Here is a 57,671-nt window from a genome sequence, read left to right on the forward strand (position 1 = left end):
CGTCATCGCCTTTGCTATGCTGATCGTGGCCTTCGTCCAGTCCGACTTCTCGGTCAGGAATGTCTATGAACATTCGCACACCGACAAGCCGTTGCTGTATAAGATTTCCGGCGCCTGGGGCTCGCACGAAGGCTCGATGCTGCTGTGGTGCACGATCCTTCTGGTCTATGGCGCCATGATCACCCTGCGTGGCGGTGGACTTCCGGCAGGACTGAAGCACAAGGCGCTGGGCGTCCAGGGTCTGCTAGGCGCCGCCTTTGTCGGCTTCACCCTGTTCAGCTCCAACCCCCTGTTCCGCTTGGCAGACCTGCCGTTGCAGGGCCTTTCGCTGAACCCTGCGCTACAGGATCCAGCCCTGGCCTTCCATCCGCCCATGCTCTATCTCGGCTATGTCGGGTTTTCGGTGGTGTTTTCGTTCGCCGTCGCCGCCCTGATCGAGGGCCGCCTGGACCGGGCCTGGGCCAGGTGGATCCGCCCGTGGGTCCTGGTGGCGTGGAGCTGCCTGACCGTCGGCATCACCCTGGGCGCCTTCTGGGCCTATTACGAACTGGGCTGGGGCGGCTGGTGGGCGTGGGACCCGGTCGAGAACGCCTCCTTCATGCCGTGGCTGGCCGCGACGGCGCTGCTGCATTCGGCCATCGTCATGGAAAAGCGCGACGCGCTGAAAGCCTGGACGGTGTTTCTGGGCATACTGGCCTTTACCTTTTCGATGTTGGGCGCGTTTCTCGTCCGTTCGGGCCTGCTGACCTCGGTTCATGCCTTTGCCGTCGATCCGCAGCGCGGTATCCTGCTGGCCACCATCCTGTTTGTCACGGCCGGCACGGGGTTTGCCTTGTTTGCCGTCCGCGCTCCCAACCTGGCGCCGGGCGGCCTGTTCGCCCCGGTCAGCCGCGAGGCCAGCCTGGTGCTCAACAATCTGCTGATCTCGGCGGCCCTGTGTTCGGTCTTCCTGGGCACCCTGTATCCGATCCTGATGCAGGCCCTGTTCGACAAGACCATGTCGGTCGGCGCGCCCTATTATCTCGGCGTGTTTGCGCCGATCATGGTGGCGGCCCTGGTGATCATACCGATATCCAGCCTGATGGCGTGGAAACGCGCTGAACTGATAGGCGTCGTACAGCGCCTGGCCCTGGCGGCCGGTGTGGCGCTGCTGGCTGCGGCGGTTGGCTTGCTGCTGTACAAAGGGCCGACCTGGTTCAAGGAAGCGCAGTATTTCGTAGGCCTGCTGGTCGGATTCTGGCTGATCTTCGGGTCGTTGAGGTACCTGGCCGAGCGCGCGGGGAACTGGCTGCGCCTGAAGGCCTTGCCGCTGTCCGGCTGGGGCATGATCCTGGCCCATGTCGGGCTGGGCGTGTTCGTACTGGGCGCCGTGGTTGAAAGCCATGCCCGGCTGACGCAGATGCAGGTCATGACGGTCGGCGATCGTGTGACGCTGGGACAGTATCAGCTGAGCTTCGACGACACCTATGTCGCGGCGGGACGCAATTACGATGCGCGCGGCGGCGTGTTTACGATCAGCTCCGGCGACAAGACGGTGTGTACGCCGCGGCCGCAATGGCGCTACTATCCGGCATCGAACTCCGGCCAGAGCAAGGTGTGGCTGTGCTTTACGCCGCTCAGCGACCTGTATGTCGTCATGGCGCAGCCCCAGACCTTGGGCGACGGCCGGCCGGCCTGGCAGGTGCGGTTCTTCTATAATCCGTGGGTGCGGCTGATCTTCTTCGGACCGCTTCTGATGGCGCTGGGCGGGGTGTTGAGCCTGAGCGATCGGCGCCTGCGGCTGGGTGTGCCGGTGAAGGCGAAACCCGGAAAGAAGGTGCCGGCGTGAAGCAGTTAATTGACCCCTTCGGCGCTGCGCCCACGGCACGGGCCGCCCCGCTCCCCATCGCAAGCGACAGGGAGGAGGGAGGTGTCTTCGACCTTATTCGCGTTCATTGGCGTTCATTCGCGGTTTCGACCCTTCTTCTCTTCACGCCAATGGTGACGCAGGCGGGAACGGCTCAGGACGAGGCGAGGGCGCAGGCCCTGTATCGCGAAGTGCGTTGTGTGCAGTGCCAGAGCGAGACCATCGCCGATTCCAACGCGCCGATTGCCGGCGATATGCGCCAGGAGATCCGTGACAGCATCCGGGCTGGCAAGAGCGACAAGGAGATCCGCGCAGAGCTCTACGACCATTACGGCGATTATGTTCTTTTCAGGCCAAGATTATCGAAGGCCAATCTCGTCCTGTGGGCGGTACCGCCCCTGATCGTGCTGATCGGTATCGGCGTGTTTCTGGTCCTGGTGAAAAGGCAAAAGACATCAGTCTCTTATGAGCTGAGCGCCGAAGAGGATAAAAAACTTCGCGAACTTATGAAGAATGACGATTGATGTCACGATTTTGCCTCAGCGGTTTGATTAGACTGCCGCAGCGGTAAAATTCTTCGTCGCGGCTGTTGTCATTCTTCCGCGAAGCGCTCAGATAGTCTGTAACGCAAAACCGCAGGGACCAAGGTAGTAAACATGGGGATTCGTAATTTGTGGGGGACGATGAATCTAAAGGCTTTGCTGAAGAATCGTTCGGTTCTGGCCGGCGCGGCGATCGGCCTCTTTCTGGGTGCCGGCGTATCGGGCGCCGCCATTCTGGGTTTTAACGATCAGGCAGGCGGCCAGTATGGCGGCGCTTCGCTGATCCGCACGGCCGACATCACGCCCACCAAGCCGCCCGCCGGCGCGCCCTTGTCGTTCGCCGACCTGATCGAGCGCGTATCGCCCGCTGTCGTGTCGATCGAGACCAAGGGCAAGCGCAAGATCGGTCTCGAACAGGCTCTGCCGGGCTTTGATTTCCAGGCGCCGGACGAATCACCTCAGGAACGCGAAACACGCGGTGCCGGTTCCGGATTCTTCATCTCGGCCGACGGCTATATCGTGACCAACAACCACGTCATCGACGGCGCAGACGAGATCACCGTCAAGCTGACCAATGATACAGAACTGAAGGCGACCGTCGTCGGCCGTGATCAGGCGACCGACCTGGCGGTCATCAAGGTCGAAGGTAAGGACTTCCCGTTCGTTCGGTTTGAACTTGAACGTAAGCCGCGCGTCGGCGACTGGGTCATTGCCGTCGGCAATCCGTTCAACTTCTCCAACACGGCCAACGCCGGCATCATCTCGGCCTATGGCCGCGACCTGAAGGCCAGCGGCGCCAACTATGTCGACTATCTGCAGATCGATGCGGCCATCAACCCCGGCAATTCCGGCGGGCCGACCTTCGACCTGTATGGCCGCGTGGTCGGGGTCAATACCATCATCGTGTCGCCGTCGGGCGCCAATGCCGGCCTTGGCTTCGCCATTCCGGCCGACGTCGCCAACAAGATCACCCAGCAACTGATGAAGGGCGAAGTGGTGGCGCGCGGCTATATCGGCGTGTCGATCATGCCGGTGACCAAGGAAGCCGCCGAGGCGCTCAACATCACCGACACGACCGGCGCCTATATCGCCGAAACGACGCACAATGGCCCGGCGGAAAAAGCCGGTGTCCAGATCGGTGACATCGTGAAGTCGGTCAATGGCCAACCGGTGAAGAGCCCGACCGACCTGACGCGGCGTATCGCCAATGTCGGCGTCGGTGACAAGATCATCATCGACGTGCTGCGTAACGGCAAGATGGTCAAGCTGACCGTCACAGCGACTCTGCGTCCGTCGGAAGCCGACCTGGCCAAGGGCCTGAACGGCGGCGGCAGCGATGACTCGTCGTCGAGCAGCGAAAGCGGTGCGCCTCCGGTCATCGGTCTCAGCGTCAAGGCGATCACGCCGGAACTGCGCAAGACCTTCGGCCTGGCCTCCGATGTCAACGGCCTGATCATCACCGATCTCGACACCAATTCCGAAGGTGCCGGCCTCGGCCTGCGTCCTGGTGACGTCATCCTGCTGGCCGACAATCAGCCGGTCACCACCGAGGCGCAGTTCAAGGCGATTGTCGCCGACATGCAAAAGGCCAACCGGCCCAGCATCCTGCTGCTGATCAACCATCAGGGCCGCAACCTGCCGGTGCCGTTGTCGCTGAAGTCGCCGGAAAAGCCGGCTGCCAAGCCGTAGGTTAGATTATTGCCAAAGCAGATAAAAGCCCGCTGGTTCCGCCGGCGGGCTTTTTCGTATCTAACAAGCTGTCCAAATTTTAACGGGCACGGCGTTACGATTCGCTGTATGGGACTGTTTTGAAAATTCGTCAGGCTGAGGCGAAAAGGGCTGGTTTCGAGAACCGGAGCGCAGCGTACTCAAGTACGTGAGCACCGGAAGCGCAGAAACCGGCCGTTTGCAGGCCAGCCTGGCGGATTTGCAAAACAGTCTCAAGGGCTGGTTTCAACAGCAAGCACACAAGCGGATAGACAATGCAGGTTCTGATCGTCGAGGACGACAACGAAGCGGCCCTGAACATGCAACGGGGACTGAAGGAAGCGGGCATCGAAGCCCGGCTGGCCGGTGACGGCGCGCAAGGCTTGGTGGCCGTCAAGGATGCCATGCCGGACGTGATCATCCTCGACCGCATGATGCCGGTCATGGACGGTGTGACCATGTTGCAGCAGTTGCGCAGTGAAGGCCAGGACGTGCCGGTGCTGTTCCTGTCGGCGCTGGGTGAGTTGGAGGACCGCGTATCGGGCCTGCGCGCCGGGGCGGACGACTATCTCGTCAAACCCTATGCTTTGACCGAACTGGTGGCGCGCGTCGAGGCGCTGGGACGGCGCAAGGACAAGGACGCGGTCGATACCGTGCTGCGCGTTGGCGACCTGGAAATGAACCTGATTTCGCGCGTCGTAAAGCGCCAGAGCAAGGTCATCGACCTGCAGCCGCGCGAGTTCCAGTTGCTCGAGTTCCTGATGCGCCATGTCGGCCAGAGCGTGACGCGGACCATGCTGCTCGAAAAGGTCTGGGCCTATCATTTCGATCCGCAGACCAATGTCATCGACGTCCACATTTCACGCCTGCGTTCCAAGCTGGACAAGGATTTCGACCGGCCCATGCTGCACACCGTGCGCGGTGAGGGCTACCAGTTAAAGGCGTGATGTTGGCTGAGAAAAAAGCGCCTCTCCCCCTTATCCCTCGGCTGCGGCAGAAGGTCAGCAAATTGGGCCGGCTCGACCTGCTCAGCCTCAACGTCTTCAAGCCCAACTTTTTCCGCCAGACGCCGTTCCGCCTGACCCTGGTCTTTCTGAGCGTCTATGTCTTCGTGGCGGCGCTGGTCTTTGGCTATATCTATCTCGCCACCTCGACCGAATCCCGGGCGTGGGGGAATGTGGCCATCGACGCGCGGCTGAAGGTCTTTAAGGCGGTCGACGCTGCGGAGGGCCATGCCGCGGTGGTGGCCAAGATACTCAATGACGATGCGGTCGAATGGGTGTTCGCCAAGGGTGCCTTCGATGGCTCCGGCCAGGTGCTGGCGCAGAACATGCGCGCGCGCATGGAAGGTCGTGACCTGCCCGACCACATGATCAATGCCGGGCTGAAGATGCTGAACGGCAAGGAAGCCGAGACTTCGGTCAATATCTTCAGTCCATCGCCCAGCGATCCGGCGAAATGCTGTCGCTACCAGGGACGGATCGTCAAGCTCGACGACAACTTCTTCGTCTATGTCGCCATGGATATGAGCTTCGCCGATCACGGTTTCCAGCAGGAGGTCAAGGCCGTGCTGGGCGGCGGGATACTGGTCATGATCCTCGGCCTGTTCGCCGGCACCCTGATCAACCAGGAGGTTTCGCGTTCGGTGCAGCGCGTGACCAATGTCCTGACCCAGGTCCAGGAAGGCGATCTGAAGGCGCGCATCGCTGTGCGCGATTCGGGCGACGAGTTCGATGCGCTCAGCCTGCGCATCAACCAGACCCTGGCGCGCATGGAAAAAACCATGGGCAATCTCAAATATGCCGGCGACGCCATCGCTCACGATCTCCGTTCCCCCCTGTCGCGGCTGCGCACCAAGCTTGAGGTATCGCTGCTCGAGGTCGAGCGGGATGAGACCCGGGGGCCGCAGATCGCCCAGGAGGCGCTGGCCAAGGCGCTGGACGAAACCGATCAGTTGCTGCGCACCTTCCAGACGGTGTTCGCCATATCACGACTTCAGGCGGCCGGCGGAGCGCCCGACCAGGTGCTGTTCGACGCCACCGCCCTGGCCGACGACATGGCCGAACTTTACGAACTGGTGGCTGACGAGAAAGGGCTGGAGTTCGACGCCGAGATCGAACGCGACGTCAAGGCGGTCGGCAACCGCGATTTCCTGGCCCAGGCCCTGGCCAATCTGCTCGACAATGCCGTCAAATATACGCCGGAGGGCGGGATCACCTTCCGCCTTCGCCGTACCTCGCAAAGGGAGATCGAGTTTTCGATCACCGATACGGGACCGGGCGTGCCGGAAAAGGACCGGACGCGGATATCGGAGCGCTTTGTCCGTCTGGAAAACAGCCGCACCCTGCCGGGCGTCGGGCTGGGCCTGTCGATGGTCGAGGCCGTGGCCGTGGCCCACAAGGGCCGCCTGATGATCGACGAAGGGCCCGGGATCTACAAGAATCAGGGGCCGGGCCTGCGCACGGCGCTGGTGCTCCCGCCGGTCTAGGCGTGAGGCAAAAGCGGTAAGACAAGATATAAACCGCAGATTTCGCAGATTTACGCAGATTTTTCACGGTGCATTCTGCCGCACGAGCGCGCGCCGATGTCTGGAAAGCCGCTTTGCGGCGGAATTTAAAATCGCCGCTAACGAAGACGATAGGGCTAAAAAAAATCTGCGCAAATCTGCGCATGGCGGTCAAACGCTATACGTTTGACTCGGCATACTGACGGTTTAAAATCTTGTCTCTTCGAGGGTGAGCGGCCAAGGGCAGCCTTTAAGCCGCGTAAATGGGACATTGCGCGGCACTTTGGCATTTTGTTACGCCCGCTTTTGCTTTACTCAGGCAAAAGGAGCGGTATTCAACCGATTCCGAATTTTTTCGTATGTTCCGGGGGGACCAAGGAGAGGCCACAGCACAAGCACCATGGCGGACGCGTTGTTTTCATCCCTGGTCGACCGGTTGCATCCCTGCGGTCCCGTGCTCAATGAGTCGAACGCCGGCTATGTCATGGAGCTGCTTGCCGAGGTGGCGCGCGCCGAAGGCTGGCTTGACACCCTGCGTATCGCCGAACCGGCCCTGATCCCCATCGTTTCGGCCTCGCCCTATCTGGCCGGCCTGATGCGGCGCGATCCGCAGCGCCTGCGCGAGACCCTGATCAGTGCCCCCGAGGCCAGGCTGAAAGCCATATTGCTGGCCACCGAGGCCGTCGAGCAGCAGGCCCTGACCGTCGAGGTCGCCGACATACCCGCCGCCAAAAAGATCCTGCGTCACCTCAAGGCCGACGTCCACCTGCTGACCGCCCTGGCCGACCTGGGCGATGTTTGGTCGCTCGACCAGGTCACAGCCGCCCTGACGCGCTTTGCCGATGCCGTGACCGCCGCCGCCCTGGCCGTGGTGGTGCGCGACGAAACCGACAAGGGCCGGATCGTGCCGTTTGTACGCGGCGAACGCGGCATCTTGCCCGGCCTGTTCGTGCTGGCCATGGGCAAGCACGGCGCCGGCGAGCTAAACTATTCGTCGGATATCGACATCACCTTCTTCTGCGACCTGGAACGCCTGCCGATCGCCGGCCAGGTCGACGCCCAGACCTTTGCCGACCGGGTGGCGCGCCAGGCGGCAACGGTGTTGTCGGAACGGACCGGCGACGGCTATGTCTTCCGCGTCGACCTGCGCCTGCGTCCCGATCCGTCCTCGACCCCGACCGTGGTCAGCGTGCCCTATGCGCTCAACTACTACGAATCGGTCGGCCAGAACTGGGAACGCGCCGCCTTTATCAAGGCCCGCCCGGTCGCCGGCGACATGGTCGAGGCGCGCCAGTTCATGCAGGACCTGTCGCCCTTCATCTGGCGGCGCAGTCTCGACTATCCCGCCATTGCCGACGTCCATTCGATCAAGCGCCAGATCCATGTCTACGGCGTCGAAGAGCGGCTGGAGGCGGCCGGCGCCAACCTGAAACTGGGCGCCGGCGGTATCCGTGAGATCGAGTTCTTCGCCCAGACGCAGCAACTGATCCTGGGCGGGCGCGATCCGTCCCTGCGCTCGAAGCGCACCCTCGACGCGCTGGATGCGCTGCGCCGCGCCGGACATCTGGCGCCGGCCGTCTCCAAGGAACTGAAACAGGCCTATATCCGTCTGCGCAACTGGGAACACCGGGTGCAGATGATCCATGACGAGCAGACGCACGAACTGCCCGAGGCCGATGAGGGCCGTCTGCCTGTGGCGGCGCTGGCCGGATTTTCCAACCTTTCGCGCTTCGACCTGGCCGTGTCGCGCACCCTGCGGCTGGTCAATGCCCACTATGGCGAGCTGTTCAGCGAGGCCGAGACCCTGTCCTCGTCCTTCGGCAGCCTGGTCTTTACCGGCATCGAAGACGATCCGGAAACGCTGAAAACCCTGACGCGGATGGGGTTCGACCACCCTGAGCAGGTCAGCGCGACCATCCGGTCGTGGCACCACGGACGCATCCCCGCGACACGTTCGGAGCGCGGCCGCGAACTGTTCACGCGCCTGGTACCACGCCTGCTGGAAGCCTTGAACGAGACGGGTACGCCGGGCATTGCCTTCACGCGTTTCGCCAAGTTTTTCGCCACCCTGAACGCCGGCGTCCAGATCCAGTCGCTGTTCCTGGCCAATCCGAAGCTGTTTCGGACCATTGTCGAGATCATGGGCTTTTCGCCGCGGCTGGCCCAGATGCTGGCGCGCCATCCGACCTCGTTCGACGCCATGCTGGACGCCGGCTTCTTCGACCCGCTGGGCGAGGAGGTCGACGCCATCGTCACGCGCGAGGTCGAACGCGTCCCTGGCGACCTGGAAGCTGTGATGAACGCCCTGCGCCGGGTCGGGCGCGAGCAGCAATTCCGTATAGGCATGCAGATTCTGAGCGGCCGTTTAAGCACCGAAGCGGCGGGCGCGGCCTATGCCCGCCTGGCCGACGCCTGTATCCATCATCTGGCGCCGTTGTGTATCGAGGATATACGCCGCCTGGCCGGCAATCTCGACGGTGAGGTGGCGATTCTGGCGCTCGGCAAGCTGGGCTCCCAGGAGATGACGGCGACCTCGGACCTCGACCTGATGGCGGTCTACCTGCCTGAAGACCCGAGCGCCGGATCGACGGTCAAGGGATGGGCGGCCGAGACCTGGTTCGCCCGCTTCACCCAGCGTATGATCTCGGCCCTGTCGGCGCCGACGCATGAGGGGCTGCTGTACGAGATCGATATGAAGCTGCGCCCGACCGGCGCCAAGGGACCGGTGGCGGTGTCGCTGGCGGCGTTCGAAAACTACTATACGCGCGATGCCGATACATGGGAGTTCCAGGCCCTGACGCGGGCGCGGGTGGTATGGGCTTCGTCGAGCGACTTTGCCGACCTGGCGCGGCTGAAGATCGAGACCATATTGCGCCGCTCGCGCTCATCCGGCGAGACGGCGCTGGACGTGCTCAATATGCGTGCCCTGATGGAGAGGGAACGTCCCGCCAAGGGGTTCTGGGATTTCAAGCTGATCCCCGGCGGCCAGGTCGACTGCGAATTCGCCGCCCAGTATCTGCAGTTGATCCATGCGGCGGATGGCGGTCCCTTGCGCGTCGGCACTCTGGCCGCCCTGTCGGCCATGCAGCGCGCCGGACTGGCGCCGGCGGCCGAGATCGAGGCGCTGAGCGTCGCGTGGCGGGTGCAGCAGTCCCTGGCCCAGGTCATGCGGGTGTCGTTGACCGAGCAGGAAGACCCGGGGCACGAGCCAGAAGCCTTCCAGCGAAAGCTGGCGCGGGCCGTGCACACGCGAAGGCTGGATACGCTGGAGAAAAAACTTCGCGATATCCGCAAGCGGGCGCGGATGGCTTTCGAAAAGATTGTGGCGCCGGTCGACACGCCTTGACAGCCTCGTCTTGCCTTTCCAAGAAAAAGTACACAGAGCGCTTCGCGAAGGACTTTTTCTTGAGAATCTAAAAGATTGTCGCGCCGGTCGACGGGCAGGGGTGAGCTGCTCCGTATAAGGAACGATATCAGAACATAGGCGCCGCATGGCGTCTGTGCTAAGGATGTGAAGCCCATGCAAGAGACCCTACGCATAAGCCTGGACGGGCGCGATCCGCAGGGTTTCGTCATGAGGGCGGAGACACGCGTGAACGACGACCCGGATGAGCAACTGCTGGAACGTATCGGACGCGGCGATTCCTCGGCCGTGTCCATCCTCGTCACGCGCAAGCTGCCGCGGCTGTTGTCGCTGGCACGGCGCATGCTGGGCGATCCGGTCGAGGCCGAGGACGTCGCCCAGGAAACCCTGGTGCGGACGTGGAAACAGGCGCGCGACTGGGTGCCGGGAAAGGCGCGGATCGATACTTGGATGCACCGCGTGGCGCTGAACCTGTGTTTCGACCGCTTGCGGCGGCGGCGTGACCAGGTGTCGACCGACGACGTCGAAATCGTCGATACGACACCCGGACCGGCAGCCCAGTTGGAACGCGTACAGAATGCAGCGGCGCTGCAGGCGGCGCTGAAGGCCCTGCCGGAACGTCAACGCGTTGCTATTACCTTGTGTTATTATCAGGAATTGTCGAATATTGACGCTGCGGCCCTGATGGATATCAGTGTCGAGGCGTTGGAAAGCCTGTTGTCGCGGGCGCGGCGCACCTTGCGGGCGCGGCTGAATCCGGCAATGGATGACGCAAGTAGCCTGGCGGGGGCGCCAAAACCGAAACCTGTAACGGCCAAAATGGACGGAAAGGACGGGAGGTAAGTGATGTATACGGATGACATGACGGCCCGGCGCTTCCGGGACATGATCGACGCCTATGGCGCCGACGCGGCGCGGTGGCCGGAGGATGAACGCGAGGCGGCCCTGGACTTTCTCAGCATCCACGCCGATGAGGCTGGGCCGTGGCTGGACGATGCGCGTGCGCTGGATGCATTGATGGATATGGATGCGGCCCAGGCGTCACTTGTGCCTGAGCGCCTGCATTTCGAGACCGTGGCGCGGATGATCGCGGCCAATGATGTCGGTGGTACCATGCCGGCGCGGCGCATGCCCGTGTTCTGGGCGGCCGGGCTGGGCCTGGTGGCCTGTCTGGCGGGGGCGCTGTTTGGCGTCAATGTCAGCCTGAAGGGCCTCGATGAGGTGCGCGCCGAAGCCGTTCTCGAACAGGCCCAGATGATCGACACGGAGAATGGGTAGGATGGCCTCGCGACCAAACTGGCTTCTGTGGGGGTCGGTCGTCCTCAATGTGTTTCTGATCGCGGCGATGGCGGGCGGAGCCTATGTCGTCCAGCACCATATGCGCGACGTCAAGCCGCCCATGCCGATCGCTGCGGCGTGGAAAGACGCCACCAAGGACATGACTCCGGAGTCGCGTGAGCGCATCACCGCCCTGATCAAGCAGGCGGCGCTGAGCGGCGAACCCGATATGAACAAGGCGCGCGACCTGCGAGCTGACGCGTCCAGGCTGGCGGCCAGCGACCCTTACGACGCCGCGAAGATCAGCGCCCTGTCGGACGAGGCGCGCGGCTATGAAGACCAGGCGCGGGCCAAGGTCGAGAATGCCCTGATCCAGGGCATGGTGGTATTGTCGCCGACCGAACGCAAGCTGGTGGCCAATCACCTGCTGCGCGCCAGCTTCCGCTTCCGCTTCTTCCTGATGAAGCCGGGCGACGGGCAGGACAGCGGAGCGGCGCATCACGATGGCCCGCCGGAACAGGGTGCAACCAAGCCGTAGCGACGTTCGTGCAGCATGCTTGGGTCTTTTCAATATAGAATTTTGTCGAATTCAGGCTTCTCGCAAATTCCTACTTGGGCTACGTTCGGCGCAACTTGACTATGTGTCTGCGGATAGTGCCGTCAGTTATCAAGCAAGGCTTGATCACTTTTCAATGAAATCGGAAATACCGATGAACAGGGGAGCCAACGATGACCAAAAATAGTGGAATGCTGCATCCGACGTGGGTGTGTGGGATTGTGTTAATTGGCTTACTGAATTCTCTCTCGGGGTGTTCCAAAAAGGAGAGTGTATCGGACAGAGCTGAAGACCCTGCCTATCGGGACCTTCAACAGCGCCTTGTCAGTATAAAATTAGATCGCCAATCTCCCGAATCGTTCCTTAAATCTGTGTGGGCCTATCAAGACGGAATGGCCAAATTAAATTGTTATCCGGACACCAGTGAAAGAAAACAAACAGCCGAAGATAAATTCGTTACCTCTTCGGATAAATATATAGATGATTCTTTTGTAGGTATTTCTAAGGAGGTCAGAGATTACTCGAATAGCGTAAAAACGCCTGATGAATGTTTAGTTTCCTTAAATCAGTACGATCGGCATATTGATGATATTGAGATGCAAGGCGAAACCAGAAGAGTTGTGACCGTGACTATACATAACGTGTCCCCCATCCCTCAAGGAGCCAGTGCAGATCAATACGATCAACAAGAACGCGCCAAGGGCTCAAAAATAAGATATGAGTTCGTAAAAACTGGCGACGAATGGAAAATCGAGCAGGTATCAAATTTCTACGATTTCGATAACAGTTGGCTGCCGCAATATTCAAAAAAGGATTTGCAACCACGTTACCCAAAGGACGCTTTCGGATTTTTCTGACCGGTGCCCCCCGTCACGTCCATTCGTGCGCCTGGCCAACACGTCGAATTTTCTGCTTGAAAGCGCCTCGGACCGAGACAGGCCGGGAAATGGTTTATAGCCAGCTCTGAGGGCAGGCAACTTGAGTGCCGTCCGACAATGTGACCGGATTTGGGAATTGCGATTTGGCCAAATGCCCTGGGCGTATGTGCAGGTAAAAGGAGGCGACGTTGATAAGGCTCTGCGTTGGGTATTTTACAGGAACCAAAACACCCACCCTCTTGCCTGCTTCTTGAATGGCGATGCGTACAGGCTCGACCAGGTCGGAATCGTTGGTGAGGATGACCGCCACGTCGAAGGCGTCCAAGAAAGCATCTCTAACCAGGTGAGAGGCAAGATTAACGTCGCTGCCCTTCTCTTCCGTCTTCATCACTTTCACTACGTCCGGGGCTGGGAGCGCCCATATATAACTGTTCGGCTTTGCGGCGAGTGGTTGGGCAAGCGCCATCCACGGTTCTGACGTCAGGAAGGATCCCTCATGCACGGCTATTTCCGGGACGGTCGCCAACGCTTTCAAATAGATGGCCTGTCGTGCCGGTGCGTCGGGATCGTTGGGGCGTGCAGATATCCGGGCGGTGTAATAGTTGACGCGGGTTACATTGTGGGCTGGGTTCAACACCTCCTCTGCAAGCGCCTTGGGATTCAGCCACTTCACGCCCGACTTGCCTTTCAGCATCCGGTAATAGAGATTGAAGCCGTCAATATAGATCGTTGTGCGCATATCCGCCGGTGATCCGCAAAAGCAAAGGCCGCAAGAGATTTCTCCCTTACGGCCTTTGAGCCCACAGCAAGCTGTGGGTGGGTGATAGCCAGAATGTAGGAATCATCACCGGCAAAGTCAAATGAATTGTGTCAAGCGATAACGCCGCATGAGACGCTTCGGGAAGCGTAACTATTAGTGGGGAGCAGCCGGGTGATCAGGTATATTGTAGCAATGACGTTTGGCGTTTTACTTGCTACAAACGCGGCATATGCGGCAGCCTTCGGGATAAAAAGCAGGCGCCAAACTCAGCGAATTGAAGGTCGTAAAGACAATTGACGTATGGGGACCAGTGAAAATCTATGAAGTTCGCGTCCCCAATCCCAATCAGGAATTTGAATCCTATTCTGTGTACATGACGTCGGAGACTGGCGTATACCGCTTCAACGGCCACGTCAGCGCCGCTTGACGTCGTCACATCGAGCAATCGAATCGTCGAGCCCGGAATAAAGCCGCAGGTGGTCACTGGCCCGACAATGGGTGGCAAAACCTCCCGATCTCGGATTGCAGATCAGTACATAGGCCGCTTGTTGACTGCGTCCGATGGCACGGCCTGGATAACGTCCCAGTGCTCGACGATCCGGTTGTTTTCGACCCGGAAAATGTCGACGATAACAGTCTCAGGCGCGTTGCCAACCTTCGGCTGGACCACCTGGAGCATGACCAGATCGCCCTCAGCGATCACACGCTTGAAATCGACCTTCTGCTTCGGCCAATGCGACACGCCGAGCGTGTCGAGCAGTTGCTTTACGGAATCACGGCCATCGGTCATCCCGGGGTTATGCTGGATGTAATTTTCTGCCCAATAGCGATCAAGCGCCGTCAGGTCATGGTCCCCGAAGAGTGCCTGATACGCCTTGACGACCAGCGCCTTGTTTCTTTGCGTAAGCTCGTACTGCTGTGCGACTGCTTTTGAGCTGGGTTTCGCGGCGTGCGCGGAAAGGCCGGGCGACATCGTCACCAGGACAATGGCAGCCAGGGTTGCGGTCTTGAGCATCGACATCAGGGTCTCCTGGGTTTGCGCGGATTGAGGGAAGGCTACGACGGCGACATCGCAGCGCGGACGGGAACAGTATCGACATACTGGGTCATGCGCGCGATCCTGCCGTCCTTGAGTTGGTAGAGGTGAGCGAACGACGCCTGCATCGACTTGCCCGTCGCTGCGTAAGTCCCCGAATAGACGCCGAATGCGGCAACTCGATCACCATCCTCGAGGTAGGTGTGCACCTGCGCGCGATACCCCGTCCATTCGCTGCCGAGCCGCCTGAAGACCCCGTCGACAATGGCCTGCGGGCCGACATAGGTCCCGGCATAAGGAAAGCCTTCCGCTTCGGTCCATTCGGCATCCGGGGCAAGAACGGCCAGAAGGTTGCGGCCATTCTCGTCGGATGTGCCTTCATAGGTGGCCCGGATGAGGTCGAGGTTCGTACCCACGCCTCAACCCCACTTTATTTCGCCGGTTGCGACCTTAGCGCCGATATCGAGGGCGACACCCATACCGAGATTGGGGAACCGCGCTTCCATGGCGGCTTTCAAAGCACTCGAGTCCCTGGCCCTGGCCAGTTCCTCTTCGAAAGCCGTCAGATAGGCTTTCGTGTGCGCGATTCCCGACAGGTCGGTTTTCGCATCGGGGGTCATGTGTCCGGGAACGACGACCGCAGGCTTGCGGGCCGCGATCCGGTCGAGTTGTGCCATCCATGCCGCGCGACTTTCCTTGGTTGGCGTGTCGGCGGTCCAGACATGGACACCGGAGAAAATCAGTACGCCGCCGAACACGGCCTTCAGCGATGGCGTCCACAGATAGCGGCGGTTGGCAAGGCCATCTGCCTCAACGATCTCGACCGCCTCGCCGTCGACGGTCAGAGTCTTGCCTTCAAATACTTCCGGCATAACGATGTCTGACAGGGTTTGGGGCCCGTTTTCCTTAAGCTGTGGCCCCCAGACTGCGAGCTTTTTTTCAACATTGCCCTTGATCGCCGCCAGGGTCTTTGGGGCGGCCAGGACCTTGGCATCTGGAAAGGCTTCCCTCAGCGGTTTGAGGCTGAAATAGTAGTCGGGGTCGGATTGACTGATATAGACCGCCGTCAGCCTTTTCCCGGAGGCCTTGATCGCATCGACCGCAGTGCGCCCGTCAGCATAGGTGAAGCCGCCGTCAATAAGCAGCGCCTCCTTTGGCCCGGTCAGTAGCACCGGCGCGCGAAAGAAGCCGTTTTCCCCTGCCGGCAGGTGTTGCCATGTCAGGGATGTTGATCCGGCGAGGCCGGCGTCGGCGCCGCTCAACATGGCAAGTGCGCCGGTGGCAAGGGTCGATGTCATGATGTGTCTCCGGGTGAGCATGGTCGAAATCCAGTTGGTTGTGTGGCTATGTGGTGCGGGCGAGCAGAAGACGCTCCAATATCGGAGCGGGGTCACCCATCAAGCTGTTGCTTTTTAGTACGTGCCGGCCGCCAGACGCCTCCACGACAAGCGCAGGTACGCCTTCAAGGCCGAGCGCCGCCATATCCCGCCGGGATTGCGCAATCGTCTCGCGATATGCCGACAACAGAGGTTCATCAGGCGAGCGGATAAGTTTTGCGGCGTCCGTCAGTGCCATCGCCGTCAGCACGTCGGAGAGGATATTCACATTACCATTATCCCGTCCATCGACGTACCGGGCCCTTTGGATCGCCTTCAGCGCCTCTATTGCCCGCTCCGGTTCGGTGAGTTGTACGGCGACAATGGCCAGCGTCGCGGGCGCAGAATCAAAAAGGCGGCTATGATTGCCAAGGACATCGCGACGATAGGCGTCGCTGAAGACCTGGCCCGAGAGACGGGCGATGCGTTGGTCGTTGGCCCAGGCGTAATCCGAGAATTGGGCGCTCATCGGCCGCGCGCCATGTCCTGCGAACAGGCCCGTGGGTGAAAGCGTGATGGCGATTCGGGGCTCGGCCGCCAGGCGATCGATCAGGGGGGATGCGCCATAGCACCAGCCACATAGCGGATCGAAGAGGTAGGTCAGACGAATGATTGCGGACATCTCGGTCTCCATGACCAAGATCATAGCTGAAGTTTATGATGCGAAAAATATGCACTAATTGAACAGAATGTGTGCAAATAGCTTACAATGCTTGGAGGGCCTATGAGCGAAGTCATCAATCTCAATCGATTGGCCTATTTCTCGGCCGTGGTGGAGGCTGGCTCCTTCACTCGGGCTGCCGAGCGCCTTGGCGTTACCAAGACCGTCGTAAGCCAGCAGGTTTCCCGCCTGGAGCAGGAAACCGGAACCAGCCTTTTGGTCCGCACCACCCGCAGGGTTGAAGCGACGGAAGCCGGCCGCATGCTCTATTCGCGCTGCGTTTTGATTTTCCGCGAGGCTGACGACGCTTTCAGTGAACTGGCGCAAGCCGGGGCCGAACCGCGCGGAACCCTGCGAATTACGGCGCCCAACGACTATGGCGCATCGGTCGTTTCCCCTGTCGCAGCCCATTTTACGGCGCGCTACCCGGATTGCCGCGTTGAACTCGTGTTATCCGACCAGAAGCTCGATCTGATCGAGCACCACATTGATCTTTCGGTGCGCGTCGGTTGGCTCGAGGACTCCAGCCTGCAGGCGAAGCGCATTGGGACTTTTCGTCAATACCTCGTGGCCATCCCTGATATTGGCGCCCGCGCGGCGGGCATTGAACCCGAAGCTCTGGCGACGTTTCCATTTGTCGCCAACACGGCTTTGCGTGAGCCGGGTCTCTGGCACTTTTCGCGTGGAGATCTGGAACGGCGAATTGTTCGCCTCCAGCCCCGGTTAAGCGTGAATACGTCACCGGCCGCGCGTTCGGCGACCCTGGCGGGCGCGGGCGTCAGCGTTTTGCCCGACTTCCATGTCGCGAACGATCTCGGATCTGGACGCCTGGTACGTCTCTTGCCCGATTGGGACCTGCCGTCCGGTGGGATATTTGCCGTCTATCCCGCTGTTCGCTTTCGCCAGCCAAAAGTGACGGCCTTTGTCGCCATGTTGATCGACGAAGCGCGCAGTTCAGTCACTTAATATGTAATATATATCTTGACGCTCCGCGCCTCTTGACCTTTAATCGGGCAGCACTCCGGACAGACCGTCTCACGATGAGAAGGCGTCGACATACTAGATCTAGCCTCACAAAGGGGAGGAAATGCACCTATCATCGGACACCCCGACGTCGTCGGAGCGCGTGGACGCGCGCTATCCCTTCAATGTCGCCTACATTTGGACGATTTCGATCGTCGCAGCGTTGGGGGGCTTGTTGTTTGGTTACGACTGGGTCGTCATCGGTGGCGCAAAGCCATTCTACGAACCCTATTTCGGCCTCACCTCTGAAGCGGATATCGGATGGGCGAATAGCTGCGCTTTGCTGGGCTGTCTCATAGGATCGATTTGCTCAGGCATTTTAAGCGATCGCATTGGACGCAAGAAGCTCCTGATAGTGGCGGCACTCCTGTTTGGCGTTTCGTCGGTCGCCACCGGCTGGTGCAATCACTTCCAGACATTTGTGCTTTGGCGGATTATTGGCGGCGTCGCCATTGGGATCGCCTCCAATGTCTCGCCGACCTATATTGCAGAGGTCGCACCCTCGAAATGGCGTGGCGGTCTGGTGACCCTCAACCAGCTTACGATCGTCGTGGGCATATTGGCGGCGCAGCTCGTCAACCTGAAGATTGCAGGCAATATCGGCGCGGACCTTTCAGCGGAGGCCATCCGGAATTCCTGGCAAGGGCAGTCGGGTTGGCGCTGGATGTTTACGGCCGTCGTGGTGCCGTCCCTCGTATTCTTTATCAGCGCATTGCTGGTGCCTGAAAGCCCGCGTTGGCTATTGAAAGCGGGAGCGCGCGTCAAGGCTGAAGACGTTCTTACCAGGATTGGCGGGGCAGACTATGCTCGCGATCAAATCGCGGACTTTGACGAGGGCCTGCAGCGCGTCGGGAGCCCACGGCAAAACTGGGGCGCTCTGTTGCAGCCGGGCATGCTTGGCCTGCTACTGATCGGCATCGGGCTTGCCGTACTTCAGCAGTGGAGCGGCACAAACGTCATTTTTAATTATGCCGAGGAAATATATCGGGGCGCCGGCTATGACCTCAGCGGGGTCATGTTCAATATCGTCATCACAGGCGCCATTAACCTCGCCTTCACCGTACTGGCGACCTTGACGGTGGACCGGCTCGGCCGTCGTAGTCTCATGGTGTGGGGGGCAGCGATAATCGCGGGCCTGCACGGCGTCCTGGGCGCCGCCTTCTATTTTGGCCTGACGGGCCCTTTCATTCTGTTTCTGACCCTGGCCGTAATAGCGGTGTATGCAACCACACTTGCCCCTGTGACCTGGGTGTTGCTCTCCGAGATATTTCCCAATCGCATTCGCGGTGTCGGGATATCTATTGCCGTTTCGGCTCTATGGATTGCCTGTTTTGGGGTGACCTATACGTTCCCGATTCTCAACAAGAGCGTGGGAGCGGCCGGCACCTTCTGGTGTTACGGCGTTTTCTGCCTTCTCGGCGCGCTCTTTGTTGCGTTCAAGGTTCCCGAGACGAGCGGGCAATCGCTGGAGGAAATCGAAAATCGACTGACCGCCACCAAATGACGGCTTCCAAGTCACGGCTTCCAAGCGACGGCTGGGGGACCGCAGAGACCTATTTTTTGTGGTCCTCGTCCTTTTGGACACGTTCCATAAGCTCCAGGGCGCCGCCAATGAGTTCGCGCATGCGGATCTCGGCCTCCTGGACCTTTCCGGCCAAAATCGCATCGGCGACGCGCTTGTGATCTTTTGCGCTGGCGAAACGCACGCCTTTCAACTCGTTTGTCTTGCGAATGCTGAAACGCAGGGCGGTCTCGATCATTTCACGGTGTTGCCGGTAGAACCGGTTGCCGCTCGCCTGCAGAACAGCGAGATGAAAGGCAATGTCCGCGGTCAGCGCGTCGTCCTCGCCCTTGTCGGCGGCAAACATGCGAATGATTGCATCATCGATCGCCGCTCGCTCGGGCCCGGACGCCCGCCTGGCAGCAAGGGCAGCCGCTCCGGGTTCGATGCTCAGACGGATTTCCGTAAACTCGATCAAAAGTTGCCAGGAGAATTTGCGCTCCAGCATCCAGCGCATAACGTCCGGATCGAGCAGATTCCATTGATCCTCTTCGTTGACGACGATCCCGCGACGACGGCGGGACGTCAGCAGTCCTTTCGAGGTCAACATTTTCACGGCTTCGCGTGTTACGGTCCGCGCCGCACCGAATTGTTCGCAAAGCTCAATCTCCTTTGGGAAGGCCTTTTCATCGAATTGACCCGTAACAATGGCCACGCCCAGGTCTCGGACAATGGCCTCTGTGACGTAGGATGAGCGAGTGGGAGGCATGCGACGTCTCTGGGATTCGGGCTTTTAGTAATGCAGAACCATTGAGGCGGCGCAATGGTGTTCAAAGCCTGGCCAGTCGCCCGCCGTCGACAAGCAGGCTCGCACCGGTAATGAATGCGGCCGCCGGGCTGGCGAGAAATACGACGGCATCCGCTATGTCTTCCGGCTTTCCAATGTCGTTCTCGTCGAGGACCTCTATTCCGGAACGGATATTGGGACTGGCCCTGAGCATGGGCGTATCGACAGCGCCTGGTAACACAGCGTTGGCGCGTATGCCTTTTGCCGCGCCCTCTATGGCGGCAGAGCGCGTCAGAGACTCCAAGGCAGCTTTTGCCGCAGCATAGGGTGCTACAAGCGCGGAGGTCTGCCGGGCGTGTACGCTCGAGACGTTGACGATAGCGCCGCCCGGCTTCATGTGCCTGAACCCTTCGCGCGTGAAAAGCGCGGCGCCGAGGAAATTGGTGTTCAGTATCGTCATCCAATCGCTGACGCTGAGGTTCTCTATCTCCTTGTAGATCATCATTCCAGCGACGTTGACAATGACGTCAATCGCGCCGAACCCAGACAGCGCCATGTCACACACCTGTAAAATGTCGTCTTCCCTGGACACATCGCAGGGGATTGCAATGGCGCCCTGCGCACCTGCCGCGATCAGTGCGCCAATGACATCAACTGAACCTTCCGACGTCAGATCCGCCAGAACGAGCGTAGCCCCCTCGCGGGCAAAGCGCATTGCGCAAGCTTTGCCGATCGCACCCAGGCCGCCGGTGACGACAACGACCTTACCGTTGAATTGCATTTACCACTCCCGTACCGATCCATCACAGCCACGCCACGCCGGCCTAGCCCCTGTCCTCGTCAATGTCTACGCCTGGAGCGGGCGAAAGAACCGCCCCGATCATCCCGTTATTTACTGAAAATATCTCGGGATTTTTGAGATAGCTCAACAGATCCTGATCCTCAAATTGTGAGGGCGCGCAGAGACGCCGCGTCGATCGTGATTTTGGGTGAGAATGTACTGGATGCGCCATATTCCATAAGGCTTGCGCGCATCTGCCGCGACACGGGATCGTTCGCGTCCAGGTTCGTGAGATCGAAGCCGCAGACGATAAGTTTGCCCTTGCCGCACTGAAACTCGGCGATCAGGGCGAGGCTTCTGGCGGTAAACCAGTCATCGATAACGCGGACAATGGCGTCAGATCCCTGGGGCATCAGATCCATACGCAAAGGGGCGGCACGGTGCGCCAGGTACCACCACTGCCAGTTTGTATAGGCCTCTGTCGGGAAGTCGTTCAGGGCGGGATGTTTCGGATCGCAGCATATTCCGAGCGTTGTCGGCGCCTGCCGGTTGGTCCAGCTTGTGTTCCAGAAAATGCTCGAGAACCCGAACTTGACCGGTTTGTCGTCATAGTTTCTGATCGCCGATTTCGGGAGGGATAGAATGACCGTCCTGCCCTCGCCGGTGAGCCTTATTGCGTCGTCCACTGAATTGACCACCTGTACCTCGGCTTCTTGCAGTTTGAGCTCCGCAGGATAGACCCAGACGTCCCAATCATTTTCACAGGGGCCGGTCATGGCATCAGCCTGGATCCCGACGACAAGTTTACAGGCAGACGCCTTAGTGATGGCGCTGAGGTCAAGGTCAATCCGACCCAGAGCCTGCCCGCCGGCGATTGCGATATCGACCGGATCGAACCTGCCCTGAGCCTGGACGCTTCCACCGACTTCCAGTCGCCAATAGGCCTGGGCAAGTCCACAGGGCCAGGGGCCGAAGTGCGAAACTTCCGCCTGTGCGGTCAGGCGCTCGGAAGAGGTTAATACACGCTTTTCGAGGCGGACCAGTGGGACGGTTGCGTTGCAGAAACGGCTGTAGTCTTCGGCAGTGACATAGCCCTTTTCCCGCCAGAACGGATTGAGGACGCCGACAAGCGCGGTGCCCTGGCCCGGAAAATCGTGAAGGTCGAGCAGTTGGAAACCCGCCATGTTTTGCGTTCGCAGCGACGCTTCGATTTCCTCTTTATAGAGTAAGGTCTGAAGCTTCCCAGACGCAATAAGGAAGGTCGAGGCAAGGTGGCTCAGTCCGCTTTGTTGCAGCCGGTCGTGAAAGATCTCGAAATTTTTCGGCTTGAGATAGCCCGTATACTGATCGACCTCGTTAAAGTCGGGATAGACACACCATTCGCCGATCTCATGGCTCATCACCGGGACTGTTCGATGCGATATGAAGGCCGAATAGTCCGTGACGGTTTCTGGTGGCTGAGCATTGACCCGCGAATTGAGTTGTTCGCCCCAGCGCTGGATGCGCGGCTCAGGTACGAGATGGAAATCATTTTCCGGCAATTCGGGCCAGCCTGCGCCACCGCTCCACAGGCGTCGTGGATCGACCTTTTTGTAATGCGTGACATATGCGCTGAGATAGGGATTGCGATCCTTCGGTCCGCTGGGCTCGTTGCCATAAAGCATGAAAACAAAAGACGGATGGTTGCCATAGGCCCTGAGAATACGGTCTGTTTCGTCCTTTACCCATTGATCGACGGGCTTACCGTCGCCGAGGGTCGTCGAGTGATTTGCCCAGCATGTCTCGACCTGGCAATAGAAGCCGGCTTCATCAGCTGCCTCAAATGCAGCCTTTGGCGGACAATAGGAGTGAAAGCGCATCATATTCAGGCCGAAAGACCTGGCGATTCTGAATATCCGGGCCCAGGCGGCTTTTTCAGTGGGCGGATGGCCTGTCTCCGGGAAAATGCAACACTCAAGCGTCCCGCGGATAAGGGTCGGTCGCGCGTTGATGGTGATGTGGGTATGGGTGGTCCCGAGGTCTCTAAACCCAAATCGGGCGGTGATTGGATCGGACGCGCCTAGTCTCGCGGATAGTGAGTGCAGGGCCGGCGAGAACTCGTCCCATAGTTTGGCGTTATCAGGGAATTTGACGACAGCCTCGAAGTGGCCGCCGCCAGATATCCAATTGACCGGCACCAGCTTCTTTTCCTTGCCGTAGGACAAGGTAATCTCCGCGTGTCCGGGCTTGCCGCTAAGGGACTTTATGTCACCCTTTACACGCACCGAACGGGCCTTTGCGTCCGGATACAGTTGCAGGTCATCGATCCAGACAGGCGCTGTCGCCTTCAGCGTTATGTCGCCGACTATGCCGTTCCAATTGCCCTGGGTATGGTCGCTTATCGCGTGGGAATTCGTGCCGATGTTGTAAATGAGGCTGTTATCGACGCGAATAGAGAGTAGGTGCTTCCCGGGCTTAAGCAGGCCGAGATCGTATTCATGAGGAGTCGAAAGGCTGTCGCATCGGCCGAAAGCCTTGCCGTCTAACCAGACCTGGGTTTCCCAGTGCGCGCGCTCCAGCGACAAGGCAATACGCCTGGCTTCCCAGGATCGGGGAATGGAAATCTCGCGCTGGTACCACGCCGCGCCCGAGTAATAGGTTTCCGGCTGAAGAAAGAACGGTATTTTGACATTGGCAGCGTCACGATAGGGCGCGTAGTCGTCCGTCAGGTAATAATCCCGGTTCTCAAGGGTGCCAGTCCACGGCGTGTCGACCGTGATAGGATTCCCAATACCCAGCGCCGGCAGGGAATTGGGAAGGGGACTGGCCGCGCCTGACGGTTGCGACTGCCATCCTTCTGTTATGCCAATATTGCCGGGATCGAGTCGAACGGACCATACACCATCGATTGGCATAGTCCCCGTCATAGCCTTAGCCAACGCCGCCTGGCTCAAGCCAGCCGTGGTCAGCGCGGCACCGGCGCCGATCGATTTCAAGATCATGCGACGGTCCATAGACGAAGTGGTTGGCATTGCCGGCTCCCTATTTATGTATTACATATTAGACAATGACATTGGCGATGTTTCAAGTGGATTCGTGTCCCGACGCTAAACGAAGTGGCTGCCGTCGTTGTCTCGGTGATCGGGAGATGGTCGAAATTCGGCGATCCAGCAATTCGCGAAACCCCCCTGGGCATGCCTGCCGCAAGCGCTATCACGGTAGGGGCCAGTGTGTTGGCACGCGGGTGCCTCCCGGCTGAGACATCTCGAACCGAGGCAGAGCGACAAGCGATCAAAGGGGAGCGCATCCCGCGCGGCGCCAGGGCGTTTTGGGCCTGAGCGCAAAAAAAGACTGGGCACGCTGTAGAACAGGGCCGTCCGGATGTGTTGCAACGCCGGCAGGCCTGGTTTGAGACCTATGCCGGACAGGTATGTTGAACAATGGCCGGCCGGTCCACTACGTATTGAATTATTCAGCCACTCCGGCGTCACACACAAATGGCTATGTGGCTGCCAGGGGCGGAGCAGTACTGACGCTTCGCCGTGGTGTCGCCGACTCCGCCCTGGGGCAAATCGACGAGATCAAGATTTCGGCAAATCCCGAAGGATAGTTGCAGGCTTGGTCTTCATCCAGCATGGACATCGACGGGATGGCCGCCTTCGACCCACGCCTCGTATCCTCCGGTCGAGGGGCGGATTCGCGTGAAGCCGAATGTCTTCAGATGTCTTGCCGCAGCCGCGGCCGACACCTCATTGGGGCAGGAACAATAGACGATAATTTCGATGTCCCGAGACAGGTGCGCCAGTGCCGTCTCGGCCTCGGCCGGACTGGCATAGAGTGCACCCGGAATGATGCCCTGCACCCTCAATGTCATTGGACGCACATCGACCAGGATCGGCCGCTCACTGTTGCGCATTAGAGCGTGCTCTTTTTTGACGGAATCGGGATTCCCAAATCAGTCGTGTCGTGATTCAAGCTAAGTGCTGGGTATCGAGGCCAGTTGTGATGACACGACCTTATTCTGAAGATTTGCGAGAGCGTGCGCTTGCACGAGCAGATGGCGGGGAGACAGTCCGTGCTATAGCCGCGGCGTTACGGATTAGTCCTTCATGCGTTTCGAAATGGAAGACGTTGAGGCGGGAAACGGGTGGTGTTTCCCCTGGCAAGATCGGCGGGCATAAATCCCGAACCTTATCCGGAGCGACTGCGGATTGGCTGCGCGAGCGCATGGCCTCGAAGGCCTTCACAACGCGTCAACTGACAGCAGAACTGACGGAGCGCGGTATCAAGACGGGGCGGCGGGCCGTCTGGGTTTTTGTGCGCGGCGAAGGGCTCAGCTTCAAAAAAAACCATTTATCCGACTGAGCAGGATCGTCCCGACATCGCTCGAAAGCGACAACGCTGGAAGGATCATCAAGGTCAGGTTGATCCAAAGTGCCTGGTTTTTATTGATGAGACCTGGATTAAAACTAACATGGCTCCGCTACGGGGCTGGGGACCTAAAGGTCAACGCCTACACGCCAAAGCACCCTACGGCCACTGGAAGACCATGACCTTCATCGCCGCCTTGAGGCACGATCGGATTGACGCTCCCTTCGTTTTCGATGGCCCAATCAATGCCGAGTTGTTCACACTCTACGTCCAGAAAATCCTGGCACCAACGCTTGGATCAAGTGACATCGTCGTTCTCGATAATCTGGGCAGTCACAAAGCAAAAGCGGCTCGTAAGGCAATCCGCGACAGGCGTGCTCACATGCTGTTTCTGCCCGCCTACAGCCCAGACCTAAATCCAATCGAGCAGGTCTTCGCAAAGGTAAAACACTCCATGCGAAAAGCCGAAGAGCGCACGGTTGAAGCCACTTGGAGAAAGGTCGGACACGTCATCGATCTCTTCCAGCCAGACGAATGCCTTAACTACATCAGAAACTCAGGATATGTTTCCATGTAAAAGAGGCACGCTCTAGAGCGAAATGACTTTAGATGGAATCGTCATTTCGCTCTAACTTTTTGTTTTGTCGCGCAATTTAACCGAAAAGTGGTGTCCACTTTATCGGATTGCGCTCTAGCCCAACAAGTTCCTGGACCGAAATGCGTGCCATTTTCAACGACTTGACAAACGCCCTATAGCGAAGCCAGCGGAAGGCGATATAGCCCAATACAGCGGCCATCAGGAGCGCAAGACTGTACGGTCCCAGGTCGGAAAGCATCGTAAGGATCTGATGGACTGCGGAATGGAAAACAACGCCCAAGATGAGGAAGCTCGCATGCAAGGCGAGAAGTCCGCTCCCCGTAAAGCCCGCAAAGATTGCCATGTTCAGGTCGGCCGCCCCGGCAAGCGCAATCGCGATGATGCCTGTTCCGGGGATAAATTTTGACGCGACGAGCGACAAGTTGCCGTACTTGCCATAAAGGCCGTTGGTTTTTTGCACGCAGCTGTCGGGTGACGACGAAAATCGGCAGGCGAAGGCCAAGAGGCGGCCGCCATGCTTCCGCGCCGCAAGGAACCAGACGAAGTCGGCAAGCATTCCGCCCGCCAGTGCCGCCATTAACACGCCAACCAGGGTCAATGGCTCTCCGCTGGAATAGGCGGCCGCTGTCATGACCACGACCGGCGAAGCCGATGGCAGGCCAAGTTCATCGAGAAAGACCGCAACGAAGACAGCCACCAAGCCATAGTGCGTTAGCAGCGAAACGACATTGTCCATGTCTCTGCTCCGGTTGCGCACGGTTTCGCCGACGAAAGTCGAAACCGTGCTATTGTTCAGATGATTGCCGTCAGGCTGCGCGGCCGCCACGAGCGTCGAAACTGAAACCGCCGGCGCCAAAGGCAACGACCTGAAGAAGGCCGCCGATGATGGCGATATTCTTCATGAAATGGATCATCTGGTTCTGGTCAGCGAAATTACTATGGAAACCAAGGCCTGCTCCAAGCGTAAAGACCGCGAGCACTGCCGCCACAAGCCGAACGCGGTAACCGACAAGCAGGAGCAGACCACCCGCCAGTTCGACTACCAGGGAAATACCATACGCCATCTCGGGAAACGGAAGATGTGCGGAACCGATATATCCGATCGTTGCGGCTGGTGCTGCGATCTTGCCGATGCCGGACAGGAGGAACAAGATGGCAATGAGAAGCCGGCCGAAGGCGGGCAGGAAACGTTGAGTATTGGACACGGTGATAACCCCTAACCCTTGAACACAGGCACGGTGGCTTGGCTGTTCGGATCGACCGTCAACAAGGCGCGCAACTCTTCTATCTTCGCTTCACCCTTCTGCAACGCCTCTGGCGTTGTATGCACCGAATAGTAGCCAGTCACGAGGTCGTAGGGATGTGGCACCGCCGAGGCGATCACGAAATTGACCTCTCCTTCATCAGTGGCCTGTAACTCAATCGGACCGGGGCCGGATGCGAATATGGCCATGACGCCGGTTTCAATCCCTTGAAGCGCACCACGGCTCACGCTCAGCCAAGCCGTGTCGTGACCTTCCGGTGGCAGGTAAGTCCACTTTTCGCCGGCTTGCAGGGTGACGAGTAAATAGTTGATGCCCTCTGGTGACCGCACAGGGCTCTGAACACCTTCGTATGATCCCAGGATGAGGTGGGCAGGACCGGATACAGGCATATCTTTCGATTCAATGTACTGACTGTCCACTTCGCCATTTTCGAGCTCAGGGGGCAGGGCGAGCCAAAGTTGGAAACCTGTGATCGTTTTTGAACGTCCAGCCGACATCTCTTTGCCATGCCAGACGCCACCGCCGGCGCGCATCCATTCGACACCGCCGTAGCCGATATAGCCCTGACCGGAATCCACATCATCAAAGTGCATTTCGCCGTCTGTAAACACCGTGACCGTAGCGATGCCGGAGTGAGGATGCAGGGGCATGCTTCCGGCAAAACTGGCGTCGGCGTAGACCAGGTCGAGGAAAACAAAGGGCTTCAAGCGTTCGCCCAAATCGCCGGGGCTCATCAGACGTATTATGGGTCCGTGGGCGCGGCCCTTTGTCTTGTGAGTGATGGTACGGCTCAAGATTTTTGTGTGTGCGTTCATGGCAACCTCCATTGACATCAATATAGCTTTCGTCACCTATTTGATAAGGAGAGAAAAACATATATAATTCATCGGTTTTATATATAGGTGGTGGCCATGCTCGATGGATTGTCTTTGGACCAGTTGCGCCTTTTCGTCACCGCGACAGAACTGGGGAGCTTCTCGGCGGCCGGGCGAAAGTTCGGACGCGCTCAGTCGGTTGTGAGCCAACACATAGCGGGCCTTGAAAAACTGCTTGGCGTTTCCCTGTTCGAACGGAATGGCAGGACCCCCAAGCTGACAGCGCAGGGTGAGAACCTGCTCGGTGTAGCCAGATCTATTCTTCGTAGAGTAGATGATCTCAAAGGCCAGGCCAGAATGTTGGGGGAAGGGCTGGAGCCAGAGCTGTCCGTGGTGGTGGACGTCATGTTTCCGCAGGCGATGTTGACCGAGGCGCTTAAGGCCTTTGCCGTGAAGTTTCCACATACGGCTTTGCGCCTGCATGTCGAAGCGATGGGCGCGGTACCTGAGCTGGTTTTGAAGGGCCGGTGTCAATTAGGGGTCATGGGGTCCCTGCCAAGTATTCCCAAGGGACTGGAGAGTGTCCCGCTTGTCTCAGTGCCGCTGGTAACCGTTGTAGGACCAGATTCCGTTTTGGCTCGATTAAAAGGCCCGATTTCGCAAAACCAGCTGACCGGTCAGGTACAACTGGTGCTGACCGATCGTTCCGATTTAACAGAAGGACTGGATTTCGGCGTCATCGGGACATCGGTCTGGCGCCTTGCGGACTTAGGCGCGAAACACGCTTTCCTTAAGGCCGGGCTCGGATGGGGAAATATGCCAATGGAAATGGTGGCGGATGATTTAATGGCCGGAACACTCGTCAGGATCGACGTCGGCTTCCCCGATATGCCAACGATAGCCATGCATGCCATATTCCGTCGGGACCTTGCGCCCGGACCGGCCGGTCGATGGTTGATCGCCAAGTTGCAACGAACTGACGACATTTGACAGAGCGGTGCCCGTGGCATCATTGAAGCCGAAGAAGACCTTTCGCATGTGCTGCGACGATGCTGGAGGCCAGGCTGGTAGCTTCGACAGCCCGGCATGGGAGATAGGCTTATTGCAGCGAACGACGCGCTTCGTAGGCAACGCGCGCAGACTCCATGTGCGTACGATTTGCAACCACCCATTCAGCAAGTGCACTGACCGGGACCAGGAATTCACGTCCCAGGTCCGTCAGCGCGTATTCCACCTGCGGCGGCGTAACCGGCGTGACAGTCCTTGAAATGAAGCCGTGTTGCTCAAGGTCACGAAGTGTGGAAGCAAGAACTTTTTGGCTGATTTCACCAATGTCGCGGCGCAAGGCGTTGAAGCGGCAAGGGCTGTAACCCAAGCGGCGCACGATCAGCATTGACCACTTGTCAATGATGCGTGCGAGCAAACGGCTGATGTGTTCGCACGACGAGGTATCTTCAGGGTTATCTGGTTTCGAAAAAGTGCCTTCTTGATCGATCATGGGAACCTTTCGTACTGTAGTTTCGTCCAGAAACCACCATACATGAGGCCGTCATGAAATCGAAGTCCCAAAAATCGGGAAGCCGCTTCGCCGGTTGGTTTCGGTCGGAAACCAAGTCACGCGAGGTTATTATGACGCCCAAGCCCAAAATCGCCGTTATCATCGGCTCCACTCGTCCAACCCGGTTCGCCGACGTCCCGGCCCAATGGATTTTAAAACAAGCCAAAGCTCGGTCCGATATGGACGTTGAGCTTGTTGACCTGCGCGACTACGACTTGCCTTTCTTCGACGAAATGGCTTCGAACATGTGGATGCCGAGTCAGAACCCGGCAGCTGTCCGCTGGCAGGAGACCATCGCCAAATACGACGGCTATATCTTCGTCGTCGCTGAGTACAATCACTCAATTACCGGCGCGCTGAAGAACGCCCTCGACCAAGCTTACAAGGAATGGAACCGTAAGCCTTTCACCGCGATCGGCTATGGCGGTGTCGGCGCCGCCCGCGCTATCGAACATCTCCGTGGCATCGGAGTCGAACTGCAAATGGTCTCGACGCACGCGACCGTTCACATCGGCGGTGGCGATTTCATGACCATCTATCGGATGGGCGGTAACAGGCCGATCGAAGAGATCGAAGCCCATCTTCTGCCCAACACGACGACGGCTCTCGACGAACTGGTCTGGTGGGCAAAAGCGACAATGGCGGCCAAGGCGGCGGAAGGGTGAAACGCGTCGTTAAACCAGCCCAATTCGAGGCCTTTCCTGCTCGAACCCTAGCCGCCCACTGGAGACCATCACGATGAAATGGCTAATCGCCCTACTGGCCGCAACGATGTGGGTTGGCGTTGCGAACGCTCAACCTGCAGAGACACCCGTCGGTGCTGACCTGATTGTATTCAACGCAAAGATCAGCACCGGCACCCTTTCCCAGCCTTCAGCATCGGCGCTTGCCGTCAAAGCCGGCAAAATCTACTCGGTCGGAACTGATTCCGAGATCCTGAGCCTCAAGGGGCCCGACACCCGGGTGATCGATGCCGGTCTCAGGCGTCTCGTACCCGGTTTGCATGACGTACACACCCATTTGCTCAATGAGTACAGCTACAACTACACCGTAAGGTGGGACGGGGTGCCTACGTTACGGCGGGCGCTGGAAATGCTGAGCGAACAAGCCAAACGAACACCAGATGGCCAGTGGGTCAAGGTGATCGGGGGTTGGTCGCCTTATCAGTTCGAGGAGAAACGCCTTCCCACGCAAGACGAGCTCAGAAAAGCCGTTCCCAACCACCCCTTGATTGTCCAGTATGCATATAACCGCGCCTTCTTGAATAAGCTTGCCATGAAGGCTTTCGGGGTGGGAACCGACAAGTTCCCTGCACTGCCGGGCACGGAGTTTGAGAAAGATAGTCAAGGCAAGTACACCGGCGTCTTCACCGGGCAAACCTTTACGTTCATCGCGCTCGAGTTCATGGTTCCCCAGCCTTCGGCCGAGGAGCGGCTAAGCTCCTACATATACGCCATCAATGACCGTAACCGGTTTGGCATCACGTCCGTGGTCGATGCGGGCGGGACGTCCTATCCTGGGGGGCATGCACCTTTGACTGCCCTGGCTGAGGACGGCCGGCTTAACATACGGTTTCAGTTTATCGATATTCAGCTGCCGCCGCCTGAGGGCCTCTCACTGGTGGATGCTGAAATCAATACCATTACGAGGACTGCCCCTATCAGTCCTGGGCAGAACACCTTCCCCGGCATGGCGCACGGTCATGAGTATGAAGGGGCCGGGGAACTGCTCCGAATGGAGCTACACGACCATGAGAACTTCGACAGGCCTGCCGTCGTTATCGACCCGGGCCTCATGCGCGAACGTATCGTGGAAGACGTCACCAAGCTCGTGTCGCGCCGGATCCCCTTTCGCATGCACATAAGCTATGATGAGAACATTTCGCCATTTCTCGATGCCTTGGAAGAAATCAACAAAAAAACGCCCCTCGACGGATTGCGCTGGGGCATCGACCATGCCGAGACGATTTCGCCCGCCAATATCGCCAGAGTCAAAAAGCTGGGTGGGGGTATCGCCCTCGACCAAAAGATGGCGCTGCATGGGGACGCGTTTGCTTCGACCTACAGCATGAAAAAAGCACAGGAAACACCGCGCCTGAGAATGCTCGTGGATAGTGGTATCCCCTTGGCCATGACCACGGATGCGTTCAGGGCTTCGACTTTCAATCCATGGGTTGGCATCAGCTGGATGACCACCGGAAAATCCGTGTCCGGATCTGAAGTACTGTCCGATGAGAACCGTTTGACACGCGAAGAGGCGCTCGCCTTGTTTACGAAGGGCCCCGCTTGGTTCGTGGGTCAAGAAGGCGAAATGGGTCGGATCGTCTCCGGAAATTTGGCCGATTTCGCCCTTTTGAACAAAGACTACTTCGCCATACCGGATGACGAGATCAAAACGATCTCTTCTGTCTTGACCGTCGTCGATGGCAGGGTTGTCTTCGGCGCGCAGGATTTCATCGGTCTGGCGCCGAAACTGCCCGAGGCCCTTCCTGCTTGGTCGCCGGTGAAGTACTTCGGTGGCTACTATGAGGCCAAGTGAGACCGTCACCGTTACGCCTTAGCAGGCTGTTGAAAAAATGCACTTTTGGGCGATAGATAAAGCAAGAAAAGGGGGCAGCAAGAAAAGGGGATCGCGGTGACTCGAACTAGAGTTACATGCTATTGAATTTATAGATATTTTAAATGTTCCTATTTTGAGCGGCCGCCAATATGGCCCCCAAATAAAATGTGCTGTTCGTGTTCCAGTTCTAAATAACATTTAAATACCCGGAACTGGATTGTCTAACCCACGCCGACGAGGCCGAACCTTCAGCCTTCGCGACTGCATGAGACTCAATGCGACGCAAACCGAAGACGATATGCCGAGCGAGAATTCCAAGTTCAAGATGGCTTTTGCGCAGAAATGGCCTGTAGAGTCTCTGTGCGGAACGCGACACATAGATTGCCTTAAGCTACGGTAACGCGATACGTGCGAGGGCCGTTTGTCAGGGGGATGGTCAGCAAATTGTCCCGGTAAGTGAACGGTGCGGTCTGGTTGTCGATTTGCACAGATGCAGGAGCGCTGACGGCATAGATCAGCAGAGCGCCTTCATCGCGTGCGATCAGGCTGAGCCTGTCGCCGTCCCATGTCAGGTCGTCGACCGATGCCAGTCCGTTGAGCTTTTCTTTCAGCCCGAATACGGCCTTGCCATGATGAAGTGGCGCGACACGGACCAGTTCGTGCTCCATACGGCTGCAGCGAATGGGAAGGGCGTGATCCCAGCCGACGGCGTAGACCGTCTCTCCGAAATGGCTATAGCCGACATAATCGCCTTGCAGCAGGCCAGTAATATCCGACAGGCGCCATTCTCCCGAAACCATATCGGTATCGGCCAGGTTGGCCAGGAGCAGCAGCGCGCCATCCCTGGTCAACGAAGACGCCTTGAAGAGAGCCGGTGACTGGAGTTGGAAGAGACAGTCTTTTGTCGGGCGCAGCGGGGTATCAGCACGTAGTGTCAGGCCTTCGGCATCGACCAGCGATTTGAGCAAGGGTACGTTATGCTCTCCGGCCTTGTCGGTGATATAGATCGGCGCACAGTTGGCGGCGCGCACCGAGGCATGCAGCGCGGCATTTGGGTTGGTCGATTCGAACATGTCGAAATCGGGGAAGACCATCTCGCCGAACCACAGTGCGTTATGCATGGCCTGAAGACAGTGGGCGGCGGCGTTGCCTTCCTGCAGGTCGTAGGTCTCACCTGGTTTATAGGGGAAGTAGTCCTCTACTGAACGGGCAACGGCCGTTGTTCCGAAGTTCAGGAAGGCGTCATTGGTCATGTCCATGCAATTGATCAGGGCGTTATCGAAATGCTTGGCTGCCCCCTTATTGATGGCATTGTGAATGGCGGTGGCCAGGTCCCATACCGGGTAGCTGTCCTTGGCCATCCGTTCCGCGACCAGTTGGTTGTCGACCTTCAGAAGGCTGATGCCGGCGGCTTTCAGATCGGCGTAATAGGTATCGAAATAGGGATCCAGAATCGCGGGATCGGGTTTGAGGAAGCTGTAGGTCACCAGCTTTCCCGACGTGTCGGTGGGCGACGTCGTCTGGGTCCAGGAAAACAGATCGCCTGTGTGTTGCCTGCCGAGCTCGGATTTCGGATCAATGCCGTTCCAATAGGCGTTGAAGGCGTGCCAAAGGCCGACATGCTTGAACCCATGATCGTTTATCAGCTTGTCGACCAGGGGCTTGAAGCCGCCGGGGAACCTGGCTGTATCGGGCTGTTGGGATTGCAACTGATTGTCGACCGCCTGGAAGTGGCCATCATCGAGCACGATAGTGCGGATCGGCGCGCCAGCAGCCTTGATCGTTTCGACCTGGTCCAGCACCCAATCTGCAGACAAGTTTTTGCCGAGATTCGAAGCGTTCCAGGTGTTCCAGCCGAGATTGGTCAGGGCGTCGGGAAGGGATTTATGCTTGCGCAGGTTCTCCGGCGTGCCGAGCGCGTCCATGGCATCTTCAAAAACCGCGGTGATTGTGGCGTAGAGATCGGCGCCAAAGGCTATGGCGACTTGCGGCATCGGGCGTGTCGGGCGGGCAGGGCCAAGTGCCCGGCCGATCGTCATGAGCCTGTGGCCGTCCGTGCCGAGCGTGGCGCGGAAGCCGCCACCACCGAGTGGCAAGGCAACGCCATAGGTGCCGTCGTCATATTGCCAGTAGGTGAACTGGACGTCATCCGCTTGCAGGTCGGCGGCATGCGTCATGGCCATCGGCTTGGTCCACGATTTCCACGGGGCGTAACGCCAGAAGGCGACGCCTTGTTTGAAACCGGGCAGGTCGCCGAAGCTGAGACTAACGACCGCCCCTGAAGGCAAGGTAGCGGTGCTGGCCGATCTAAGCGACAGGACATGGCTGCCGTTCTTGCCGTTGATCTGAACAAGTATCGGCTTGATCGCCGCTTCCGAAGCATAGGCTGTTATGCCCCGCAAGCGCGTCTTTCCGCCATGCACAAAGGCGACAGGCCTGCTGGATCGGCGCTTTGCCAAGGCAGGCGACCCGGCGAAAACGCCTATCGAAAGAGCGGTAATAAAGGTACGCCGATGCATCATGAAAGTTCCAGGGTAACGGACTCTGAGGCAGACACAGTGACAGTCTTGGTGAGCAGTTGGCTGTTGCCGTCATGCACGGTCACGGCGAAGGTCGTCGTCGCGTCGGCACCCGGATAGGTACCATCGGCCGGCGCGAAGGTCAGCTTGCGCGCAGCATCGCTCCAGGTCAGTGGCCAATGACGGCACTTTCCCTTTTCATAGTCGTGACCGTCACCTTCGTCGTCATAAAGCGTGAAGGCGCCATCGGCTCCGGCATAGATGTGCAACTCAATCTGCTCGGGTTTTTGCGTGGCATACTGGATGCCGGGTGTTTGCGGGAGGATCGACCCGGCCTTGACGTAGACAGGGATGTCGCTGAGTGCAGGCCGGACTTTCAGCGTCTGTCCGCCCTTATAGCGTTGGCCATCCATGAGACCGTACCAATCCGAACCGGCTGGCAGGTAAACATCAAGAGTCTTGTCCGGACTGACATGCAAATCTGCCTTGCGCGAAGGTCTTATCCATTCGACCCACAGACTGACGATGTCGGGCGTGGGCTGGCTCTGCGTCAGTTCGAAGGTGTAGGCTTGGCCGGCCTTCAGCACCATGTCGAAGCCATAGACATTGTCGCCATCGTGGCCGCCGAACGATACGCCGCCATTGGCCTGGGTCGCGGTGCCTGTATCCGTCCCTTTACTGGCGATTTTCGTCACACCGTCCAGCGAGAATTTTATCAGGCCCTGGGTGGTGATCTGGATCCTGTGCGATCCTGATTCCTGGGCAATGATCTTGCCTTTCCAACGCGCGCTGTAAGGTTTCCCTCTCAGGTTGAACGGGATATCGCCGAACCAGCTCATCTTCAGATCGTCGCCGTGACGCGTGTCGACCTGTTTCTCGAAATTGGCGCCTTCATAGAAGGTGATTTCAGGGGCCGGTCCATCGATACCCACGGCGGCATAGTTCGGTATGAACTCGAAATAGTTCTCTTGTTCTGCTTCCAGGGGGGTATTGACCACGGCCACCAAAAGGTTGCGGCCAAACATATATTGGTTCGGATGGCCTGCGATATTGCCATCAGCGGCATAATCCATGACCAGCGGCCGCAGGAAACTCTCGTTCTTGTACGTCACTGCCGCGGCCTGGCTATAGATATAAGGCATCAGCGTGTAGCGTAGATTGAGCGCCTTTTTTAGGGCTTCATAGTGCGGATCACCGTCGGAGCCCATCGCCCAGAGCTCACGACGAATTTGGGTGCCGTGCGCCCGGAAGACCGGCATGAAGGCGCCGAACTGGAACCAGCGGACGTAAAGTTCACGATAGGCTTTGTTCTCCAGGCCACCGGGAAAACGGTGGGTGACAAGGAAGCCGCCGATATCATTGGTCCAGTAGGGCAGGCCGGACAGGGCGATTTGCTGGGCCGCAACGATCTGGTAGTTCAGGGTTTGCCAGCCGGCAAAGATATCGCCCGACCAACTGACGGTGCCGAAGGCCTGCTGGCCGGCATAGACCTTGCGGGTCAGCGTCAGCGGCCGCTTGGCATCGGTCTGGGCTCGCTGGTTCTGGTAGAACAGCCGTGTTTGATAATAGCTGAAGGTCATGAGGTGGTCCTTGATCGGACCCGCCGCGCAGTCGCCGTTTTCGGCATAGGATTTGGCGGTAACGTACCGGCTACCGGTCGCCATGAATTCCGGCTCATTGCCGTCAGTCCACAAACCGTCAAGCCCGACCGATAAGAGGCCATCATTGACATGCTTCCAGTAGATGTCGCGCGCCCGCGGCGAGGTGATGTCGAGGACCTTGCCGCCGCTCCAATGCGGTCCCTTGAAGAGCAGGCTCTCGGCGTCGAGGTCCTTGAACACCGCGCTGGCGGGGCCGAAGGCGGGCCAGACCGATGCGATGACGTGGGCGTGTTGTGCATGGACGTGATCGCACATGCCCTTGGGATCGGCGAAACTCACCTTGTCCCACACCATGCCGCTGAAATAAGCGTCGTCGCCCCAATAGTGCCAGTCCTGCACGATGACGTCGATGGGCAGCTTTCTGTCGCGATAGCCGTCGAGGATACCGGTCAGTTCCGCCTGGGAATTATAGCGCTCCTGCGATTGCCAGAAACCGTAAGCCCATTTGCCCAGGAGTGGCGCCTTACCTGTAAGACGGCGGTAGCCGGCGATAACGGCGTCGGCATCCTTGCCAAGACAGACGTGGTATCGGATCAGGGGCGCCGTGTTGGAGTAGGTCAGCTGCGTCCCGGCGTTTTTCAGGTGGGTATCCGTATGGGTATCCCACAGAAGGCCGAGGCCGTTCGGGCTGAACAGGAACGGGTTGACCGCGTCCATATTGGCCTGCGCCAGGTAGATGGCCTTATCGCGGTAATTGGGCATAGCATCGCGAAACTGCCCCAGGCCATAGAGATCGCTGGCGGCGGGGAGGTCGAAGGTCTGCGTGTCGAGCCGTGAAGAGGTATCGCTGAGGTAAGGTATGCCGGCGCGATAAAATCCAATATGCATTGTCCGCTTGTTGATGCGAACCTCAAGGTCGTCGCTTACCAGGCTGGCGCCGGCGGCGGTTTGCGACAGTTTGATATTACCGGCCAGCGAGTCCGGGGACAGAAAAAAGCCCGCTGCGTCGGGCGAACTGCCCGTGGCATATTTGACGACGCTGACCGTGCCTGAAGCCGCAAACAAAATGTCGACTGTCAGGTCGCCGGCGGTAAAGTTGGCACCGCCTTTCACGACCTGAAGCGTACTAAAGCCTTCAGCCGCGCGTCTCTTTTCGGTCGCCTTCGCTTCGATTGCGGTTACCGTGAGAGGCAGAACAGCACCAGCGGTAAGGACATGACGACGATTTGGTTGGACACTATTTGGCATTTTAAACTTCCCTGGTATCGGCTTTTTCGAAGGCCTCACTATGATTAAATAAAGACAAGATAATTAAATTTTGTGCAAGTGTATTTTCCAAGCCTGGATCAAAATCTCCACGTAATTGGCAAGTCGCTAAAATTCTACTATGTGCATCGGCGGAAAGGCTGGCTTGGACAGACGTGCGCAACCCCAATCAAGCTTAACTGCGCGATGCGCTGGACCGGCTGACCTGCATATTCAAATTTTTGCCGACCATGCTGCTTTTTAAGAGGGTTTTGGTGACGATCGCGACCTGATGGAGAGTAGCTTGTCAGTTCGATTCCTTACAGGCCACGGCGGCCAGGCAGTCTGCCTGTTGCGGGCTTAACGGTGATTGGAAGGCGTGCGCTCTGTAGTTTAACCTCATGGCGTACCCCGGGCTATGTTGAGCATTGTCTTACATAATAGAATTTTTGTAATTCGGTGAGTTGAAGGTTGGCGGTCATTACGTTAATCAAATTTATTTAATACCAGTCGGATTGAAATCCGCTGTAAGCTGCCTATCAGAAAGCCGCATTCACTGGGTAGAAAGACATTATGAAATCAAAATCGCTGAAAAACATGCTACCATAGTCCCCCCAGCTTTGCTTCTTGTCGGTTATGCCGCACCACATCCTAAGCGTCATTGATATATTCGTTATTTTTGCTTACGTCGGAGGCCTAATGGTCTTCGGGCTTTGGCGCGTGGCCCGCAACGAGTCGGTCCAGGGCCATTTCCTCGCAGGCCATTCGGCCGCCTGGCCGCGAATCGGATTTTCTCTATATGCATCGACAATTGGCGTCACTTCGCTGGTAGGGCTTACAGGCACTGCCTATGCTCATGGCATATCTGTCTTTGCTTATGAATGGATGGCGGCGCTGGTCTTTCCAGTTTTCTGTGCATTCGTTTTGCCAACATATTTGCGCTCGAACGTATTTACCGTGCCTGAGTTTCTTGAGTTGCGATACGGCCAGTTTGTCAGAAAGTATGTGTCAGCGCTAAGCATTGTTCTCGACATCGTTCTTGAGGCCGCCGCTGTCCTGTTTGGGGGCGCCGTAGTTTTCAGGATCATGGTACCGGATTGGCCACTGTGGGCCATTTGCACGTTACTTGCGGGGCTTTCGGGAATATTCCTGATAGCTGGCGGCCTAAGGGCGGTGATCCGCGTGGAATCCATCCAGGGTATTGTCATGGTCACCGTCTGCGCGTGCCTGGCGGGATTCGCCTTTCATGCGGCCGGTGGCATCCAACAGGCGTTGCGGTCACTTGACCCTGTCCGACTAAAACTTATCATGCCAGCCAGCGATACAACTATGCCATGGATCGGCTTGGTTACGGGTGTGCCTCTTATTGGCTTTTATTACTGGTGTACCAATCAGACCATGGTTCAGCGTGCTTTGGCAGCAAGGACCCTTGACCACGGTCGATGGGGTACTTTGTTCGCCGGCGCTTTGAAACTTACGAACCTATTTCTCGTCATATTGCCAGGCGCTGTCGCGGTGCTTATATACCCGAATCTGGCTAATGCAGATCAGGTTTTCCCAACCATGGTTTTTAGCTTGCTGCCTCCAGGCCTTATCGGTCTTCTACTGGCGGCCTGCCTGATATCGATCCTTTCGTGCCTAGCTTCAGTGTATAATTCCACCGCAACCTTGTTGACCATGGATTTTATCCGCCGAATGCGACCCGGTTTGTCTGACCGACAACTGATTTTTATCGGTCGCGGCTTAACGGTCATACTGATGGGAATATCAATTCTTTGGGCACCGCAAATAGGCAACTTCAAGGACACGCTGTGGCAATATCTGCAGGCAATTATGTCCTACTTCGTCCCGCCTATTGCAGCTGTTTTTGTCGCCGGATTCTTTTTCCCACGTGCCAACGCCATGGGGGCAGCGTGCGGCTTGGTCGTTGGGACAGTCGCCAGTTTCGTGGGCTTTTTGGGGATCGAAATTTTGGGGATCATACCTATACATTTTCAGGTGGCGGCCGTTCTGATCTTCCTGCTGGCCTTGGCGAGTGTGTTGATGGGCAGCCTGATGGCGCCTGCGCCTGACATCACGCGGATAGCTTCACTCATGTTTTCGCGAATGACTTGGCGTGCAGAAACGCTCTCTCTGAAGTCAAGACCCTTTTACAAGAATTACCGTTATCTTTCTCTGGCCTTGATGGCGTTGACGGGAGCGATCGTTATCTGGTTCTGGTAAAAGACATTTCTTTCGGAAAGGATGCTCGCTTGATATTGCCTGGTTGCCATGTCATGAAAACGACTAGTCATGGTACTGGTGTGGTCGCTTGGACCAGTTATAAAGTGAGATATGCATAGATGGCGCTCGGCGCGCGCACGCATCCAGGTCCGATAGGAGAGGGGATTGGCTCAAATCCCTCACGCGCGGGGGACTACAATCAGCGTTTGGTCCTTCAAACGATACGCGCAAAAGGGCAGACCACTTACGCGGAAATTGCTGCAATCTGCGGCCTCACACACCAGTCGGCGTTGAATATTGCGAGACGTCTGAGCAGTGACGACCTCGTTATGGAGGTTGGCAAGACATCTGGTCAGCGCGGACAGCCTGCGGCCTTGCTGCAAATAAACCCAAAAGGCGCATACTCGCTAGGGCTGAATATCGATCGCTATCACCTCACACTGGTGGCGATGGACCTCACGGGTGAGATCAAGTTTCGGGCGCACCGCGAAATTGCCTTCCCATTGCCGAGCGATGTTTTAGCATTTCTGCAGGCCGAGGTTGCGGGAATGCTTACGCGGCGGATAATGCCCAAGAAACGGTTGATAGGCCTCGGAATAGCGATTCCCGACGGAATGCATAATGCCAATATTGATGACAAGCCCCCCGAGTTTCAGCAGTGGGCGTCAACCGACATAGCCGCGGTTTGTAGAGAGGCACTAGGTCTTCCTGTCTTTTCCGCCAATGATGCGACTTCCGCTGCCATTGGAGAGCACAGATTTGGTAAAGGGGCGGAGTTCCGCAACTTTACCTATGTCTTGGTCAGCGCCGGCTTGGGCTGCGGGATGATTATTGATGGCAAGCCTTATACCGGGGGTAAAAACCATGCCGGCGAAATCGGCAACATCCCTATTTCCAGAAACGGGAAGAGGACAATTCTATGGGATGTCGTATCACTCTATGCTTTATATGGCGAACTGGCGCGAAGCGGATTTACCGTCTCAAGCACTGGGGCCCTCGAGCCAAATAACCCTGCGATGATGGTCGCTATTGATCGGTGGATCGACGCAGCCGTGTCGTATATGATCGAGCCTTTTTTGAGCCTCAACTATATTCTTAGTCCCGAAATCAATTTCATCGGTGGGCAGCTGCCGCGCTTCATTGTCGAAAGACTATGTGAGCGTCTAAATCGACAAATTGTCCAATTTGAAACTTACACACCAATCACATTATTCATGCCATCGACTATTTCAAATGATGCCTCTGCTTTGGGCGCGGCAGTAACCGTATTTCAGCATAAACTTTTACCTTAACCTATCTAGCACTGCTTCTCGCCAAAGTAGTGTTAATTAAAACAATAATATCAAAAAAACACCCGAGCCAGATGATAATTTCCCTTCGCTGCTTCAGCCTACGCCTTTGCATGGGCAACGACGAGCGGCACGGGGCAAAAAGCCCTTGAAAATGTCTGACAAACCTGCTTTTTTAAATTAAATTAAAGTTAAATAAGAAATCAGGGACGGAAAATGGCTTCTTATTCGAGACGAGCTTTTTTAGCGGGTGGCGGCGCGGCGCTATGTGTCTGCGGGGCCGCGCACGGCGCCGGACTGAACCCGCTGACCACCAAGCCGGCCCTGCGTTTATTCGAGCATTCCCAGGTGCAATTGAGCGCGGGGCCGTTGCTGGACCAGTTCGAGTATCAGCGCGACCTCTTCCTGCACCTTGACGATGACAAGCTGCTGAAACCCTTCCGTTTGCGCGCGGGTATGCCGGCGCCGGGCGAGGATATGGGCGGCTGGTACGACGACTCGCGTGATTTCCACGTCGATCCGAACGACTGGAGCACAGCCAACTGGCACGGCTATATTCCCGGCCACAGCTTCGGGCAATATGTCTCCGGACTGGCGCGCGGCTATGCCATCACCGGCGATCCGGCTGTCGCCGAAAAGGTGAGGGGGCTGGTAAGCGCCTATGCGCCCACCGTCGGACCGGATTTCTTCAAGGGTTATTACTTGCCGGCCTATACCTACGACAAGCTGGCGATCGGGTTGATCGACGCTTACCGGTATGCCGGCCTTAGCGAGGCCGCGGACGTGTTCGACAGGTTGACGGACGCCGTGTTGCCCTTCCTGCCGGAAAAGGCCCTGACCCGCGAAGAGCGCCGCGCGCGACCCTATACCAGCGAGGCCGACATATGGGATGAACCCTATACCTTGCCGGAAAACCTGTTCCTGGCCTGGCAACTCGGCATGGGGGACCGTTACAGGGCATTGGCTCTGCGCTACATGCAGGACGAGGCACTATTCGATCCACTCGCCAAGGGGGTAAGTCCCTTCAAGGGCAAACATGCCTACAGCCATGTCAACGCGCTCAATTCCGCCATCGAGGCCTATTATGTGACGGGCGACGCCAAATATCTGGCGGCCGCCAAAAACGGCTTCGATTTCGTATTGGCGCAATCCTACGCGACCGGCGGCTGGGGGCCGAACGAAGAACTGGTGGCGGCGGACGACACCGAAACACTCTACAAGATGCTGACGCAGACGCACCGGTCGTTTGAGACGCCGTGCGGCGCCTATGGCCACTTCAAGGTTGCGCGTCATCTGCTCTGCCTGACCAGGGACAGCCGCTATGGCGACAGCATGGAAAGGGTGCTCTACAATACCATCCTGGGCGCGACGCCGACCCTGCCGGATGGCAGCACCTTTTACTATTCCGACTACAACATGGCGGCGCACAAATTTTTTCGCGATGAAAAATGGCCGTGCTGTTCGGGCACCTTTATCCAGTTGACCGCCGACTACGGCACCTCGGCCTATATGCTGGACAGCCGCGATCTGTACGTCAACCTTTACGTTCCCTCGACGGTGTCGGCGGAGTTTTCCGGGCATGCCGTGACGCTTGCGCAGGCAACCGCTTATCCGCTGGAGAATACCAGCCGCCTGACCCTGAGCCTCAAAAAGCCCACGGCCTTTGGCTTGCAACTGCGCATTCCGGCATGGTCCGGCAAGGCAAGCCGCGTCACGATCAATGGACGTGTGCACAAGGGCGCCGTGACTCCGGGCAGCTTCCTTGCGTTGCGCCGGACATGGCGTGACGGCGATGTGGTCGAGGTCTCGTTCGACATGGCCTTGCGACTTGAGGCGCTGAACGCAGCGCATCCGAATGTGGTGGCGCTGATGACAGGGCCGCTGGTCCTGATGCCGGTCGCGGGAGAGGCAAACCCCAGCCGCGAAAACCTGCTGGCAGCGAAGCGTCACGGCGCGGACGAATGGCGGAGCGGGACCGTCGTGCTGAAGCCGTTTATGCACATCGAAGATGAGCCGTATCGGCTCTATACCGAATTACAGTCCTGAAGCCTTGAGGGCAGGGTTGGGGACTAACGCAGTGTCGGTTGGTGAGGCCAACGACAAAAAGGAACGACGACCATGACCAAATCACTATCCGGCCTCAAAAGCGCTTTGCGCAGCGGGCTTGCGGTTGCGGCGATCACCTTTCTTGCCACGGTTCCGGCCTTGGGCGCGGCGCCGACCGGGACCCCCTGGATGGATACTTCCCTGTCTTCCGACCAGCGTGCCGAGTTCCTGCTGAACGCGATGACAGAGGACGAAAAGTTGCTGATGGTCTTCGGCTATGCCTCGGGCGATCAACTGACTCAAATTGATCCGACCGTCATTCCCGGGGTTAATTCCAGGGACGTCGTGGCCAGCATTATACCTGGTTCGGCCGGCTACGTACCAGGTGTAAAAAGGCTCGGCATACCTGCCCAGTTCCAGACGGACGCCTCCATGGGCGTGCGCAATCCCAATCTTGAGCGAACATCGCTACCATCGTCGTTGGCGACGGCGGCTTCCTGGGACCCCAAAGTTACCGAAGACGGCGGCAGGATGATCGGGTCGGAAGCACGCCTGTCCGGTTTCAATGTGATGCTGGCGGGTGGGGTAAATCTGCTGCGTGAACCCCGGAACGGCCGCAACTTCGAATATACCGGCGAAGACCCGCTTCTGGCCGGAACCATGGCGGCCGGCTTGATCAGGGGCATTCAGGCGAATAATATCGTTTCGACCATGAAGCATTTTTCGATCAATTCGCAGGAGACCGGCCGTACAATCGTAAGCGCGCAGATCTCCGAACCGGCCCTGCGCATGAGCGATAATCTGGCCTTCGAGATGGCCATCGAGCAGTCCAGTCCGGGCTCGGTCATGTGCTCCTACAACAAGATCAACGACATCTATGCCTGTGAGAACGACCAGCTTCTGAATCAGACCCTGAAGAGCGATTGGGGCTTCAAGGGTTATGTCATGTCCGACTGGGGCGCCGTCCATTCTACCGTTCACTCTGCCAATTCTGGTCTGGATCAGCAGTCAGGCTTCCCTTTCGACAAAAAGCCCTACTTCGGTGTCATGCTCAAGGAAGCCATCGAGGACGGTTCGGTTCCTCAGGCCAGACTTGACGACATGGTCCGTCGCATCCTGTGGGCATTGTTCGACAAGGGCGTGATGGATAATCCCGTTGACGCTGCGCCCGGCAAGGCCGCATCGATCGACTTCGCGGCGGATCACCAGGTTGCGCAGGCCGCCGCCGAACAGTCTCTTGTCCTGCTGAAAAACGATCGCGATCTGCTGCCGTTGAAGACGCCAAAGTCGGTGGCGGTCATCGGGTCCTACGCTGACAAAGCGGTGTTGGCGGGTGGCGGGTCGTCAGGCGTCACGCCGGTCGGGGGAAATGCCGTACCAGGATTGGAACCCAAATCTTGGCCGGGTCCGGTGATTTGGCAACCGTCCTCACCCATGAACGCGCTGCAGGGGCTGCGACCGCGGACACGCTTCACATACAATTCTGGCGATGACATTGCCGCGGCGGCCAGGGCGGCCGCGGCCGCCGACGTGGCCATTGTATTTGTCCATCAGTGGGCCGGCGAAGCCTTCGATGTGTCTCTGTCACTGACGGGCAATCAGGACGACCTGGTTGCTGCGGTGGCCAAGGCCAATCCGAACGTCATTGTCGTCGTCGAGAGTGGTGGCTCCGTGCTGATGCCGTGGGCAAAAGACGTGAAAAGCATTCTTGCTGCCTTTTACCCCGGCGCGCGCGGTGGGGAGGCGATAGCTCGGGTTCTGACGGGCGAGGTCAATCCGTCCGGCCATTTGCCGATTACCTTTCCCACGTCTGACGAGCAACGGGTGCGCGCCAAACTGGATGGGGAAGGGTTGCCCGAGGGCACGCCCTTTACCGCCCGCTATAGCGAAGGCGCGGCCGTCGGCTACAAGTGGTATGACATCAAGGGCTTTAAGCCTCTCTACGCCTTCGGTCGTGGCTTAAGCTACACGACCTTCCTGTACTCGGACCTGATGGTCAAAGGCGGACCAGGCGACCTGTCGGTCAGCTTCACTATAACCAATACTGGTAAGCGAGACGGTAAGGCCGTCGGCCAAGTCTATGTCTCCGGCCCGGATAACGCGGGATGGGAGGCGCCGAAACGCCTGGCTGCCTTTGACAAGTTGTCCCTCGCCGCCGGTGCGAGCGGCAGGGCGACGGTCAGGGTCGATCCGCGTTTCCTAGCCGTCTATGACGCGACTGCCCATGAGTGGGTGATCGCGCCTGGGCGTTATGCCTTCCGCTTGGGTGGTGCCTCGGACGAATTAGGCGCCGAAGTGATCTACACCACATCTGGAACCCGGCTTAGTGCGCGCGACGGCAACTGAAGCGGGTTACCCTGCTTACCTAATCAGCAAACGCATTTGCATTCGGCGGAGAAGCGGGCAACCGCTCAAAAAAGGGAGATACCATTATGTCGCGTTCGTTCGCCCATCTGACAGGTTTTGCGGTCACCGCTTTTCTGTCCGCTGTTACCACCGTTCATGCCCAGGCAACGGCACCCGCCTTCGCCCGCATCTTTACCGATCATGCCGTCGTACAGCGCGATGAGCCGATCACCGTGTGGGGAACGGCCGCGCCTGCGCAATCCGTTACGGTCAGTCTCAACGGCAAATCTGTGGCGGCCAAGGCCGATGCCGCGGGCAAATGGCGCGCCACCTTGCCAGCTATGACCGCGGGCGGACCCTACGCCCTGACAGCGACAGCTGGCGGCGCTACAGTGACGCGCAACGACATTGCAGTTGGCGATGTCTATCTGTGCGGCGGCCAGTCCAACATGGAGTTTGCCACCCGCAATGCGACCAATGCATGGGGCAACACCATGTCGTCGTCGAACAAGGACATCCGCTTCGTCAATATCCAAAAGGACAGCCAGCCAGGCGTGCCTGGCGACCTGAACATGACCGCTGACTGGAAAGTCGCCGGACCCGACACCATCGGCGATTCCTCCGCGGTCTGCTACTTCATGGCCCGGTCGTTGCAAAAAGACCTGAAGATTCCGGTTGGCTTCATCCACTCCAGCTGGGGCGGCACTGCCATCCAGAGCTGGATCAGCCCGGCCAGTCTGCGCACGGTCCCGGTCTATGTGCAGGGCGTCGACACCGTCACCGGCTTGGCAACAGATCCGGTCAAGGCCATGGCCGGGGAAGCTGCCCGCCAGGAGGCTTGGTGGGACGCTAACGACCCCGATGCCAAGGCCCAGCGCGCCTTTATCGCGCCGGGTTACGACGACAGCGCCTGGCCCAGCCTCACGCCGACGGGCTCGTGGAAGGATGCCGGCATTGCCGAATTCAAGGACTTCGACGGCGTCGCCTGGTTCCGCACAACGGTCGAACTGACCGCCGACCAGGCCGCCAAGGCCAATGACCTTCAACTCGGGCCGATCGACACCTTCGACACCACCTGGGTCAATGGCGTTCGTGTCGGTGGCAACAGCGTAAGTTGGGTATGGCGGGACTATAAGGTGCCGGCGGGCGTCTTCAAGGCCGGCCGCAACGTCATCGCCATCCGCGTCCTCAGTGGGGGTGGGGGAGGCGGCCTGACCGGCCAGACCGAGCATCGCGGCGTCAAGACCAGTGATGGTCAGTTCATTACACTGACTCAGCCATGGACGTACAAGCTAGGCATGAGGGCCAAGGGCCTAAGCCTCCCGCCGGCGCCGTGGGACATTCCCAACAGCCTGACGACCCTGCACAACGGCATGATCGCGCCCCTGGCCGGGTACAAGTTCAAGCTGGCGGCCTGGTATCAGGGGGAGTCAAACGCCTGGGAAGCCAAACAATATCAGACCCTGCTACCGCTGTTGATGAAGGATTGGCGCCAAACGTTCGGCCAGCCCGAATTGCCCTTCTTAGTCGTTCAACTGACCGCTTATGGCTCCGTCGCCACTCAGCCCGGCAAATCTCAGTGGGCGGAACTGCGTGAAGCCCAGGCATTGACGGTGAAGAAGGATCCGCATGCCGGCATGGCCGTGACGATCGACTTTGGCGATCGCAGCGATATCCACCCCACGCAAAAAACCATCGTGGGTGAACGCCTGGCGCGCGCAGCGCGCGCTGTCGCCTATGGTCAGTCGATAACGCCCGGTGGTCCCGAAGCCACGGCCGTCACCCGTTCAGGCAATGATCTGGTCATAACCTTCAAGGACACCAATGGCGGCCTGCGTACCTACAGCTCGGACACGGCCATCGGTTTCGAGACCTGTACCGGTGACACCTGCCGCTACGCCCTGGCAGTGGCCAGCGGCGACACGGTCACACTGAAGGACGCCAACCGTCCCGATGTGACGCGTGTGCGTTACGCCTGGGCGGACTCGCCCTTCGTCAACCTGTTCAGCGCGGACGACTTGCCGGCGGGACCGTTCCAACTCACTGTGCAATAGATTCTGTCGAACTTTTGGTACGTGCCAAAGGTCGATTCGCTTGTTCGCAAGGGGGAATTAGGGGACAGCAATAGTCCCCTTGTTCTGGATGGAGGCTAGTGCATAGGTCGAAACGCCGGGGAATAGTGCTCCCGTCCCCGTAATCCCCCGCAGTTCGACTTCCCGAAAGGCTCAATCGTCGTGTTCGACAAGGGTTACAGCGATTATGGCTGGCGCAAGGGACTAACCGATGCAGGGGTGCTTTTCGTCACCCGCGCCCGCGGCAACATGGTGGCGAAAGTCATTGAAGAAGGCCCGGATCCGAACGGTCAGGTTCGGTTTGACCGACGAATCCAGCTCAATGGCAAGCAAAAACACAGCCCGAACCTTAAGCCACTACGCCTGGTCGGATACACCTGTCCCGACACCGGACTATCGTACGAGTTCCTGACCAATATCGAGCACCTGTGTGCCCAGACCATCGCAGATATCTACAAGAGCCGGTGGCAGGTCGAACTGTTCTTCAAATGGATAAGGCAGAACCTGAAGCTTAAGGGCTTCCTGGGTACGTCCAAAAACGCGGTCCTGACGCAAATCTGGGTAGCGCTGTGTGTCTGCCTGCTGCTCGCCTTCCTTAAGTTCAGCGCCTGCATCGAATTATCCATGCAGCAAATTGCTCGTCTATTGCAGTTAAACCTGTTTCTGAGGCACGATCTTCTGGAATTACTCAAAGGCGAAACCGGCCCGCCGCCGGGGCCGCAAAGCCAAATGGCCTTAGTATTTTGATTTCGTTATGAAATAACCTGTGGGACAGCAGTGACTCTGACCCCTTTACGCTGGCTTTCTCGGTGTGCCCGAGGTGCGGCGGTGAGCGCCACGGGCGATCGCAGGTCGATGGGTGAGACGTAGATAGGCCATCAACCGGTTGCATATCGTCTTTTTATTTTCAAGCATCTGTTGGCATATTGCATGGCAAGATTTTCCTCAATTAGGTTTCATTTTGAAGTTGCAATTCGGGGAAATTGATGGCTTGTTTGCAGCGGGGACAACCGCGATCCGTAATCCCTTGTAATCCTTTAATCCTTCGCCGGGCCTTGTGCTTTCAGGCGGCGGTCGAGGCCTATCCGCTGGAGAAGGCGGCGCGGCAGCCATCCGGGCCGGATGAGGCATTACATTGGCGGGGCACCTGGAACGGTAGAAGGGGTTTACCATGGCGAGCGGGGAAAGCGGCAAGGATATCGCCATCCGCAAATGGCTGGCGCGTCTGAGTGTACGCGATCCGGCGCTGTACAAGGAATTGACTGCGCAGGCCGAGAGCAAGGAACGCTCTCTCTCTTCCAGCAACAAAGCTTTACTCGAAGCTGCGCCCAGGCGAATTGCCGAAGCCGAAGTCTCGTTCGAGACGATCGTTCAGAAGGGGCGACCGGCGCTGTTCGTGCTGGAAGACCGGATAGAAGAAGCGACGCCGTTGGGCGACCCGGTCTCGCAGCTGATGGTCCAGCGAGTGATGGATGCGGCTGACCGCATCAATCCCTTCATGCCGCTAATCGGGCGGATCGACGTGGCGAATCACCCGGCGGGGTTCCCCTATGTCGGCACCGGCTGGCTGATCCAGCCCGGGCTGCTGTGCACCAACCGTCATGTCGCAGAGTTGATCGGTCGGTGCGACGGGCGCCAATTCACCTTTTCGCGCGGCCGCTTCGGCAAGGAACTGGGCGTTACCTTCAACCGCCGCCACGAAAGGGATCCCGGGACGAACAGCCAGGCGGATTCCTTCAACATCACGCGTATTGCGTGGATCGAGCCTGCGGGTGGTCCCGACCTTGCCCTGTTGCACGTGGACATGCCCGATTCCGGAGGCACTGTCCCTCGCTTCCTGACCATAGCCGACCACAACGGCACGGCCGGGGATGACGTGGTGACCATCGGTTATCCCGCCCGCGCATACGAGGACGCGATCCCTGACCAGCAGTGGATGGATGAAATCTACGGGGGCATCTACGACGTCAAACGCGCCGCGCCAGGCCAACTTGACACACCGGCTGAAAACAGCACGACCTATGACTGCACGACGCTGGGCGGAGCATCAGGATCGCCGGTGCTGTCGTTGACGACCGGCAAAGTCGTCGCGCTGCACTATGCTGGCCTCTACAAGATCGAAAACTACGGCGTGCCCGCCGACGTGCTGCGCAGATATAGTGCCGGGGTGCCTTCGACGTCCGAAGCCTCCGCAGCCGGGACGCAACCGGCCAATGCCTCCATTCTTGCAGTGGTTCCCACCAACGCTGCGGCTGTGGCTGCGCCAACACTCGCAGTGACGTCTGCGGGCAATGGCACCGTCTCGGTGACGGTGCCGCTTACCATCACGGTCTCACTCGGCGCCATCTCCGGCGAAGGCGCGGCCAGCATCGCCCCACTTGCGATCGACGAAGCGGTCGCCCGGCTCGCGGCCGAGCAGCGCGTGGGGGTGCTGGCGGTCAAGGCCGGTTTCGATGGCGAAGCGGACTGCATTGTTGTGGCCGCCGCGCCCGACAAGCGCGAGGCACTGCGCGCCGCGCTGCCCGAACGCTACTTTGGCCATCCGCTCGTCGTTCGCTTTGCAACGATCGACGAACAGCTGGGCCTCAGGCCGCTGCAGACAGAAGCTTCGAGCGCGATCGTCTACAGCGACGCCGTGAGATCCGATCCAGTCTTCGCCTTCGACAGTTTCACCGACGACATGGAGGTGATCGCACACGTCGGCCCGGAACAGAGCTTCGACCAGCTCAAGGACTTCATCGCCGGGGCGCAAACGTCACTTACAAGCTCGATGTACCAGTTCTTCTCTGCCCCGATCGCTGCGGCGGTGGAGGAGCGGCTGCATGCCGGCGTTCGCATGCAACTGGTTATGGACCCCGCCACGCGCGACACTGCAGGAAATGACACCAAACCAGGCGAATTCGACCGCAGCAAGACGTTCGAGCGCTGGAGTAAAACCGACAAGTTCGAGCACATCTACGTGCGAAAGGGCAGCGGTGGCCTGGTCGGCACGGCCTATCACATCAAGGTCACGGTGCGTGACGCGGAGCACGTCTGGCTCTCAAGCGGCAACTGGACGCGGTCCAGCCAGCCTTTCCCCGCCCCGAGCACCCATTCGACGACTGGCAACCGCGAGTGGCACATCATCGTGCGCAGCAAGCGGCTTGCGGACATGTACCGCGCCCATATCAAAGCTGATTTCAAGCAATGCGCGGATCTGAATACCACGCAGGAAGCCTATTTCGCCGAACAGTTGGTCGATGTGCCGCTCGAACCTCTTGTCGAAGCGCGCGTGCCGCCGCCCGCGCCACTGCGGCTGTCGGGACCGATCAAGATCATGCCGATCTTAACCCCGGACCATCGCGGCCGGGTGTATACCGATGCGGTGCTCAGCCTGATCCGCGCAGCGCGTGAGCAACTGCTCTTCCAGAACCAGTACATCAAGATCCGCAAGGGGATGGCCGGCAATCTCGGCGAACTGGTCGACGCCGTCGTGGAGCAGTCTCGCGCGATCGGCGACGTGCGGGTGATCTTGCGCGCGGGCGATGTCGACGATGATGTGACCGAATTGCACCGCCGCGGGATGGACGTGATGAAATGCGTGCGGGTCGTCGCCAATACCCACACCAAGGGCATCATCGTTGATGGCCGACGCGTGCTGATCGGCAGCCAGAATTGGAGTGCGGACGCGGTCACGCTCAACCGCGACGCCAGCCTGCTGTTCGACGATGCGCGGGTCGCCGAGCATTTTCGCAAGGTCTTTGAGATTGATTGGGCCCGCGCCCGCCCGGCACTGACAACCCGCGCCGAAAGCCCGCAGCGGCCAGTTCTGCTCGCAACGAGAGATTCGCCGCCGCCAGGTTATCAGCGCATGACACTCTCCGATTATCGCAACGGCTAAGGACAGCGATGCCTATTTTCGACAATCCGCAGATCGATGAGATCGTCAAGCGCGCCAAGGTCGCGCAAGTCTTCAACCAGCCTCGCGAGTTACTGTTCACGGGGATAGACCCTGAATACGCAGCAGGGCTCGTCAGGTATCCAACGCCCATCACCCAGATGGAGGTTGAAGTACGTACGATGAACGTTGACGCCTGGCTCGGCGGAGGACAAACGCCGCTGGCCAAGTGGCTCAACAACGTCAAGTCGCAGCTTCCTGGCCGGCCCAACGATCAAAAGTTCTTCGGTGAATACTATGAACTGGCAGTGGCCTGGGCGCAGAAGGCCGAAGCCGCCGACAAGGCAAAAATGGCTTTGCCCGCTGCCAACAGTGCGCCTCCGAAGATCGAGGCTACACGCGATGCCCCCAGCACAGCAAGCCTCGAGCGGTTCCTGTTCAAGAACGAACTCTTGCCTGTCGGATTCCTGCTCAGCGCGGCAAAAGCGGCGCAGGCCGTGTGCCTTGTGGAAGTCCCGCTCTATCGTGACGCGGTACCGATCATGTCAGGGGCAACGCCGGTGCTCTGCCGAGGCAGCGGCTGGCTGATCGGCAAGCGTCACGTGATTACCAACCACCATGTCATTGCTGGACAGGCAGATGGTGCTCCGCCGCCGACCGGTCAAGACTTCGCGCTGCAGGGCGCAGGCACCCGGCTGAAATTCGGCTTCGATGCAGACAGTCTAGGCAGCGATATAGCGGTGATGCGGATGTGCCATGCCGACGCTCGCCTGGACTTCGCGATTCTCGAACTCTCGGCCCAACCCGATGCTGACCCCCTGGTTCTGCGCAAGACCGATTTCAGGACGCTGGCCGATCCTAAGACCGACCGCTTCCCGGAAGAAGCCCGCTTTGCGGTAAACATCATCCAGCACCCGAACGGCGCGCCCAAACAGATCGCGATGCGTAACAATCTGGCCGCCGGGATCGAAGGCATCAATTTCTCGTACTTCACCGACACTGACAAAGGCTCATCTGGCTCGCCAGTGTGCGACGATAAATGGCAGGTGGTTGCACTGCACAAGGCCGCCACCCGCACGCAAGGTCGATTTGACTACCAAGGAAAAACCACATCCTGGATGAACATCGGCACCCCAATCATAGATATCGCGGCTCATCTAAGCGGACATGCCGATGCCGCCGCCCAGCAACTCTGGGTCGATGTCGGCGCAGTGATGGTGAACGCATGACGGCCATAGCCAAACGTTCAAGGGAACCGCGTTGATGGTGTCGACGTCGCCCGCATCAACCCAGTCCCTGTCGCCGTGGTACACGTACGATATCTACATCAATTTTGCGGAGCCGCTCAATCATGACAACATGGCCTGGGTTGACCGGGTCGCAGCGGATCTGAGAGCCAACCTTGGCGGTAACGTGACCGGCACGCCGGTGCGGCTGATCGGCCGCAATGATGCTTCGCCCCCGGAGACCGGGGCCTCGGACGGTTGCGCTGTCATGATCTTGTTCCTGACACCGGAATTCCAGTCCGGTCACCCGGGCTGGGCCGAACTCGAAGCCTTTCACAAGGCTGTAACTGGCGGCCATCGAACACCGGATCAGTTGATTGTGTGCGAACTGCAGCGCTATCCGGATGAATTGCGGGCAAAATTGCCCTGGGCGGGTGTCACCGGGAGCCAGGCAGTCAGCTCACTGGCGCTGTTCAGTTCGCTGACGCTGGTGGCTTTCACTGCCGAGGACAAAGTGCAGACCAATAGCTGGCGCCTCCACAGCGACGTGGCACAGCGGCTCACGCGTTTGCGCGCGAACCACTCCGCCGCCGCCGCCGCACTCGCCGAGCCGAAGTTCACTGGGCTGCCCGATCAGGCCTACCTCATGGAACACCAGAACTCTGCCCTATGGTCGCAGACCCGCTCCGACCTCGTGGCGCACATGAACCTCGTGATCTATCCTGAAGTTCTCGGCGCGAACCTGTCGACTGCAGCAGGCCGCCGCGAACGGCGCGGGGCCCGCCGCCGCCTCCTGGAGAGCTGCCAGGCGCTACTGCTGTTGCGAGGCGATATCAGGGACGACCTGATCGAGCTCTCGGCTTCTGCTATCGCTGATCTCAAGAGCGTAGGCGAAGGCGTGCGTCCGATCTGTATCGATTGGATAGGGGTCCCGCCACCTGAATGGCCCCCGTATTTCCGGCCGCACACAGTCGTCGCCCGTCAGTCCTGGGTCGAGCAGGTGCAGACCCTGCTGAGCGCGGGAGACTCAGGTCCGTGAGCGAAGTTGAAGCCCAAGTCGCCGCCTCTGCACCCGAGCCGGCACCACGCCTGCAGAACCAGAGCAAGGCGCAGCCAACGGGTCCGTTCCCGGGCTTGCGTCCGTTCCGGAGCGAGGAAGCCAGCATCTTTTTTGGCCGGGAACACCAATGTGCGGCGCTCGTCGAGCTATTGGAAAACGGCAACGTCCTGCTGATTCACGGCACGTCCGGTTGTGGTAAGTCTTCTCTAGTCGGAGCCGGCCTGCTTCCAGCGTTGCGCCGGGACTATCGCGGCGCTGGCCAGGTATTGCGCGATGCCACGTTCAGGCCATCCTCCGGACCTTACGAGGGACTGGCCCGGGTGCTGGAAGAGGCTCTGCGTGCGCCTGCCGAATGCGCCGTTTCCCCCCAGCAACCCGCGGACGCGGGGCGTGAAGGACTGGCCCCGGTCGAGATTCCCGTGGCCGAACCGGGCGATGCAGCCGATGTCTCGTACTGGGGTGAAAAGCTGCTTCACGATGCCGATCTCATCAAGACGATTGAGGCCCGGCTAGACGAAATCAAGGCCGATGGCCTGTGCCTGGTGATTGACCAGTTCGAGGAGATCTTCAGCTGGGCACGCGATCGCCGCGAGTCAGATGTGGAGCTGTTGATCGCCTTCCTCGCCGCGGTGCGTGATGCACAGACCGATCGGGTCTTCGTGTTGCTGACCATGCGCTCGGACTTCCTCGGCGCCTGCGGCCGTTATCCGGTGCTGACCGAGCTCTTCAACAAGAGCCAGTACCTACTGCCCGTGCTCGACGTGGCCGAAATCGCGCGAGCGATCGTCGAACCTGCCCGCATGTTCGGGGGCGCGATCGAACCGGCGCTGCTCGAAGCCTTGCTGAGGATCGCGACGACCGGCACGGATCCTCTGCCGGTTGTGCAACATGCGCTCAAGCGCATGTACAATATCGAAACGCGCCAACCCGGATCGCACTGGTGCCTGACGTTGGCCGATCTCGATACGGTTAGCGAATCCAGCAATCCGCTCTCCACTCATGCCGACAAGATCGCGGCAGAAATCGAGAAGAACAACGTGCCGGCGCAGCAGGCCCTGCAATGGTTCTTCCGGGCCCTCTTCGATGTCGAGAAGACCGGCGAGGCGGTCCGCCGACCGCGTGACTTTGATCAGCTCGCCGCCGTCATCGGGCTCACTGGCGAAGAGGCCACTTGCTTGACGCGCGAGATCATCGACGCCTTTTCAAAGGAAGGCGCGAACCTGCTGACGGTTTCCTCGTCTTATCCGCAGCGCGTCGACATCAGCCACGAGGCATTGCTGCGGCAATGGGCGCGGATCGCGGGTGGCGATCAGGAACAGAACAACTGGAAGCGCCGCGAGATAGAGGACGGCCAGCTTTGGCACTCCTTCGCCTCGCGATTCCGCGACGATCGCTTGAGCGCGCGCAGTCTCGAAGTGGCCAGCTCGTTCTTCAACCGCATGCGCGCCGCACCGGAGCGTGCACGCCGCTACCTTGGCGAAGATGCAAACATCGCAGACGTCAGGCGCTCGAACGAATGGCAGAGGATCGAAACGCTCATCAGCAAGAGTTTGCGACGGCAATGGCTTTTTCACGCTGCGTGGGGCGCGGCGATCGTCGTGCTGATCGGAGTTGGGTACTATTTCTTCTCGCAAATCCAGCTCACGGCAAAGCAAGTGCAACTGGACAAGGCGACCGCCGCGAATATCGCCCAGCAGAAAAAGCTCGATACGATCTTCGCGGAATCGACCGGCGCCTCGCTGCAGTCCGAGCAAGTCGATGCCGGCGCCGCGAAGATCCTGGATGAAGTGGCTGACAGCCGTTTCGACCGGTCAGGCTATATCTGGATCGGCGATGGCGATGGAAGCATCGCCACCTTGCAGACGATCGACGGGACCGCGAAGGTGGCCCGTAGCAAGATCTCGGCTGGCAAGTGCTATGCGCCGCGCTATCTGCTGGCCTTGCGGAGCGGCATGCCCGATCCGCTCAACCGCTCCGCTTTACGCATTGGCTCCGTGCGCGTGGCCCAACGGGTCTGCGCGCTGGAGGGGCCGCAAGAAGCCATCGCGAGCAATCAGTGGTGGCTCCGTGTCGCCACGGTCACGGTTTACATTCACATCAACAGCCGGCGCTCGCACAGTCTTGACCGCATTGAAACGGCGTTGACCGAACAGCACTACTTGCTGCCCGGAACCGAGTCCCGCAAAGTGGACGCGGGCCTCTACGAGGTGCGCTATTGCTTCGCGGAAGACAAGAGCGCGGCGATTTCACTGGCCCGCTACCTGACGCAACAGTTGTCTGGCCCCATCTTTTCTACCAGGAACATTTCCAACTTCGAAAGGTGCCCGAGCGCGAAGCCTGGCTATGTCGAAGTCTGGATCGACACCGAGAGCCTGGGCTGGGGTTCGCTGGATACAAGCCAGACTGATACGAAAACGCCGCATGTCGAGCGCAAGTTCATGCAATGAGGAGCGCCGGCCATGACTGACACCTTGTTATCGCTCCCCGCTCCCGATCCTCTCGTCAAGCTCGAGCAGCCTGGCCTGCAATATGAAGGATTTCAGCACCCCGCTCATGCCGTCGCATGGATCGATGACAAAGAGCAGGGAATTAGGGGATAGGAGTAATAATCCCGGTATTTCTGGGGTATTTCTGGGTATTTCAGGCGACAGCTTATTAATTGTCGAATTCGCTCAGGCGCAAAGGAGCTTTACGCCTGAGCGCAAGCGAAGACAATGATTGCAGGTTTCGCAGAAAATATGAGAATGGTGCCGCTTAGGTGACTCGAACACCTGACCCCCTCATTACGAATGAGGTGCTCTACCGGCTGAGCTAAAGCGGCCCGAAAACGTCGCGAGGGTGGTAGACGGCCCCGCAGGCAGGGGCGTTTCATTACACATGTCACAGTACCTTGCCAAGCGGTTTGTCGTTTCAGTCCGTCGATAATTCCGCCGGCTTCGTTCGTGCCTTCTTTGCCGCCTGACGATGATGCGCCGCCAGGGCGATCAGGAACAGCAGCGAGCCTAGCGGAAGAGACAGCTTTAACTGGAAGGCCTGGTAATAGGGCTGGTATGTCGTCACGACAGGAATCTGAACGGCTTGCCACTGCAAGCCATAGGTCAGCGCTGTCCAGTCGAAGACGAGCTTGCCGAAGCCGAACAGGATAAAGACCGCCCACAACCAGAAGAAGCGAAGGCCGCGCGTCGCCAGGCTGAGATACAGCGTCAGTCCGTTGAACAGCAGGAGGCCAGCGGCGACGGCCAAGGTTGCCGCCTGGGTCGTATTCATTCGGTCGAGCCGCACCTTATGCTTTTGTAGAACGGCCAAGGTGTCGTTCGTCAAGGTCACACCAGAGATGCGCCTGACTCCTTTTTCTGCGACACGCGTATAGGTGTAGAGCAGAACTGTCTGGCTGAAGCGATATTGCAGCGTGACTTCGTCGAATATCCTGGCATCGGCGCCGTCGCCTATCTTTTGATACTTGTAGCCCATCGCCGCGATGGATAATGGCTTTTCGTTGGGAATAAGGGCCGCCGTGCGGTTCAGGTTGTCGTCCAGATTGGGATTGATAAACTCCGGCGCCAGACGGGCGCGAATGGGCTCGAAGTTGCGGGTCTGGAGGTGGCTGAAGCTGGTTTTTGCCTCGGTCAGCAGTTCCTGCGGCAGTAGCTTTTCCACGGCAGGGACACCAGCCGGGATATCCTGTTGAGATATGTGGAACACCGACCACGGGATGATCGCCATCCACGCCAGGCTGGCGATCAATGCCAGAAATTTTCTCACGATAGTCCCCCAAATCCGCGCTCACGCGCGAAGTCTACAACGCGGTCGGCAGTTTGGATAGGGGCGTGAAGACGTCGGCGTTGAAGCGCCTACTTCTTCGCCTTGGGGGCGCGGGCGCGGGCCGGGGCAGCCTTGGCCGCGTTCTCCGGTTCGGCGTCCAGATCCTGGCCGGTGATGGCGGCGTCATACTGCCCGACATCGTCCGGCGCGACGGCCGGATTGACCTGGCCGGCGCGGCTGCGTGGCGCCGCCTTGATAAACGGCATGGATGGCACAAAGCGCGTCGGCATGTCGGGAATCTCGGCCAGAGTCTTGTCGCCACGTTCATAGCGCGGATGCGACAGCGCCGCCGTCTCGGCATAGGCCAGGATCACGCCGCTCCAGTCGGTGGCGCTATAGGTAAAGGCCTGGCCCTCCGCGTCGATGTCGGACCAGTCGGGCTCGCCCCGGGCCTGGGAGGCGCGGGCGATCCACGTCCGCGCCGTGTCGATATCGCCCAGGCCTTGCGCGCCGCGGGCGATGACGCCGCAGATGCGCCGCGTCAGATTGGCTTCGCTGCTGTCGTCTTCGAGGGCGGAGAGGGCAGTCGCAATCTCCGGTTTGGCGCCGTTCAGCAAGGCGCGTTCGACCTGCAGCAGGCGGCTTTCGCGATGTTTCG

The 57,671-nt window shown here is 58.9% G+C and carries 43 protein-coding genes, 1 tRNA gene and 1 pseudogene (2 of these 45 cut by a window edge); 27 read left to right on the plus strand and 18 right to left on the minus strand.

The window, feature by feature from the left end; translation table 11 throughout:
* From AC1DXO_RS02615 to AC1DXO_RS02660, 10 genes are all read left to right on the plus strand, one after another.
* Positions 1–1,828: the 3' portion of a heme lyase CcmF/NrfE family subunit gene (locus AC1DXO_RS02615; RefSeq protein ID WP_476976526.1), read on the plus strand. Its footprint begins 149 nt before the window's first position; only the last 1,828 of its 1,977 coding nucleotides appear in the window; its start codon lies off the left edge, out of view; its stop codon occupies positions 1,826–1,828.
* Positions 1,825–2,370 (plus strand): cytochrome c-type biogenesis protein, encoded by a 546-nt coding sequence (locus AC1DXO_RS02620; RefSeq protein WP_476976527.1) that lies wholly within the window; start codon positions 1,825–1,827, stop codon positions 2,368–2,370. Before AC1DXO_RS02615 ends, AC1DXO_RS02620 begins: the two co-directional genes overlap by 4 nt.
* A gap of 132 nt (positions 2,371–2,502) precedes the next feature.
* A complete protein-coding gene (locus tag AC1DXO_RS02625; protein WP_476976528.1) occupies positions 2,503–4,077 on the plus strand; it encodes a Do family serine endopeptidase in 1,575 nt (524 codons plus the stop codon).
* A 293-nt stretch (positions 4,078–4,370) separates the two neighbouring features.
* Positions 4,371–5,042 (plus strand): response regulator transcription factor, encoded by a 672-nt coding sequence (locus AC1DXO_RS02630; protein ID WP_476976529.1) that lies wholly within the window; start codon positions 4,371–4,373, stop codon positions 5,040–5,042.
* 62 nt (positions 5,043–5,104) lie between these two features.
* A complete protein-coding gene (locus AC1DXO_RS02635) occupies positions 5,105–6,583 on the plus strand; it encodes a sensor histidine kinase (protein ID WP_476976530.1) in 1,479 nt (492 codons plus the stop codon).
* A 418-nt stretch (positions 6,584–7,001) separates the two neighbouring features.
* Positions 7,002–9,947: a bifunctional [glutamine synthetase] adenylyltransferase/[glutamine synthetase]-adenylyl-L-tyrosine phosphorylase gene (locus tag AC1DXO_RS02640; RefSeq protein WP_476976531.1), complete on the plus strand. Its 2,946-nt coding sequence runs from the start codon at positions 7,002–7,004 to the stop codon at positions 9,945–9,947.
* A gap of 228 nt (positions 9,948–10,175) precedes the next feature.
* Positions 10,176–10,808: an RNA polymerase sigma factor gene (locus AC1DXO_RS02645; RefSeq protein WP_476976732.1), complete on the plus strand. Its 633-nt coding sequence runs from the start codon at positions 10,176–10,178 to the stop codon at positions 10,806–10,808.
* 3 nt (positions 10,809–10,811) lie between these two features.
* On the plus strand, positions 10,812–11,243 hold the full coding sequence (locus AC1DXO_RS02650) for a hypothetical protein (RefSeq protein ID WP_476976532.1): 432 nt from the start codon (positions 10,812–10,814) through the stop codon (positions 11,241–11,243).
* 1 nt (position 11,244) lies between these two features.
* Positions 11,245–11,781, plus strand: a complete 537-nt coding sequence (locus AC1DXO_RS02655) for a periplasmic heavy metal sensor (protein WP_476976533.1) — start codon at positions 11,245–11,247, stop codon at positions 11,779–11,781.
* 191 nt (positions 11,782–11,972) lie between these two features.
* Complete coding sequence (locus tag AC1DXO_RS02660) at positions 11,973–12,656, plus strand: hypothetical protein (RefSeq protein WP_476976534.1); 684 nt, start codon at positions 11,973–11,975, stop codon at positions 12,654–12,656.
* A 94-nt stretch (positions 12,657–12,750) separates the two neighbouring features.
* On the opposite strand, the gene AC1DXO_RS02665 is transcribed toward AC1DXO_RS02660, so the two are convergent.
* The 5 genes from AC1DXO_RS02665 to AC1DXO_RS02685 all read right to left on the minus strand — a co-directional run bounded on the left by AC1DXO_RS02665 (position 12,751) and on the right by AC1DXO_RS02685 (position 16,471).
* Positions 12,751–13,416, minus strand: a complete 666-nt coding sequence (locus AC1DXO_RS02665; RefSeq protein WP_476976535.1) for an NYN domain-containing protein — start codon at positions 13,414–13,416, stop codon at positions 12,751–12,753.
* Positions 13,417–13,966: 550 nt separating this feature from the next.
* Positions 13,967–14,458, minus strand: coding sequence for a nuclear transport factor 2 family protein (locus tag AC1DXO_RS02670; RefSeq protein WP_476976536.1), 492 nt, complete (start codon positions 14,456–14,458; stop codon positions 13,967–13,969).
* 35 nt (positions 14,459–14,493) lie between these two features.
* Complete coding sequence (locus AC1DXO_RS02675; RefSeq protein ID WP_476976537.1) at positions 14,494–14,889, minus strand: nuclear transport factor 2 family protein; 396 nt, start codon at positions 14,887–14,889, stop codon at positions 14,494–14,496.
* 3 nt (positions 14,890–14,892) lie between these two features.
* On the minus strand, positions 14,893–15,771 hold the full coding sequence (locus AC1DXO_RS02680) for an MBL fold metallo-hydrolase (RefSeq protein WP_476976538.1): 879 nt from the start codon (positions 15,769–15,771) through the stop codon (positions 14,893–14,895).
* Positions 15,772–15,817: 46 nt separating this feature from the next.
* Positions 15,818–16,471, minus strand: coding sequence for a DsbA family protein (locus AC1DXO_RS02685; RefSeq protein ID WP_476976539.1), 654 nt, complete (start codon positions 16,469–16,471; stop codon positions 15,818–15,820).
* Positions 16,472–16,573: 102 nt separating this feature from the next.
* On the opposite strand from AC1DXO_RS02685, the gene AC1DXO_RS02690 reads away from it, so the two are divergent.
* Positions 16,574–17,476 (plus strand): LysR family transcriptional regulator, encoded by a 903-nt coding sequence (locus tag AC1DXO_RS02690; protein WP_476976540.1) that lies wholly within the window; start codon positions 16,574–16,576, stop codon positions 17,474–17,476.
* Between the two features lie 121 nt (positions 17,477–17,597).
* Positions 17,598–19,037 (plus strand): sugar porter family MFS transporter, encoded by a 1,440-nt coding sequence (locus AC1DXO_RS02695; protein ID WP_476976541.1) that lies wholly within the window; start codon positions 17,598–17,600, stop codon positions 19,035–19,037.
* Positions 19,038–19,086: 49 nt separating this feature from the next.
* Here the strand turns inward: AC1DXO_RS02695 and AC1DXO_RS02700 are convergent, their stop codons facing one another.
* The 4 genes from AC1DXO_RS02700 to AC1DXO_RS02715 form a co-directional block, all read right to left on the minus strand.
* The gene (locus AC1DXO_RS02700) at positions 19,087–19,803 is read right to left on the minus strand and encodes a FadR/GntR family transcriptional regulator (protein WP_476976542.1); all 717 of its coding nucleotides are present in this window, start codon (positions 19,801–19,803) and stop codon (positions 19,087–19,089) included.
* A 61-nt stretch (positions 19,804–19,864) separates the two neighbouring features.
* Positions 19,865–20,602, minus strand: coding sequence for an SDR family NAD(P)-dependent oxidoreductase (locus AC1DXO_RS02705; RefSeq protein WP_476976543.1), 738 nt, complete (start codon positions 20,600–20,602; stop codon positions 19,865–19,867).
* Positions 20,603–20,763: 161 nt separating this feature from the next.
* Positions 20,764–23,583, minus strand: coding sequence for a glycoside hydrolase family 2 TIM barrel-domain containing protein (locus tag AC1DXO_RS02710; RefSeq protein WP_476976544.1), 2,820 nt, complete (start codon positions 23,581–23,583; stop codon positions 20,764–20,766).
* A gap of 623 nt (positions 23,584–24,206) precedes the next feature.
* Complete coding sequence (locus AC1DXO_RS02715) at positions 24,207–24,497, minus strand: rhodanese-like domain-containing protein (RefSeq protein ID WP_476976545.1); 291 nt, start codon at positions 24,495–24,497, stop codon at positions 24,207–24,209.
* 89 nt (positions 24,498–24,586) lie between these two features.
* Here AC1DXO_RS02715 and AC1DXO_RS02720 point away from each other — a divergent pair.
* Positions 24,587–25,529, plus strand: a protein-coding gene (locus AC1DXO_RS02720; protein ID WP_476976546.1) for an IS630 family transposase whose coding sequence is annotated in 2 segments (ribosomal slippage) — positions 24,587–24,922 and positions 24,924–25,529 — 942 coding nt in all. Because the reading frame shifts where the segments join, the coding sequence is not laid out codon by codon here.
* 76 nt (positions 25,530–25,605) lie between these two features.
* Here the strand turns inward: AC1DXO_RS02720 and AC1DXO_RS02725 are convergent.
* The 3 genes from AC1DXO_RS02725 to AC1DXO_RS02735 all read right to left on the minus strand — a co-directional run bounded on the left by AC1DXO_RS02725 (position 25,606) and on the right by AC1DXO_RS02735 (position 27,630).
* Positions 25,606–26,286 carry a DedA family protein gene (locus AC1DXO_RS02725; protein ID WP_476976547.1) on the minus strand — a complete coding sequence of 227 codons (681 nt, stop codon included), beginning with the start codon at positions 26,284–26,286 and terminating at the stop codon, positions 25,606–25,608.
* Between the two features lie 70 nt (positions 26,287–26,356).
* Positions 26,357–26,755: a DoxX family protein gene (locus AC1DXO_RS02730; protein WP_476976548.1), complete on the minus strand. Its 399-nt coding sequence runs from the start codon at positions 26,753–26,755 to the stop codon at positions 26,357–26,359.
* 11 nt (positions 26,756–26,766) lie between these two features.
* Positions 26,767–27,630 (minus strand): pirin family protein, encoded by an 864-nt coding sequence (locus AC1DXO_RS02735; protein WP_476976549.1) that lies wholly within the window; start codon positions 27,628–27,630, stop codon positions 26,767–26,769.
* Positions 27,631–27,726: 96 nt separating this feature from the next.
* Between AC1DXO_RS02735 and AC1DXO_RS02740 the strand changes: the two genes are divergently transcribed.
* A complete protein-coding gene (locus AC1DXO_RS02740; protein WP_476976550.1) occupies positions 27,727–28,620 on the plus strand; it encodes a LysR family transcriptional regulator in 894 nt (297 codons plus the stop codon).
* 109 nt (positions 28,621–28,729) lie between these two features.
* Here AC1DXO_RS02740 and AC1DXO_RS02745 read toward each other — a convergent pair whose 3' ends face one another.
* Positions 28,730–29,128 (minus strand): winged helix-turn-helix transcriptional regulator, encoded by a 399-nt coding sequence (locus AC1DXO_RS02745; protein WP_476976551.1) that lies wholly within the window; start codon positions 29,126–29,128, stop codon positions 28,730–28,732.
* Between the two features lie 53 nt (positions 29,129–29,181).
* Here AC1DXO_RS02745 and AC1DXO_RS02750 point away from each other — a divergent pair, with 53 nt between their 5' ends.
* A complete protein-coding gene (locus tag AC1DXO_RS02750) occupies positions 29,182–29,853 on the plus strand; it encodes an NADPH-dependent FMN reductase (protein ID WP_476976552.1) in 672 nt (223 codons plus the stop codon).
* A gap of 73 nt (positions 29,854–29,926) precedes the next feature.
* Positions 29,927–31,726: an amidohydrolase gene (locus AC1DXO_RS02755; RefSeq protein WP_476976553.1), complete on the plus strand. Its 1,800-nt coding sequence runs from the start codon at positions 29,927–29,929 to the stop codon at positions 31,724–31,726.
* A gap of 407 nt (positions 31,727–32,133) precedes the next feature.
* Here the strand turns inward: AC1DXO_RS02755 and AC1DXO_RS02760 are convergent, their stop codons facing one another.
* Both AC1DXO_RS02760 and AC1DXO_RS02765 read right to left on the minus strand, forming a co-directional pair.
* Positions 32,134–34,149 (minus strand): Sip1-related alpha-galactosidase, encoded by a 2,016-nt coding sequence (locus AC1DXO_RS02760; protein WP_476976554.1) that lies wholly within the window; start codon positions 34,147–34,149, stop codon positions 32,134–32,136.
* A 116-nt stretch (positions 34,150–34,265) separates the two neighbouring features.
* Positions 34,266–36,980 carry a TIM-barrel domain-containing protein gene (locus tag AC1DXO_RS02765; RefSeq protein ID WP_476976555.1) on the minus strand — a complete coding sequence of 905 codons (2,715 nt, stop codon included), beginning with the start codon at positions 36,978–36,980 and terminating at the stop codon, positions 34,266–34,268.
* 831 nt (positions 36,981–37,811) lie between these two features.
* Between AC1DXO_RS02765 and AC1DXO_RS02770 the strand changes: the two genes are divergently transcribed.
* The 11 genes and pseudogenes from AC1DXO_RS02770 (at position 37,812) to AC1DXO_RS02820 (ending at position 55,851) form a co-directional block, all read left to right on the plus strand.
* Positions 37,812–39,335: a sodium:solute symporter family transporter gene (locus AC1DXO_RS02770; protein ID WP_476976556.1), complete on the plus strand. Its 1,524-nt coding sequence runs from the start codon at positions 37,812–37,814 to the stop codon at positions 39,333–39,335.
* 119 nt (positions 39,336–39,454) lie between these two features.
* Complete coding sequence (locus tag AC1DXO_RS02775; RefSeq protein WP_476976557.1) at positions 39,455–40,627, plus strand: ROK family protein; 1,173 nt, start codon at positions 39,455–39,457, stop codon at positions 40,625–40,627.
* A gap of 213 nt (positions 40,628–40,840) precedes the next feature.
* Positions 40,841–42,670 (plus strand): beta-L-arabinofuranosidase domain-containing protein, encoded by a 1,830-nt coding sequence (locus tag AC1DXO_RS02780; RefSeq protein WP_476976558.1) that lies wholly within the window; start codon positions 40,841–40,843, stop codon positions 42,668–42,670.
* A gap of 72 nt (positions 42,671–42,742) precedes the next feature.
* Positions 42,743–45,016, plus strand: coding sequence for a glycoside hydrolase family 3 C-terminal domain-containing protein (locus tag AC1DXO_RS02785; RefSeq protein ID WP_476976559.1), 2,274 nt, complete (start codon positions 42,743–42,745; stop codon positions 45,014–45,016).
* Between the two features lie 86 nt (positions 45,017–45,102).
* Positions 45,103–47,070 (plus strand): sialate O-acetylesterase, encoded by a 1,968-nt coding sequence (locus AC1DXO_RS02790; protein WP_476976560.1) that lies wholly within the window; start codon positions 45,103–45,105, stop codon positions 47,068–47,070.
* Positions 47,071–47,238: 168 nt separating this feature from the next.
* Positions 47,239–47,835 (plus strand): annotated as a pseudogene (locus tag AC1DXO_RS02795) (IS4 family transposase); the annotation flags it as partial.
* Positions 47,836–48,259: 424 nt separating this feature from the next.
* Positions 48,260–50,968, plus strand: coding sequence for a phospholipase D-like domain-containing protein (locus AC1DXO_RS02800; RefSeq protein WP_476976561.1), 2,709 nt, complete (start codon positions 48,260–48,262; stop codon positions 50,966–50,968).
* 8 nt (positions 50,969–50,976) lie between these two features.
* A complete protein-coding gene (locus AC1DXO_RS02805) occupies positions 50,977–52,194 on the plus strand; it encodes a trypsin-like peptidase domain-containing protein (protein WP_476976562.1) in 1,218 nt (405 codons plus the stop codon).
* Between the two features lie 34 nt (positions 52,195–52,228).
* Positions 52,229–53,230 carry a hypothetical protein gene (locus tag AC1DXO_RS02810; protein WP_476976563.1) on the plus strand — a complete coding sequence of 334 codons (1,002 nt, stop codon included), beginning with the start codon at positions 52,229–52,231 and terminating at the stop codon, positions 53,228–53,230.
* Complete coding sequence (locus AC1DXO_RS02815; protein ID WP_476976564.1) at positions 53,227–55,698, plus strand: ATP-binding protein; 2,472 nt, start codon at positions 53,227–53,229, stop codon at positions 55,696–55,698. Before AC1DXO_RS02810 ends, AC1DXO_RS02815 begins: the two co-directional genes overlap by 4 nt.
* A gap of 12 nt (positions 55,699–55,710) precedes the next feature.
* Complete coding sequence (locus tag AC1DXO_RS02820) at positions 55,711–55,851, plus strand: hypothetical protein (RefSeq protein WP_476976565.1); 141 nt, start codon at positions 55,711–55,713, stop codon at positions 55,849–55,851.
* A gap of 145 nt (positions 55,852–55,996) precedes the next feature.
* Here AC1DXO_RS02820 and AC1DXO_RS02825 read toward each other — a convergent pair.
* The 3 genes from AC1DXO_RS02825 to AC1DXO_RS02835 all read right to left on the minus strand — a co-directional run.
* Positions 55,997–56,072, minus strand: a tRNA-Thr gene (locus AC1DXO_RS02825).
* Between the two features lie 89 nt (positions 56,073–56,161).
* A complete protein-coding gene (locus AC1DXO_RS02830; RefSeq protein WP_476976566.1) occupies positions 56,162–57,013 on the minus strand; it encodes a hypothetical protein in 852 nt (283 codons plus the stop codon).
* 89 nt (positions 57,014–57,102) lie between these two features.
* Positions 57,103–57,671: the 3' portion of a heme biosynthesis HemY N-terminal domain-containing protein gene (locus AC1DXO_RS02835; RefSeq protein WP_476976567.1), read on the minus strand. 988 nt of this gene lie beyond the right edge of the window; 569 of the gene's 1,557 nt are visible here — the last part of the coding sequence; its start codon lies off the right edge, out of view — the gene reads right to left on this strand; it ends in the stop codon at positions 57,103–57,105.

This window comes from Asticcacaulis sp. P2_C5 (assembly GCF_056404555.1).

What these genes read in the sequence shown, in the direction of transcription:
- AC1DXO_RS02640 (WP_476976531.1), top strand. Translation starts at nt 7,002, where the DNA reads ATGGCGGACGCGTTGTTTTCATCCCTGGTCGACCGGTTGCATCCCTGC.
- AC1DXO_RS02735 (WP_476976549.1), bottom strand. Translation starts at nt 27,630, where the DNA reads ATGAACGCACACACAAAAATCTTGAGCCGTACCATCACTCACAAGACA.
- AC1DXO_RS02645 (WP_476976732.1), top strand. Translation starts at nt 10,176, where the DNA reads ATGAGGGCGGAGACACGCGTGAACGACGACCCGGATGAGCAACTGCTG.
- AC1DXO_RS02750 (WP_476976552.1), top strand. Translation starts at nt 29,182, where the DNA reads ATGAAATCGAAGTCCCAAAAATCGGGAAGCCGCTTCGCCGGTTGGTTT.
- AC1DXO_RS02805 (WP_476976562.1), top strand. Translation starts at nt 50,977, where the DNA reads ATGCCTATTTTCGACAATCCGCAGATCGATGAGATCGTCAAGCGCGCC.
- AC1DXO_RS02660 (WP_476976534.1), top strand. Translation starts at nt 11,973, where the DNA reads ATGACCAAAAATAGTGGAATGCTGCATCCGACGTGGGTGTGTGGGATT.
- AC1DXO_RS02745 (WP_476976551.1), bottom strand. Translation starts at nt 29,128, where the DNA reads ATGATCGATCAAGAAGGCACTTTTTCGAAACCAGATAACCCTGAAGAT.
- AC1DXO_RS02785 (WP_476976559.1), top strand. Translation starts at nt 42,743, where the DNA reads ATGACCAAATCACTATCCGGCCTCAAAAGCGCTTTGCGCAGCGGGCTT.
- AC1DXO_RS02680 (WP_476976538.1), bottom strand. Translation starts at nt 15,771, where the DNA reads ATGACATCGACCCTTGCCACCGGCGCACTTGCCATGTTGAGCGGCGCC.
- AC1DXO_RS02725 (WP_476976547.1), bottom strand. Translation starts at nt 26,286, where the DNA reads ATGGACAATGTCGTTTCGCTGCTAACGCACTATGGCTTGGTGGCTGTC.
- AC1DXO_RS02655 (WP_476976533.1), top strand. Translation starts at nt 11,245, where the DNA reads ATGGCCTCGCGACCAAACTGGCTTCTGTGGGGGTCGGTCGTCCTCAAT.
- AC1DXO_RS02665 (WP_476976535.1), bottom strand. Translation starts at nt 13,416, where the DNA reads ATGCGCACAACGATCTATATTGACGGCTTCAATCTCTATTACCGGATG.
- AC1DXO_RS02715 (WP_476976545.1), bottom strand. Translation starts at nt 24,497, where the DNA reads ATGCGCAACAGTGAGCGGCCGATCCTGGTCGATGTGCGTCCAATGACA.
- AC1DXO_RS02790 (WP_476976560.1), top strand. Translation starts at nt 45,103, where the DNA reads ATGTCGCGTTCGTTCGCCCATCTGACAGGTTTTGCGGTCACCGCTTTT.
- AC1DXO_RS02755 (WP_476976553.1), top strand. Translation starts at nt 29,927, where the DNA reads ATGAAATGGCTAATCGCCCTACTGGCCGCAACGATGTGGGTTGGCGTT.
- AC1DXO_RS02700 (WP_476976542.1), bottom strand. Translation starts at nt 19,803, where the DNA reads ATGCCTCCCACTCGCTCATCCTACGTCACAGAGGCCATTGTCCGAGAC.
- AC1DXO_RS02800 (WP_476976561.1), top strand. Translation starts at nt 48,260, where the DNA reads ATGGCGAGCGGGGAAAGCGGCAAGGATATCGCCATCCGCAAATGGCTG.
- AC1DXO_RS02630 (WP_476976529.1), top strand. Translation starts at nt 4,371, where the DNA reads ATGCAGGTTCTGATCGTCGAGGACGACAACGAAGCGGCCCTGAACATG.
- AC1DXO_RS02780 (WP_476976558.1), top strand. Translation starts at nt 40,841, where the DNA reads ATGGCTTCTTATTCGAGACGAGCTTTTTTAGCGGGTGGCGGCGCGGCG.
- AC1DXO_RS02625 (WP_476976528.1), top strand. Translation starts at nt 2,503, where the DNA reads ATGGGGATTCGTAATTTGTGGGGGACGATGAATCTAAAGGCTTTGCTG.
- AC1DXO_RS02690 (WP_476976540.1), top strand. Translation starts at nt 16,574, where the DNA reads ATGAGCGAAGTCATCAATCTCAATCGATTGGCCTATTTCTCGGCCGTG.
- AC1DXO_RS02670 (WP_476976536.1), bottom strand. Translation starts at nt 14,458, where the DNA reads ATGTCGATGCTCAAGACCGCAACCCTGGCTGCCATTGTCCTGGTGACG.
- AC1DXO_RS02775 (WP_476976557.1), top strand. Translation starts at nt 39,455, where the DNA reads ATGGCGCTCGGCGCGCGCACGCATCCAGGTCCGATAGGAGAGGGGATT.
- AC1DXO_RS02740 (WP_476976550.1), top strand. Translation starts at nt 27,727, where the DNA reads ATGCTCGATGGATTGTCTTTGGACCAGTTGCGCCTTTTCGTCACCGCG.
- AC1DXO_RS02650 (WP_476976532.1), top strand. Translation starts at nt 10,812, where the DNA reads ATGTATACGGATGACATGACGGCCCGGCGCTTCCGGGACATGATCGAC.
- AC1DXO_RS02705 (WP_476976543.1), bottom strand. Translation starts at nt 20,602, where the DNA reads ATGCAATTCAACGGTAAGGTCGTTGTCGTCACCGGCGGCCTGGGTGCG.
- AC1DXO_RS02695 (WP_476976541.1), top strand. Translation starts at nt 17,598, where the DNA reads ATGCACCTATCATCGGACACCCCGACGTCGTCGGAGCGCGTGGACGCG.
- AC1DXO_RS02710 (WP_476976544.1), bottom strand. Translation starts at nt 23,583, where the DNA reads ATGATCTTGAAATCGATCGGCGCCGGTGCCGCGCTGACCACGGCTGGC.
- AC1DXO_RS02820 (WP_476976565.1), top strand. Translation starts at nt 55,711, where the DNA reads ATGACTGACACCTTGTTATCGCTCCCCGCTCCCGATCCTCTCGTCAAG.
- AC1DXO_RS02685 (WP_476976539.1), bottom strand. Translation starts at nt 16,471, where the DNA reads ATGTCCGCAATCATTCGTCTGACCTACCTCTTCGATCCGCTATGTGGC.
- AC1DXO_RS02770 (WP_476976556.1), top strand. Translation starts at nt 37,812, where the DNA reads ATGGTCTTCGGGCTTTGGCGCGTGGCCCGCAACGAGTCGGTCCAGGGC.
- AC1DXO_RS02810 (WP_476976563.1), top strand. Translation starts at nt 52,229, where the DNA reads ATGGTGTCGACGTCGCCCGCATCAACCCAGTCCCTGTCGCCGTGGTAC.